The organism is Paraburkholderia bannensis, assembly GCF_014200455.1.
Taxonomy (GTDB): domain Bacteria; phylum Pseudomonadota; class Gammaproteobacteria; order Burkholderiales; family Burkholderiaceae; genus Paraburkholderia; species Paraburkholderia bannensis_A.
Genome location: NZ_JACHBW010000001.1, coordinates 454,102 through 508,529, shown reverse-complemented (window position 1 = coordinate 508,529; position 54,428 = coordinate 454,102). Strand labels below are relative to the sequence as shown.

Genomic DNA, 54,428 nt, shown 5'->3' with positions numbered 1-54,428 from the left:
ATGGAAAGCCGGGCGGCGGGGCGCGCTATATATGGGCGCACCCTTATGATCTATATTTCGCCGTCCGCATGTGAGCCGTTTCGCATCGCTCGACCAGCCACCGGGTTAACCCGCGAACAGGCTGCGAACGCGTGCGGAAATGAGTCGAATGGGTCGAATCCGCATTGATGGTCGGCAGGGTCGCGCACGCCGGGCGACCCTGCTCGCGACTGACAGATGCTATCGCTATCATGGCTCTTTTTGCCGCGGCGATCCAGCCCTCGAATGCATCGCCTGCGTTCCTCATCCTCTTCTCTTGATTACCTCGCATGAACGCACCGCTCACGCGCTTTCTCGGCATCGATCTTGGCACCGGTTCGCTCAAAGTAGCGCTCGTCGATGAGGCGGGCGTGGAGCGCGCCGTCGCGAGCGTCGCCTACACGCTCGACACGCCGCAGCCCGGCTGGGCGGAAATCGATGTCGAGCGCTGGTGGCGTGCGCTGGTCGATGCCTGCGCGCGCTTGCCCGAAGACGAACGCGCGGCGGTGAAGGGCATCGGCTTTTCCGGACAGATGCACGGCGTCGTGCTCACCGATGCGGCGGGGCGCGCGCTGCGTCCCGCGATGCTGTGGCCCGACACGCGCGCGCACGCGTTGCTCGACGGTTGGCAACTGGGTGCAGGGCAGAGTGACGGCGCGGCCTCGAATCCCGTCGCGCCCGGCATGGCCGGCCCGCTGCTGCGCTGGGTGATGCAGAACGAACACGCGATCGCCGATGCCGCGCAGTGGGCGCTGCAGCCCAAGGACTGGCTGCGCTTGCGCCTCGCGGGCGCAGCCCAGGATGCATGCGTCGCCGATCCGTCCGATGCCTGTGCGACCGCGCTCGCCGCGCCCGACGGCGCGTGGGATTTCGCCCTGATCGAGCGGCTGGGATTGCCCGCACGCTGGTTCGCGCCGCTCGCCGCGTCGGGGGCGGCAAGCGGCACGCTGCACGCCGATGCCGCGCGTGCGCTCGGTGTCCCCGCAGGCGTCGTGCTCGCGACAGGCGCGGGCGATACGCCGTGCGCGGCTCTCGGCAGCGGCCTGCATGAAGACGGCGATGCCTTGCTCACCACCGGAACGGGCGGCCAGATTCTCGTCACCGCGCGCACCGCGCCGCCCGCGCGCCGCGGTCTGCATCGCTATCGCTCGGCGAGCGGCGGCTGGTATGCGATGGCCGCGATGCAGAACGTGGGCGTCGCGCTCGAAGCGGCGCGCGGCTGGCTCGCTTACGATTGGGCGCAGGCGTATGAAGAGGCGTTCGCCGCGCCACCGTCGCCCACGCTTACTTTCCTGCCGTATCTGAGCGGCGAGCGCTCGCCGTGGCTCGATCCGGCGGCGCGCGGCGGCTGGCTGGGCGCGGGTATCGGCGATACGCGCGGCATGCTGATGCGCGCCGCCTTCGAAGGCGTGGCCTTTGCCTTGCGCGCGGGCCTCGACGCCCTGCGTGAGGCGAACGCAGGCGAACACGGCACGTCCGATGCGGCCATCGCCACGCTCAAGCTCGCGGGCGGCGGTTCGGTCGATCCGCGCTGGCGGCAACTTCTGGCGGATACGCTCGGTGCACGGCTCGACGCCATCGACTGTCCGAACGCGGCCACGCGCGGCGCGGCGTTGCTGGGCGGCGTGGCCTGCGGACACTGGCGTATCGACGAACTTGCGGCGCTCGCGCCCGCCGCCACGCGGGTGGCCCAAGCGCGCGAGGACGCCGCGCTCGCGCAGCGCTACGCGCGTTTCATCGATCTCTACGGCCGCGTGCGAACGTGGTTCCCGGCGGCCTGAAAATCGGCCTGGAAGTCGGCTTGAAAGTCGGCCCGGAAGTCTGCATCAGAATCATCGGATTCAAGACAACGCGAACATCGGAGCAACCATGCTGATCCTGATTGAAGAACACGCCTGCTACGACGGCGTGCAGCGCATCTACAAACACGATTCGGAAACCATCGGCCTGCCGATGCGTTTTTCCCTCTATCTGCCGCCGCAGGCGCGCACGCAGAAAGTTCCGGGGCTGTTCTATCTCGCGGGCCTGACCTGCACCGAAGAAACCTTCCCGATCAAGGCGGGCGCGCAGCGCTTCGCGGCGCAGCACGGCATCGCACTGATTGCGCCGGATACCAGCCCACGCGGCGCGAACGTGCCGGGCGAGGCCGATGCATGGGACTTCGGCGTCGGCGCGGGTTTCTATCTCGACGCCACGCGCGAGCCGTGGTCCAGACACTGGCGCATGGGCAGCTACGTGCGCGACGAACTGCGCGAAGCGGTCACGGCGAGCCTGCCCGTCGACGGCGCTCGCCTGGGCATCTTCGGCCACTCGATGGGCGGTCACGGCGCGCTCACACTGGCGCTGAAGAATCCGGACATTTACCGCTCGGTGTCGGCATTTGCGCCGATCGCCGCGCCCACGCGCTGCCCGTGGGGCGAGAAGGCGTTCTCCGGCTATCTGGGCGAGGACCGCGAAGCGTGGAAGCAATACGACGCCAGCGAACTCGTCGGCCAGGCGGTGCGCAAGTTCGAGGAAGGCATTCTCGTCGATCAGGGTCTGGCCGATGCCTTCCTGCCGAACCAGCTCAACCCGGAAGTGTTCGAAGCCGCCTGCGCGGCGGCCGGCCAGCCGCTCACGCTGCGTCGTCACGAGGGCTACGATCACGGCTATTTCTTCATCCAGAGCTTTATCGAAGACCATCTGGCGCACCACGCGCGCGTGCTGCTGAAGTAAGCCAGAAAGGGCGCTGCGGTCATGGATTCCGACCCCGTGTGAAACTTTGATATCTGGTCAACCTGGTACTATCATCTGGTCAGGTTGATCTTTTTTCTGGAGTCCACGACCATGCCCGCATCCCTTATCGATCCGAAAGCCAGCAAGGAAGCCGCCGAGCGACGCAAGGTCGATTTCCAGGCGGCCGTGAAGGCGATTGCCGCGCGCGTGGGGGCGACCAACGTGGACACGGCCGGCACGCCCATCTCGGCGTTCAAGACGAATTATTCGAGCGTGCTCAAGCGGGTGAAGTCGGGCTCGGTCGAGATCGTCAATCAAGGCCCGGAGCCCTTCATCATCCTCGGCCTCGATCAGGCCGTCGCGCTCATGTCGAACACGGTGAGCGACCGCACCGTGGCAGAGGTGTTCGCCGGGCTGCCCTCGGTGCCCGCCACCGGCAAGCTGCCGCGCGACGTGTCCATCGACGCCGAAGATCACTACCGCGTGCCGCGCTAGCGTGTCCCTCTGCGCGGCACCGCAAAAGACGACGACAAATAACGCAGACAGCACAGGCCGTTCATGCCGAGATTCCTGTTGGGCACCAATACGCTCATCGACATGTGTATCGAAGACACCGCCTCGCGCAAATGGATCGAAGGCGGGGTGAAGGCGCGCGACATCAATCTGAGCGTCATCAGTGTGGCGGCCGCGCGCCAGGTGATCGCCCAGCACAAGACCAGCGAGCCGCGCCGCGCGGCCTTCAAGAAGGCGCTCGAAGCGCGCCTGGCCGCGCTGCTGGACGACGGCTCCGTGATGTTGCCGTTCGCCGAAAACGAGGCCGCCGAGTGGGAGCAGTGGCGCGGCCATCATCCGCTTGAAATCGAGAAAAGCGGCCAGCGTCATGCGGTTGGCCAGGATACGCGCATGGTGATCGCCACGGCGGTCGCCAACGGCTGCACGCTGGTCGAGCCCGAGGAGACGTACCACCGCGAGTTGCGCAAGCTCCAGGTGGAAGTCGTGTCCCTGCTTGAGGTCTGAGCCCTTGGACGACCAGTTCCGGGTGCCCGACGGCCGGCTCACCCCGGCGCCCGCCTGCACGCGCGTGCTGAGCCTCTCGGGGGGCGGTTATCGCGGGCTTTACACGGCGCGGCTGCTCGCGCGCATCGAGGAAAGCGAACGCTTTGGCAATGGGCTGGGCAAACGCGGTACGCCGATAGGCACGCGTTTCGATCTGATCTCGGGCACCTCGGTGGGCGGCATTCTGGCGGCGGGGCTGGCCGCGGGCGTGAGCGCTCGCGATCTCTACGCGATGCTCGCGCAGTGGGGGCCGACGATCTTCCCCAAACTCTCGCTGCGCACCTTGCGCAAGCTCCTGAGCGAAAAAGTCTATGCGGCCGAGCCGCTCGAACGCGCCATCGTCGCCTGTCTGGACGGCTGGGCGGGCAAGCGTCTCGCCGAGATCGACAAGCCGCTCATGCTCACGACCGTGAGCTGGTCGCTGGGCGAATTGCGTCTGCTGCGCAGCAAGGGCCTGGCGGGCGATGACGCCGACACCTGCACGCTGCTCGAAGCCACGCGCGCCACCTCGGCCGCGCCAGCGCACTTTCCGGCGATGCTGCTCGACGACGACTGGCATGTCGATGGCGGCCTCGCTGCGAATTGCCCCGATGCGCACGCCTTGAACCAGGCGCAGCGGCGCGGCGTGCCGGTGCGCATGCTGAGCGTCGGCACCACGGGCGTGCGTCATCGCAGCGTGCCGAGCCGTCTGCCGCTGCGCGGCCTTGCGTGGGCGCAGCCCGCGCTCGCGCTGGGCATGCAGGCGCAGGAGCGCATGGCGCAGGCCACCTGCGCGCGCGAATTGCGCGAGCGCTATCTGCATCTGAACAGCGATGCAGGCGCCGATCAGGAGGTGCTGCGCGGTCTCGACATCGCCACGCCCGACGCCACGGCGGCGCTCACTCGGCTGGCGGATCAGCGCTTCGAGGATCTGCTCGCGAACGCCGACGAGTCGCGCCGGTTGCGGCTCATCATGGGCGACGGTTGAAGCCTTGGCGCAAAATGAAAAACGGCGTTGCTCCGCAAAGGGCAACGCCGTTTTTATCTGCTTGCGTGGACGCGCTCAACGCCGTCGGATCAAGCTCGCGCCATACACCACAGCGGCGAGGGCGGTGATCCAGAAGCTGGTCGGCCAGTCGGTGTAGTAGGCGAGCGTCACGCCGATCCACGCCTGCGCGAGCGCGAACAGCGCCGCGAGCACGATACCCACTGACAGACGTGTGGTGAGGTTCTGCGCGGCGGCGGCGGGGCCGACCATCAGCGTGAACACCAGCAGCACGCCGACAATCTGCGTGCAGGCCGCAACAGCCAGCGCCGCGATGGCAAGGAACAGCACCGAGACCAGACGCAGCGACACGCCCTTGGCTTCGGCCAGTTCCGGCTGCAGCGAGGCGAACAGCAGCGGCCGCATGATCGCCGCGAGCGCCGCGAGACTGGCCACGGCCAGCGCCGCGAGCGCGCCGAGCGTATCGCGGTTCACACCCAGCACGTTGCCGAACAGCAGCGACGTGACTTGCGTGGCGTAAGCGGTGAAGAAGTGCAGAAACAGCAGGCCGAAGCCGAGCGCCAACGACAGGATCACGCCGATGGCCACATCGCGGCCCGCGAGCTTTTCGCCGAGCGCGCCCATCGACACGCCCGCGACCAGCGTGAAGCCCACCATGCCCCACATCGGCGAGATGCCGAGCAAGACCGCGCCCGTCGCGCCGGTGAAGCCGACGTGCGAGAGCGCGTGACCCGCGAAGGTCTGTCCGCGCATCACGAGGAAGTAGCCGACGATGCCCGCGAGCACCGCCACGATGCCCGACGCCGCGAAGGCGTTCACCATGAAATCGTAATCAAGCATCGTGCGAATGGCCGTGGGCGTTGTTGTTGTGGTCGTGGTCGTGCGAATGGCCGTGATCGTGGTCATGCTCGTGTTCGTGGTCGTGCTTCTCGACCTCGACATCGCCCGACATCACGAAAATACGGCCCTTCATGCGCATCACCTCGATGGGCGAGCCGTAAAGGCGCGAGAGCACCGGCGCGGTGATGACCTCGTCGACGCTGCCGAGCGCCGCCACGCCATTGCCCAGATACAGCACGCGGTCGAGCGCGTTGAGCAGGGGATTGAGTTCGTGCGCCGAGAACAGCACCGCGATGCCCAGTTCGCGCTGCACGCGCCGCACCAGTTCGACCACGCCGCGCTGACGGTGCGGATCGAGGCTGATGAGCGGTTCGTCGAGCAGCAGCAGTTTCGGTTCGCCGAGCAGGCATTGCGCGAGCAGCAGGCGCTGGCGTTCGCCGCCGGAAAGCTCCGACAAAGGGCGATCCGCGAGTTGGGTTGCGCCCACCAGATCGAGCACGCGCGAGACATCGGCGCGCGTGGCGGCGTCGGCGCGTGGCAGGCCCCAGCGGTGTCCGTCGGCGGCCATCGCCACGAAGTCGCGCCCGCGAATGCGGCGGCTCGCCAGCGCAGTGCGCGTCTGCGGCATATAGCCGATCTTCGGATTGCCGCGCGCCACCGGCTCGCCGAGCACGCGGATCGCGCCGCGCGAGGCGGGCACGAGACCGAGGATCGAGCGCATCAGCGTGGTCTTGCCCGCGCCGTTGGGCCCGAGCACGCCGATGAACTCGCCCTGGTTCACGGCGAAGTTGGCCTCGCGCAGAATGGTGCGCTCACCGAGCGTGAGCGTCACGCCCGCGACCGTGAGCACCGGCTGAGGCGTGCGGTGGTTGGGTTGCTGAGACGCCTGTTGGGACGCGTGCTGTGAAGCGGGCGCGGCTTCGGTCATTGCTTCTGTTCCCTGCTGACTGCGTTTATCTGTGTTGATGCGGCGTTTATCCGACGTTTATCCGACGTTTATCGGGTCGCGAGCGCCTTGCCCAGCGAATCGAGCTGCGCCAGCATCCATTGCTGGAAATTCACGCCTGCAGGCTGCGTCTCGGTCACGCTGACCGTCGGCAGTTTCGACTGCTTCGCGAGGGCCAGCATGCGGCGCGTGAGGGCTTCGGTCGCCTGGCTGTTATAGATCAGCACGCGTACGCGATGCTCGCGCAGATCGCGTTCGAAGGCCGCGATATCCGATGCGCTCGCCTCGGTGTCGTTCATCGCCGCCAACTGGAAGCGCAGGTTGCGCATGTCGAGGCCAATCGCATCCGACATATAGCCGAACACCGGTTCCGTCGCCGTCACCGGCTGGCCCTTGAACTGCGCGCGCAGCGCCGCGACCTTCGCGTCGATCGGCTTGAGCGAGCCAAGAAACGTCGCAAGGTTGGCATCGTACACGCTCTTGTGCGCGGGGTCTGCGGCGTCGAGCGCTGCGCCCACGGCGCGCGCCACGGCGGGCATGGTCTGCGGGTCGTACCAGAGGTGCGGATTGTCGCCGGGCTTTTTGCCGACGAGGTCCGCCGCGACGATCACCGTGCGCTGGCTGCTTTGCGCGGCGGTCGCGCCCAGCAGTCTGGTCATCCACGGGTCGTAGTCCGCGCCGTTGTACACCACCACGCGGGCGTGCTGGAGCGCGCGCGCGGTCTTCGGGCTGGCTTCGAAGAGATGCGGGTCCTGGTCGGGATTGCTCAGGATGCTCGTCACGTTCACGTAGTTGCCGCCGATCTGCTTGACCACGTCGCCGTAGAAGTTCTCGGCCGCGACGACCGTAATCGCGGTGTCCGCGGCGTGCGCCGCTGCCGGGCCGAATAGAGCACCAAGCAGCGCGCTCGCGGCGAGTGCCGCTGCCATGGCCGAACGGACGCGGGCCGTGAGCGAAACGCCTCCGGCGAGGCGGGCGCGCGCGCGCTGCGTCGCGCGGGTGAATGCGAACATGGTTCTATCCTTGACGAGAGCGAGGCCAGAGAACGGTTCCGACAATAGCCGGGTAGGGCCGGATCCTGCGAGAAGGCAAAAATCCGTGAAGACGCGATGATATAACGTAACGTGAAGCAAGGCGAGCGACGTCGGCAGGCTGACGGTTACGCCATATTGAAACAACGCTGAATGGTTCCGACAGCGGGCGCGCGAACTGCGCGCTGCGACCAGTTGTACGGCCGACTTGCGCGCCGCACCATCGAAATCCACTGCGATGGCGTTTGTCCGCCTTGACATGTGCGCGTGCGTATCCGATCATTCGACCACCAAGAGAGCAAATGCTCATGCGGTGAGCGAGTGTTCAGGCTGAGAGCCTGAGATTCAAGCCAGGCTCACCAGCATGAAAGACATTGGAGACAAACCTGTGGCACATTCCGCGTACCCGGCGGCAGGACGTTTGCAGGACAAGGTGGCCGTGCTGACCGGCGCGGCAAGCGGCATCGGCGAGGCGGTCGCGCGCCGCTATCTGGCCGAGGGCGCGCGCTGCGTGCTCGTCGACGTGAAGCCGCCCGACGCCATCGCGCCCGCGCTCAAAGACGCGTTCCCCGACCGTGTGCTCGTGCTCAGTGCGGACGTCACGCGCCGCGAGGACATCGATCGCATCGTCCACGATGCGGTTGGCCATTTCGGCCGCATCGACATACTCTTCAACAACGCGGCGCTGTTCGACATGCGCCCGCTGCTCGACGAATCCTGGGAAATCTACGATCGGCTCTTCTCGGTCAACGTGAAGGGCATGTTCTTCCTGATGCAGGCCGTCGCGCGCCGCATGGTGGAGCAGGGCCACGGCGGCAAGATCATCAATATGTCCTCGCAGGCCGGACGGCGCGGCGAGGCGCTTGTTTCGCACTACTGTGCAACCAAGGCAGCGGTGCTCAGCTATACGCAGTCGGCGGCGCTGGCGCTCGCGCCGCACAAGATCAATGTGAACGGCATCGCGCCGGGCGTGGTGGATACGCCGATGTGGGAGCAGGTGGACGCGCTGTTCGCGCGCTACGAGCATCGGCCGCTGGGCGAGAAGAAGCGGCTTGTCGGCGAGGAGGTGCCGCTCGGACGCATGGGCTTGCCGGAAGATCTCACGGGCGCGGCGCTCTTTCTCGCCTCGAACGACGCCGATTACATCACCGCGCAGACGCTTAACGTGGACGGCGGCAACTGGATGAGTTGAATCCGCGCTTTCAACGCGCACAGTACCTCAGGTGGCATCACAGGCAGCACGACATAACGCAACGAACAAAGGAGACAACGCCATGAAACCCGCTTTCCAGACCGTGCTGCGCACACTCAGCGCGGGCGCGCTGATCGCCGCGGCCGGTGCCGCGCACGCGCAGACCGTCACTGTCGCGATGTTGAACAACCCGGACATGATCGAGTTGAAGAAGCTCTCGCCGGCCTTCGAGAAAGCGAATCCGGGCATCAAGCTGAACTGGGTGATACTCGAAGAAAACGTGCTGCGCCAGCGCGCCACCACCGACATCACGACCAACAGCGGCCAGTTCGACGTGATGATGATCGGCACCTATGAAGCGCCGCAGTGGGGCAAGCGCGGCTGGCTCGCGCCCATGACGGGCCTGCCCGCCGATTACGATCTCAACGATGTGGTGAAGACGGCGCGCGATGGTCTCTCGTACAACGGCACGCTCTACGCGCTGCCGTTCTACGTCGAAAGCTCGATGACGTACTACCGCAAGGACCTGTTCGCGGCCAAGGGCCTGAAGATGCCCGACCAGCCGACCTATGACCAGATCCGCGATTTCGCCGACAAGCTCACCGACAAATCGGCGGGCACCTACGGCATCTGTCTGCGCGGCAAGGCGGGCTGGGGCGAGAACATGGCCTACGTGACGACGGTGGTGAACACCTTCGGCGGACGCTGGTTCGACGAGAAGTGGCACGCGCAACTGACCACGCCTGAGTGGAAGAAGGCGGTGAACTTCTATGTCGACATGCTGAAGAAGGACGGCCCGCCGGGAGCCAGCTCGAACGGCTTCAACGAGAACCTCACGCTGATGTCCTCGGGCAAATGCGCGATGTGGATCGACGCCACGGTGGCGGCCGGCATTCTCTACAACAAGTCGCAGTCCCAGGTGGCGGACAAGATCGGCTTCGCCGCCGCGCCGACGGCCGTGACGCCGAACGGCGCGCACTGGCTGTGGTCGTGGGCGCTGGCGGTGCCGAAGTCGTCGAAGTCGCAGGACGCAGCGAAGAAGTTCATCGAATGGGCCACCTCGAAGCAGTACATCGAAATGGTCGCGAAGGATGAAGGCTGGGCCTCGGTGCCCTCGGGCACGCGCGTGTCGACCTATCAGCGTCCCGAGTACAAGCAGGCCGCGCCGTTCTCGGACTTCGTGCTCAAGGCGATCCAGACCGCCGATCCGAATCATCCGACCGCGAAGCCGGTGCCTTACACGGGTGTGCAGTTCGTCGGGATTCCTGAATTCCAGTCGTTCGGCACGGTGGTGGGTCAGAGCATTGCCGGTGCGGTGGCAGGCCAGATGAGCGTCGATCAGGCGCTGACGGCGGGTAACGCCGCCGCCGACCGCGCTGTCGCTCAAGCCGGGTATCAGAAATAAGCAAAAGTAAGTAAGCCTTGAAGCCGGTCCCGCACGCGCCCAGCCCGGCGCGTGTGGTCCAGGCGAAGCAGCAAGCAGGATAAGAAGGCGCCGTGCCCCCGCGCGGCGCGCAACAGAGAAGGGTGGTCCTCATGCGTCATCTCCATCTCCCCATGCCTCTATTCAATAAAGCCCGAGCGCCCAAGCCCAACACGCAGCAAGTGCAAACGCGCCGCTCGGCGTCGCGCTGGCTGGTCTCGCCGTCGGTTGCCGTCCTGCTGCTGTGGATGACGATTCCGCTCGCGATGACGATCTGGTATTCGTTCACGCGCTATAACCTGCTGAACCCCGATCTCAAGGGTTTCGCGGGCCTCGACAACTACAGGTTTCTCGCCACCGATCCCTCGTTCGTGCCGTCGATCGTACACACCATCGTGCTGATCGTGTCCGTGCTGGCGATCACCGTGATCGGCGGCGTGCTGATGGCGGTGCTGTTCGACCGCAAGTTCGTTGGCATGGGCGTGGCGCGCCTCTTTGCGATCGCGCCGTTCTTCGTGATGCCCACCGTCAGCGCGCTGATCTGGAAGAACATGATCCTGCATCCGGTGTACGGCCTCGTTGCGATCGCGATGCGCTCGCTGGGCATGACGCCGATCGACTGGTTCGCCGAATATCCGCTGTTCGCGGTCATCCTGATCGTGGCGTGGCAATGGCTGCCGTTCGCGTTCCTGATTCTCTTCACGGCGATTCAATCGCTCGACCAGGAGCAGAAGGAAGCCGCGAAGATCGATGGCGCGGGCGCGATCTCGCTGTTCTTCTACATCACGCTGCCGCATTTGCGCCGCGCGATTGCCGTCGTGGTGATGATGGAATCGATTTTCCTGCTGTCGATCTTCGCCGAAATCTATACGACCACGGGCGGCGGTCCTGGCAACGCCACCACCAATCTCACTTACCTGATCTACTCGATGGGCCTGCAACAATTCGACGTGGGCATCGCATCGGCGGGCGGCATTCTGGCTGTCGTGCTGGCGAACATCGTGTCGTTCTTCCTCGTGCGCATGCTCGCGCGCAACCTCAAAGGGGAGTACGAAAAATGAGTCAAGTTACCGCTACACAGGTGCCGCAGTCGCCGCACGCGGTCAACCGCTCGTCGCCGCTGCAGTTCATCGGTCGCGTGGCGCCGGGGTTGCTCGCATGGGCCATCGCCATCGCCTTGTTCTTCCCGATCTTCTGGATGACGATCACGGCGTTCAAGACCGAGCAGCAGGCCTACATCCCGACGATCTTCTTCATGCCGACGCTCGACAGCTTCCGCGAGGTGTTCGCGCGCAGCAACTACTTCGCGTTCGCGTGGAATTCGGTGCTGATTTCGGCGGGCGTGACGCTCGTGTGCCTGATTCTCGCCGTGCCGGCCGCGTACGCGATGGCGTTCTTTCCGAACCATCGCACGCAGAAGATCCTGCTGTGGATGCTGTCCACCAAGATGATGCCGTCGGTGGGCGTGCTGGTGCCGATCTATCTGCTGTGGAAAAATACCGGCCTGCTGGATTCGGTGAGCGGGCTGATCATCGTCTACACGCTGATCAATCTGCCCATTGCAGTATGGATGACCTACACCTACTTCAACGAGATTCCCCGCGACATTCTGGAAGCCGGGCGTATGGACGGCGCGGCCACCTGGCAGGAAATCGTCTATCTGCTCATGCCGATGGCGGTGCCGGGTCTCGCGTCCACCGCGCTTCTGCTGATCATTCTTTCGTGGAACGAAGCATTCTGGAGCATCAATCTGTCGAGTTCGAGCGCTGCACCGCTGACGGTGTTCATCGCCTCGTATTCGAGTCCTGAGGGGCTGTTCTGGGCCAAGCTGTCCGCCGCATCGCTGCTGGCCGTCGCGCCTGTGCTGATCGTCGGCTGGCTCTCGCAGAAGCAACTGGTGCGCGGCCTGACTTTCGGAGCGGTCAAGTAATGACGAATGCCGCAATTCAGGCGTTGATCTGCGACTGCGACGGCGTGCTGATCGACAGCGAAGCGGTGGCGGCTGCCGTGCTGGTGCGCGAACTGGAAGCGCGCTGGCCCGGTGCGACGGTCGCGCCGGTGCTGATGCCGCTGCTGGGCCAGCGCATCGAGCGCGTGCTCGGCGGTACCAGCGAAGCGCTCGGGCGCAGCCTCGCCGCTGCCGATGTCGATGCGATCCGCGCCGTGGCGGAGCGTGAAGCCGCCGAAGCGCCGTTGTTTCCGGGCGTAGTGGAGGCGCTCGATGCGATCGCGTTGCCCAAGGCCTGCGCAAGCAACAGTTATACAGCGGTGGTGCGCCGCGTGCTGGAACGCACGGGCCTCGCGCGGTTCTTCGGCGAGCGCATTTATTGCGCCGATATCGTCGCGAAGCCCAAGCCCGCGCCCGATGTCTATCTGGCCGCGGCGCACGGTATCGGTGTCGTGCCGCAGGCCTGCATCGTGGTCGAAGACAGCGTGACGGGCGTGAGCGCGGCGCGCGCGGCGGGCATGACGGTGCTGGGTTTTATCGGCGGTGCGCACGTGGGCGGCGAAGCGCACGCGCTCGAACTGCGCGAAGTGGGCGCGCAAGCCATCTTCGATGATATGCGCATGCTGCCAGCACTGGTGGCGGACTGGATGCGGAAGACCGAAGCGCGCGCGCTGTGACGCGCGGCGCAGCATAGAACTGGATTTGCTGAAAACGCGGTGTATCGCCAGGGCTTTAAGCCGGCGCTCACCGCAACGCGATGCAACGAATTGGAGACACACATCATGGCAAGCGTGATCCTTAGAAATGTCCACAAGCGCTACGACGAAACCGAAGTCCTGCGCGATGTGAACCTCGATATCGGCGATGGCGAATTCGTCGTGTTCGTCGGCCCCAGCGGCTGCGGCAAGACCACGCTGATGCGGATGATCGCGGGTCTGGAGGACATCAGCGGCGGCGATCTGATGATCGACGGCACGCGCATGAACGACGTGCCGCCGGCCAAGCGCGGCATCGCGATGGTGTTTCAGTCCTATGCGCTCTATCCGCATATGACGCTGTATGACAACATGGCGTTCGGCCTGAAGCTCGCGGGCGCGAAGAAGCCCGAGATCGACGCCGCCGTGAAGAACGCGGCGAAGATCCTGCACATCGACCATCTGCTCGATCGCAAGCCCAAACAGCTTTCGGGCGGCCAGCGTCAGCGCGTGGCGATCGGGCGCGCCATCACGCGCAAGCCCAAGGTGTTCCTGTTCGACGAACCGCTCTCGAACCTGGACGCCGCGCTGCGCGTGAAGATGCGGCTGGAATTCGCGCGCCTGCACGACGAACTCAAGACCACCATGATCTACGTGACGCACGATCAGGTGGAAGCGATGACGCTGGCGGACAAGATCGTGGTGCTCTCGGCGGGCAATATCGAACAGGTCGGCAGTCCGAACCGTCTTTATCATGCGCCGGCGAACCGCTTTGTCGCGGGCTTTATCGGCTCGCCCAAGATGAACTTCCTCGACGGCCAGATCCAGCAGCTCGATAGCGACGGCATCGTCGTGCGTTATGCGACCGGCGAAACGCAGAAGGTGTCGGTGGAACCGCGCGGCGCACGCGAGGGCGACAAGGTGACGGTGGGCATTCGCCCGGAGCATCTGCACGTCAACGCGGGCGACTATGGCGTGAGCGCGAAGGCGATGACGGTCGAGTCGCTTGGCGATGCCGCCTATCTGTACGCCGAATCGACGGTCGCGCCGGACGGGCTGATCGCGCGGATCCCGCCGCTGGAAAGGCACGAACGCGGCGAGTCGATGAAGCTCGGCGCGACGCCCGATCATTGCCATCTGTTCGACGCGCAGGGGCTCGCGTTCGAGCGGCGCTTCGCGCAGGAAATGGCGGCATGAAAATCTGGAGTTGTCGTTAGTCGTTGTCTGAGCTTGCCTTGGCTCATCGAGGGACGCCCGCTTTCGAGCGGGCTTTTTTGCGCGCGAGTGCGCACACCGGGTGGCGCGGAAACGGCAGCGGGCGCTATGATCCTGCGTCCAGGTCCCAACAGCATGCCATCATGATTCGCAAGATCGCGTCGATCGCGAGTGCGCTGGTCACCACGCTATCTGCCTTGCCCGCCCAGGCCGCCGATGTGCCCGCAAGCGTCGTGCAGCAGGTGGAATCGCGCCTCGACAATCAGCATGAACTGCAGCCGCCGATCATCGACGCGAGCCCTGTCATGCCCGGCGCATGGGTGTATTTCACCGATAACACGGCGAAGCGCCCAGGTCTCACCGAAGGCAACCGGCCCTACACACTGGACGCGCATCTGATCTACGAGGACGCGGATCACGTCTGGCACGATCAGCTATTCGACCGCTATCAGGAAGACGGCGGCATTCCAAAAATCGCTTCCGTGTTCTTCGCGCATGCGGATCAGACACCGCGCAGCAAAAGCCTCGTCGTGCTGGTGCAGACGCCGCAGCAGCACTACGATTTCGGCGGCAATTTCTACGACGGCTATGTGTACAAGCTGACGGGTTCGACACCGCAGGGCGCGGTGTTCGTCGGCTTGCAGAGCGACGCGAGCGCGCCGTTTATCGGCCAGTGCCAGTGCGGCTTTCGCGACGGCCATACAGAGCACGCGCGCTATCCGAACGCCGATGCGATCCGCAAGGCGCTGGCGATCACGTATCCCCTGAACTAGAACGCCTCAGGCCGCTTCGCCCAGCGCCGCGCGCGCGCAGGCCTCGTCGGTCACGAGGCCCGACAGCCAGCCGCCCTTGAGCGCCGCGATCAGCGCTTCGCGCTTGCGCACGCCGCCTGCGAAGCCGATGGTCGGGCGCTTCGGCGGCGAATCCAGATGCAGGCTCGTCACGCGACGGCCCGTGGGCGAATCCACGCGTCTGCCATTGGCGTCGATCGGCAGCCCCAGCATTTCGGCAATCGCGCCCAGTCGCATCAACTCGTGCACTTCGTCCGTGGTCAGGAAGCCGTCCTCGTGCAGCGGACAATGCTCGCCGATATTGCCGATGCCCACGAATGCCACATCGGCCTCGCTGGAAAGCGATTCGACGATGCGATAGAGCCGGTGATTGCACCACTGCGCGCGCTCGGCCTCGTTATCGGCGATCAGCGGCGCGGGCAGCAGGAAGTGCTTGCCGCCGGTTTTCTCGGAGATATGCAGCGCCACGTCGTAACGGTTCGACGAACCGTCCTGCGCGATCGCGCCGACCATCGATACGAGCCGGTGCTGCGGCCGCTCGATCTGCGCGATCTGATCGACGGCGGCCTTGAGCGTGCGCCCGCTGCTCACCGCCACGACCATCGGCCGCTCCTCGTTCAGATAGCGCTCCATTACCTGCGCGCCCGCCACGGCGAGCTTGCGGTCGATCGCGTCCTGGGTGTCGCCGTCGACCGGCACCACCTCGCACATCGCCAGGCCATAGCGCTTCGAGAGCCGGTCCGCGAGTGCAAGACAGTCGGCCAGTTGATGATCGACGCGCACGCGGATCAGATTCTTCTCGACCGCGAAGGCGACCAGGCGCTGTGCGACCGGCCGCGAGACCTGGAGCTTTTCGGCGATCTCGTTCTGGGTGTTGCCGGCCACGTAGTAGAGCCACGCGGCGCGGGTGGCGAGATCGAGTTTTTCGGTGGACTTGGGCACGGTGAGATCGGTTGAAAGCGGCTGGAAGCGGTGGCGCGAGCGTGGTTGGATTGCGTGCGGAGTTTACGCGAAACAGGAAGCGCCTACGCCAGCCTTTCGCGCGCCGGGTCGAACAGCGGCCGCACATGACGGTAGAGCGCGCGGTAGGACTCCAGCCGTTCGCGCAACGCCGCGTGGCGCGCGGCGTCGGGCGTGTATTCGGCGGTGACGGTCGCCTTGGCGAGCACCGTGTCGCAGTTGCCGCCCGCCGCGAGCCAGCCAAGACGTGCCGCGCCCAGCGCCGCGCCGGTTTCGCCGCCGCCGTGCTGGCGCGTGGGCGTGTCGAAGGCATCGGCTACCAACTGGGCCCAGTAGGCGCTGCGCGCGCCGCCGCCCAGCATCGAGAGCGCCCCGACTTCCGTACCCGCGGCGCGCAATGCGTCGAGACCATCGGTGAGCGCGAGCGTCACGCCTTCGAGCACGGCATAGCCGAGCAGCGCGCGATCGGTCGCGTGCGTCATGCCGAAGAACACGCCCTGCGCGTACGGATCGTTGTGCGGCGTGCGCTCGCCCGAGAGATACGGCAGGAAGAGGGGCGCGTGCGGCAGCGTGCGCGCGTCGAGCTTTTCGACTTCGGCGAGCAGGGTGGGCTCGTCGGTGCCGGTGAGCTTGCAGACCCAGCGCAGGCAACTGGCCGCGGAGAGCACCACGCTCATCTGATGCCAGCGATCGGGAATCGCGTGACAGAAGGCATGGACGGCCGACGCCGGATTCGGCGCGAACCGATCGCCGATCACGCACAGCACGCCCGAGGTGCCGAGCGACACGAAGCCGTCGCCAGGCTGCACCGCGCCAATGCCGATCGCGCTGGTGGCGTTGTCGCCGCCGCCCGCCGCCACCACCACGTCCTCGCGCAGGCCGAATTCGCGCGCCAAGCCCGGCAGCAAGGTGCCCGACGGCGCACTGCCTTCGGCGAGCGCGGGCATCTGCGCGCGCGTCATGTTGCATGCGTCGAGCAGCGCGTCCGACCAGTCGCGTTTGGCCACGTCGAGCCAGAGCGTGCCCGCCGCATCGGACGGATCGGAGACCTTGCCGCCCGTGAGCTTCAGGCGCAGCCAGTCCTTGGGCAGCAGCACGCAGGCAGTCTTGCGGAACAGTTCGGGTTCGTGACGCGCGACCCACAGCAGTTTGGGCGCGGTGAAACCGGGCATGGCCAGATTGCCCGCCACGCGATGCAGTTGCGGCGCGCGCGCGGTCAGCTCGGCGCATTCGTCCACGGCGCGCATGTCGTTCCAGAGGATCGCGGGACGCAGTACGGTGTCCTCTTTGTCGAGCAGCACCGCGCCGTGCATCTGCCCGGAAAGACCGATGCCGCGCACTTCGGCGAATTCGTGGGGATGCTTCGCGCGCAGCGCGGCGAGCGCCTGGCGCGTGCCGTCCCACCAGTCGGCGGGATTCTGCTCGGCCCAGCGCGGATGGGGTCGCGAGACCGTAAACGGCGAGCCCGCCGTGCCGATCACGCGGCCGTCGGGCGCGAGCAGCAGAACTTTCACTTCGGAGGTGCCGAGGTCGATGCCGAGATACATGGGCGCGCGCACAGTTCGTGTAGGTGGAGGCGCTACTTTAGCCGCGCGGACAGGACGACGCCATGCGCGCCGACCCGAGGGCGCGGCGCGCGTCCGGTTGCGATAGTAATGAAGGCGCCGTCAAACGCTGCAGCCGCGTTGGGCAAGCCAGGCATCGACGCGCGCGAGCGCATCGCGCAGCGCGGCGACAAGCGGCGCGCTGCCCGCGAGGCTGCCCCACAGCAGCTTGTCGGCGGCGAAGGCTTCGAGCGGATCTTTCGATTCGAACATCTTCGCCACGGACGGGCCGTCCATCACGCCGTCCTGATACTGCCAGGGCAGCGTGCCCGCGTTCCAGCGCTGCAAGAAGCGCAGGAACAGCGCGGGCAGCAGCGCCGTCGCGGCGGGCGTCGCGCCGGCGGCGATACGCTGTGCGATGGTCGGCGCGATAAAGCCGGGGATCTTCGAGAATCCATCAGCGGCCACGCGCTGATTGGTGTCCTGGATATACGGATTGCTGAAGCGTTCGAGCACCACGTCGCGATACTTCGCGAGATCGAACGGGCTGGGCGTGAGGCAGGGGATCACGTCCTCGGTGACGTAGGCGCGCGCGAAAGCCTGGATATCGGCGTCGACCGTGCCTTCGTGGATGAAGTCGAGGCCCACCAGCGTGCCCGCCCACGCGATGCAGCTATGCGTGGCGTTGAGGATGCGGATCTTCGCCTCCTCGTAAGGCATCACCGATTCGACCATTTTCGCGCCCGCGCGCTCCCAGGCGGGGCGGCCCGCGCAGAAGTGATCCTCTATCACCCACTGGATAAACGCTTCGCCCATCACGGGGCAGGCATCGTCGACGCCGGTGGCGGCCTTCACGCGCTCGCGCACGTCGGGCGTGGGGCGCGGCGTGATGCGGTCGACCATCGAATCGGGGCAGGCCGTGTTGGCGTCGAACCACTCGCGCAGCGCCAGCGCGCCTCGCAGGCCGAGGAATTCGCGCATGCCCGCATGAAAGCGCTTGCCGTTGCTGCGCAGGTTGTCGCAGGTTTGCAGCGTGACGGGTGCGCCGCCGCGCGCCATGCGCGCTTCCAGGATCGCCGCGAGCGCGCCGTAGATGGTGGCGCGCGCACCGTTCAGATCGGCGGCCAGATCGGGGTTCGCGGTGTCGAGGTGGTCGTGCTCGTCGAGGTAGTAGCCGCCTTCGGTCACCGTGAAGGCGATGATCTTGCAGGCCGGATCGGCGCCCGCTTCGATGAGACTGTCCAGCTTCGCCGACCACGGCAAAACGCGCGTGATCGAGTGAATCTGCTCGTAATGGCGCTCGCCCTGCGGCGTGACGGTTTCGAGCGTATAGACGCCTCGTTGCGCGGCGAGGGCGTCCATCACGGGATTCATATCGGCGCGAATATTGCCCACGGTTAGCGACCACGCGGGTTCGCCGGCCTCTCGCGTGAGGTTGACGCGGTGCAGATACCACGCCTGATGCGCCCGGTGGAACGACCCGGCGCCGATGTGCAGGATCACGTTCGCGTCGCTGCGTGCGCTGTCCATAAATGTCTCCTGATTTTTCGCCTTGAGTTGGCCTTTTTGCAGCCCCTTGGCGACGCGCGCGTGGGGCGTGCGCCAGTGGGCGGCCGTCGGCTCTCGGTGTGAGCATTTGCTCTATTGATGAACGAATGATCGTATTCACTCGCGCGAAAGTCAAGACGGCAGCAACGCGATTTCGCTGATGCAGTGCGAAGAAGTGGAGTTAAAAGGGCGCGACCGCGCGCGCCGGGGAATGGCGGGGCGCGGTTGTTGTGGCGCACAAAAGGCGCGCGAGAAGGAGGTGAGGAAGGCGCAGCGACGGATGCGCCGCGCTGAGATATCAGCTCGTCGAGCCTGCAATTGCGGCGACCGCCGCCACCGCCTGCGCCGTCACATCAACCGCGCAGCAATCGACCACGATGCGCTCGGGCATCGCACGCAGCCAGGTCAACTGGCGCTTGCAAAGCTGACGCGTGGCGAATACGCCTTTATCGCGCATGGTTGCGTAGTCGATTTCGCCGTCCAGATACTCCCACGCCTGGCGATAGCCCACGCAGCGCATCGACGGCATCTCTGCGTTCAGATCGCCGCGCGCGCGCAGCGCCTTCACTTCGTCGAGCAGACCGTTCGCGAGCATCGCGTCGAAGCGCTGCTCAATGCGCTTGTGCAGCACGCCGCGATCCGACGGTTCGAGGGCGATCGGCACGAAGCGGTAGCGCGCCGCGTCGTCGTCCGTGGCGGCCTGGCGCGGCGCGGCCAGCAGTGTCGACATCGGCTGGCCGGTCAGCAGATAGATTTCCAGCGCGCGCTGGATGCGCTGCGAGTCGTTGGGCGCGAGACGCGCGGCGGTGGGCGCATCGACTTCGGCCAGACGCGCGTGCAGCGCGGGCCAGCCGTCGCGGGCCGCGTCGGCGTCGAGCTGCGCACGCACGGCGGCGTCGGCGGTCGGCAGATCGTTGAGGCCTTGCGTGAGTGCCTTGTAGTAAAGCATCGTGCCGCCTACCAGCAGGGGCACGTTGCCGCGCGCGACGATCTCGCCCGTCACGCGCAGGGCGTCGGCGCGGAAGCTGGCGGCGGAGTAGGCGTCGGCGGGATCGACGATGTCGATCAGATGATGCACGGCCGCCGCGCGCTCCTGCGCGTCGGGCTTGGCCGTGCCAATGTCCATGCCGCGATAGACCAGCGCCGAATCGACGCTGACGATCTCGACCTCGCGGCCGCGCGCCTTCGATTGCGCGGCGAATTCCAGCGCGGATGCCGTTTTGCCCGAAGCGGTCGGGCCCAGCAGGCACGCGACCGGCAATCCGTGATTCGACTTCTCAGCCATGCTCATTGACGTCTCGTTGACCTTATTGACCGCGCATGAAGAGGCGATCGAGATCGGCGAGCGTGAGCTGATACCACGTCGGGCGGCCATGATTGCACTGGTCGGCGCGCTCGGTCGTTTCCATCTGGCGCAGCAGCGCGTTCATCTCATCGAGCGTGAGACGCCGGTTCGCGCGCACCGCGTGATGGCAGGCGAGCGTGCCGAGCATCTCATGCTGGCGCTCGGTCAGCACGCGCGAGCCGCCGTAGGCGTGCAGATCGGCGAGCACGGCGCGGGCGAGCGCCTGCAGATCGGCGTCCTTGAGCAAAGCGGGCACGGCGCGGATCGCAATCGAGGTGGGCGAGAGCACCGCGAGGTCGAAGCCCAGCGCTTCGAGCGTGGCTTTTTCCTCTTCCACGGTACCGGTTTCGATCGGATCCGCCGTCATCGAAATCGGAATCAGCAGCGGCTGCACCGCGAGCGAGCGTTCGGCCAGCGCGTGCTTGAACTGCTCGTAGAGGATGCGCTCGTGCGCGGCGTGCATATCGACGATCACGAGGCCGCGCGCGTTCTGCGCCAGCACGTAGATACCGTGCACCTGGCCGAGCGCGAAACCGAGCGGATGATCGTCGCGGGCGTCGAAGGCGGGTTGCGTGGCGCTCGTCTGGGTGTCGAGCGGCGCGCCGGCTTCGGCGGCTTGCGCCACGGTCGAGCCATCGGCCGTGCCTGCACCGACGTCCTTGCGGCCGAACAACGCGTCATAGAGCGCGAGCGGCTGCGCAACCGGCAGCGAGCCTTGCTGCATGCGCGACTGGCGCAGCCACGTGTTGCCGCTGGACGAACCGCCCGCGCCGCCTGAGCCACCTGAACCGCCCGCACCGCCAGCGCCGAAGCCCGACGTACGCGAGCCACCCGATCCGCCAAAGCTGCTCGCCACGCTGGCCGTGCCGAACTTGCCCGATCCCGCACCAAAGCCCGAAGCCGATCCGCCGCCCACGGTGCCCAGCGTGCCTAGCGTACCCGCGCCGCCCGTTGCACCCGAACTCAGGCCCACCGATGCGCCGAGCACGCCCGCGCCTGGCATGGCGCGCGGCTCGATCATCGCCGAATGGCCACCCGAGGTGGTTTCCGGCGACGCCCCGGCGTGCCGCGCGAGCGCGCGCTGCACGGCATGGAACACGAACTGGTGAATCGAGCGCGAATCGCGGAAACGCACTTCGATCTTCGACGGATGCACGTTCACATCGACGGCCTCGGGCGGCAGGTCGAGGAACAGCACGTAGGACGGATATCGATCGCCATGCAGCACATCTTCGTAGGCGGCGCGCACGGCGTGCGTGAGCAGCTTGTCGCGCACGAAGCGGCCGTTGACGAAGAAGTACTGCTGATCGGCGCGATTGCGGCTGGCCGTGGGCAGGCCCGCGCAGCCATAGACGGCAAGCGGCCCCGCGCGCTCGTCGAGCGGCAGGTGGGCCGTGGCGAACACCTCGCCGAGAATCTTCGAGACGCGCGTGGACGGATCGCTCGGGTTCCAGTGCTCGACCGCGCGCCCGTTGTGCAGCACCGAGATCGCCACGTCGGGACGCGCGAGCGCGCTGCGGCGGATCATCTCCAGGCAATGGCCGAGTTCGGTCTGCTCGCTCTTGAGGAACTTGCGGCGCGCGGGCGTGTTGAAGTACAGCTCGCGCACTTCGATGGTGGTGCCCTGGCCGCCTGCGGCGGGCGAGAGCGCACCGGTGCTGGCGTCGATCTTCACCGCGTGCGCGGCGCTGGCGGGACGGCTGGTGATCGACATCTCGGCGACCGAGGCGATCGAGGCGAGCGCTTCGCCGCGGAACCCGAGCGTCGCGACGCTTTCGAGTTCGGCGAGCGAGCGGATCTTGCTGGTGGCGTGGCGCATCAGCGCGAGCGGCAGCTCGCTTTCGGGAATGCCGCAGCCGTCGTCGGCGATCGAAATGCGCTTCACGCCGCCTTCGTCGAGCAGGATGCGCAGCGTCCTCGCGCCCGCGTCGAGCGCGTTTTCGAGCAACTCCTTCACCACCGAGGCGGGGCGCTCGACCACTTCGCCCGCCGCGATCTGGCTGATGAGCTGGTCGGGCAGCGCCTGGATCGCGCGCGCGGGCTGGGCGGCGCGCGGTTCGGGCGGCGCGCTCGGGGCAGCGGGCGTGGCGGAGTCGATGGCGGGATCGACGTTGGCATCGACGGCGGGATCGACTTTAGGTTCGAGATCGGCGGACATGCGCGCAATTATAACGACTCGGGCGGCGGCCCTTGCGGCCCCGGTTTTGTCTCCGGTTGGCGCGCTTTGGCTGTGCATTGCGCGCATTTTTGCGGTTTTTCGTGGGAATTTTTCGTGACGCCGGGCACTTTCGGTATCATGGCGCGGTCAATTTTGCTTCTCGCGCAACAACGGTTTCGCGCGCTCCGAATCGTCACCCACCGGGTACGAGCAAGCGCGCCAAAGCCATGACCAATAAGGGACACTTTTGGATACGCTGCTGCAGTTCGTCAATCTTGTCTTGCACATCGACAAGTTTCTCGGTGTCTTCATCCACCAGTACGGTGCGTGGGTCTATGCGGTGCTGTTCCTGATCGTGTTCTGCGAGACTGGCCTCGTCATCCTGCCGTTTCTGCCCGGCGATTCGCTGCTCTTCATCGGCGGGGCGTTTGCGGCCACGCATGAGATGAACCTTGGCGCGTTGCTCACTTTGCTGATCGTCGCGGCGGTCACGGGCAACACGCTCAACTATCTGATCGGTCGCGCGATCGGGCCGAAGGTGTTCAATACGCGCATTCCGGTGCTCGAACGCTTTCTCGACCGCGCCGCCCTGCAGAAAACCCACGACTTCTATGAGCGCCACGGCGGCAAGACCATCGTGCTGGCGCGTTTCATTCCGGTCGTGCGCACGTTCGCGCCTTTCGTCGCCGGGGTCTCGCAGATGAGCATGCAGCGCTTCCAGCTCTTCAATATCGCGGGGGCGCTGTTCTGGGTGCTGCTGCTGGTGCTGCTGGGCTTCTTCTTCGGCAATATTCCGTTCATCCGGCAATACCTCAACATCATCGTGCTGGTAGGTATCGGCGCGGCCATCGTGCCGGTGGTGCTGGGCGGTCTGTGGAAGATGATGCGCAAGAACAGCGGCGGCAATGCCGTGCGCGGGCCGAATGGGAACTAAGGCGAACTGAGCGCCTTCGCGGCCCAGAAGCCTCATAAAAAACGGCATCGCCCGCAAGGACGATGCCGTTTTTCTTGCCTGGTGCTCTAGCTGGATTGCGTGGCCTGCGGGTCTTGAGGGCCTTGCGCACCCACGCGCCGGATGATCGAAGGCGTCTCCGGCGTCGGGTAGCCGGCGTCGCGGAAAGTCTCGACGATCGCGCGGTTGGTATCGAAGTACACCTGCCAGTACGTGTCGTTGTTCGTGTAGGGGCGCACGGCCAGCAGCGGCCCCTCGGGCGTGAACGAGAGAATCTCGACGTCGGGCGCGGGCTCCGCGGCGACGTTCGGAATCTTCGCGATGGCCGCGCGCAGGCGGCTGGCCGCATCGACGGGATCGACGCCGTTGGCGATCTTCGCGGTGAGTTCGACGCGGCGCACGGGCGTGGCGCTGTAGTTCGAGATCGTGTCCGAAAAGATCTTGTTGTTGCCGATGATGTTCACGACGTTGTCGGGCGAGATGATGGTCGTGCCAAAGATGCCCAGTTCCTTCACCGTGCCCGTCACGCCGCCCGCCGTCACGAAGTCGCCCACCCTGAACGGGCGCAGCACCTGCATGAACACGCCCGCCGCGAAGTGCGCGAGCAGGCCGCCCCACGCCGTGCCGATCGCCAGACCCAAGCCCGCGAGCAGCGCCGCGAACGAGGTGGTCTGCACGCCGAACACCTGCAGGATCGCCAGCACCAGGATCAGGTTCAGGAGCGCCGCGAGGATCGAACTCAGGTAATGCGCGAGCGTGGGATCGACGCGTTCGTTGCGCCCGAGCATCTTGCGCAGGAAGCCCGCGACGAGATTGATCGCCCAGCGGCCGACGATCCACAGGACGATGGCCGCCAGGACCTTGGTCCCGAAGTCGATGCCCCGGGTCATGATGAATACGCGGATGGTTTCGAGATCCAAGATGCCCTCGCTTGATTCGGTGATTGAGCCGGAAAAGACGCGTTGAACTGCAGGGACCTGCATGTTGAAGCGACTGAAACGACGACTGTGCAACCGTGGGGCGAGGCAAGGGTGTTATGACGGGCGTGACGCGCGGCCCGTATCCGCATCGCTTGTGCATTTATAGGCGAAGCGGCGATCGCTTGCATCCTGCGTGCCCACGCGTTTCGGGGTTGACCCAAGGCAATGCGCGCGGAGTATGACGAGGTCCGCTCTTTAGTTGATGCGCACCGGATAGGCGTTCGGCGTTATCGTTGCGGGTTGTCTTGCGAGCCGGCTCAAAACGTTTTCAGCGATCAGTACACCTACAAGGAGGCTTCATGAACCTGTCGAATTCCGATCTGCATCTCATCACCGTCGATCTCGAATCGCTGCGGCCCACGCAGCTCACGGTCGGCTACCGTGAGGTTGAGCTCAAGCGCACGCACTGGAAGACGCTCGACAAGAAAGGCCGCGCCGCAGCCATCGAGAATCACTGGTTTCCGGCCGTGCTGGGCCCGAAGGGGCGCTACTACGTGGTGGACCATCACCACCTGGGGCTCGCGTGGCTGCACGAAGGCGTGGCGAGCGTGCGCGTGACCGTCATCAAGGATCTCTCCTGGCTGGACCAGACGATCTTCTGGCGCATGATGGAACACAACCAGTGGGTGCATCCCTTCAATGCTTCGGGCGAGCGCTGCGACTACGACGCGCTGCCTAAACAGCTTTCCGCTCTCGCAGACGACCCGTACCGCAGTCTCGCGGGCGAGTTGCGCGTGGCGGGCGGTTACGCCAAGGACACCACGCCCTTCAGCGAATTCCTTTGGGCCGATTACCTGCGCCAGAAGGTGAGCGCGGCGCGCGTGTCCAGGGACTTCGACAAGGCGCTCGCCGATGCGCTCGCTCATGCGCACGACGCCGATGCGCGCTATCTGCCGGGCTGGTCTGGCGTGGTGCCGGCGGCAGCGGCGGCCAATGGCTCGGGCGGGGCGGTGGCGCGGGCCGCTTCAGCCAGCGATGCCAGCGATGCCAGCGATGCCGCGGCCAAGGGAAAGAACAAGGCAAAGAAGAAGTAGACCGGGCAGGCGCGCTCACATCGGCAGCGTGGATTTGCTGTACGGCGACGTTTCGATCACGAGCGCGCCGCCCTTGCCGCGCTCGTTCGCATGGCGTTCGGTCGCATGGCGCTCCCGCGCGTGGCGTCGCGCGATGCGGCGGCCGAGGGCCAGCGCAACCGCCACAGCGAGGCCATAGGCAACGGTGCGCGCAAAGAACGCACTGACCGGGTGGTAGATCGTCCAGGGCCCGCCCGCTTCGGCGAATACGAGGAAAGTGAGCGCCGCGTCGAACACGCACAGTATCGCCATCATGCCGACGAAGATGCGTGTGGCGTGCGGCGTGAGGTCCGGACGCATCGCGTGAATGAACCAGCAGGCCAGTCGCACGACGGCAAGCAGGACGAGATTCGAGAGCAGGCAGCAGACGAAGTTGTGCATAGGACGGGCCGATGGCCGGCGAAAGGCTGGAAGCGGCGCGATCATGGCACGCCTCGGCATCTCGAAAAATCGCCGTCGGGTACGTCTCGGGTAGGTTCGAGCGCGCGCGGCCATGCGCAGCCGCACCCGCGCTTTACGCGGCGCGGCTGCGGCGGCTTTGTCAACTTTGGTCAGGCGCAGGCGCGACGGTTGTATCCGTGCAACGCAATCGGGCAGAGCGTGCGCGGGGAAGGTGCTTGAGTGCTCATCGGGCGTCGGGTAGCGGCGCGTCGGGCGCTGTGCCGCTTGTCAGAAAATGGCAGAGCCACTGACAGGCTGGACCGGTAGCGGCGTCAGTGCGGTGGATCAGCGAGACGTTGTAGTTCACCGAACCGCGATCGGCCAGGACGATGCGTACGAGCCGGCCCGCTTCGAGATCGGCTTCGACGAGATGACGCGGCATCGATCCCCAGCCAAGCCCCGCGAGCAGGAGCCGGTGTTTGGCGCCCAGGTCGCCAAGCTTCCACGTGCGATTGCTATAGACGCCGAAGGTCTGCCCGACCGTGAGACGGCTGCGGTCGGTGAGGACAAGCTGGGTGTGATCGCGCGCGTCCGAGATGCGCACCGGCTGCGGCGCCTGCGCAAGCGGATGGCAGGGCGCGGCCACCAGTACGAGTTCGACCGTGCCGATCGATTGCGCCTCGATCACATGCGGCCAGTTCTGGTTCGGCCCGCTGATGCCGATCGCGCAGTCGCCGTCCAGCACCAGCTTGATCACGCCGCCCAGCGCCTCCATGGTGAGATTGAGCGCCACGGTGGGAAACGCCTTTGCGAATGCCTGCAAGGCTTCCACCAGCCGTTGCGAAGGAAACATCACGTCGACGGCTACGGACACCTCGCCTTCCAGCCCGCGCTGCAGGCCCGCGGCCTTGGCGTTAAGCTGGCCCATCAGCAGATCGAGACGGCGCGCATCGGCGAGAATCGTCCGGCCTGCGGCGGTGAGTTCAGGCTTGCGCTTGCCGCGCTCGAACAGCGCCACGCCCAGCAGCGACTCCAGATTCGCGATGGAGTAGCTCACCACCGACTGCGCGCGGTCGAGCTGACGCGCGGCCGCCGAGAAACTGCCGGTTTCGGCCACGGCGATCAAGGCGCGCAGTTGTTCGAGGCTGGGCGAGCGGTCCATGGTCCACCTATCGAAAAAATGGATGGTAACGATCCATTTTAGACGATTGTTTGTATAGCTAGACCCGGGTTAAAGTGCGCGTTCGTTATCGAAGGTACTCGAAGGTGCTCATGCCGATGAACCGTTCCGTCAAGCCCACTGGCCGCTACAGCGGCGTCGCGATGCTGCTGCACTGGCTGATTGCCGCGCTGATCGTCTGGGGCTTCGCGCTCGGCTGGGTCATGACCGATATCCCCGGTTTCACGCCCACCAAGCTGCGTTATTTTTCGTGGCACAAGTGGATCGGCGTGACGGTGCTCGCGCTGGTGCTGGTGCGTGTTCTCTGGCGCGCGACCCACGCCGCGCCCGCGCTGCCGCGCTCGATGCACGGCTGGGAGAAGGGCGCCGCGCACCTGGGGCACTTCGCGCTGTATCTGCTGATGATCGCGATTCCCGTGAGCGGCTATCTCTACAGCTCGGCGGCGGGCATACAGGTGGTGTATCTCGGCATCTGGCCGCTGCCCACGCTGATCGGCCCCGACACCGCGCTCAAGGGCGTGCTGCGCACCGTGCACGTGACGCTCGACTATGCGCTGCTCGCCGTGGTGGTGGTGCATGTGCTCGCCGTGGCGAAGCATCAACTGCTCGACCGTCAGAATGTCCTCGCGCGCATGCTGCCGTTTGGCACGCCGCGCGACTAAAACCGATCCCCGATCTCTCTACCGCTCATTGCGAACCGAACGAACATGATCCAGCGTCTCGCCTCCAAAGTCTCCGTCGTCGCGCTCGGCGCGGCGCTCGCCGCCGGTGCGGCCTTCACCGCTTCGTTCGCACTGAACGCGGATGCGGCCGATAACGCCAAGAGCACGGTCTCCGCCGTGTTCAAGCAGATGAACGTGCCGGTCGAAGGCAAGTTCAACAAGTTCAGCGCCGATGTGCACTTCGATCCGGCCAACGCCGCCGCATCGAGCGCGAAGCTCGACGTGGATGTTGCGAGCTTCGATCTCGGCTCGCCGGACTACAACAAGGAAGTCGCTGGCGACGAGTGGTTCGACGCCGGCAAATTCCCGCATGCGACCTTCGTCTCCACGCAGATCAAGCCGGGCGCAAACGGCGCGTACAGCGTGGCGGGCAAGCTCACGATCAAGGGCAAGACGACCGACGTGGTCGTGCCCGTGACGTACCACAAGGACGGCGCGAACCAGGTGTTCGATGGCGCGCTGCCCATCAAGCGCCTGGCGTACAACATCGGCACGGGCGAGTGGAAAGACACCTCGGTGGTCGCCGACGACGTGCAGATCAAGTTTCACATCGTGGCTGCCGCGCACTGACGCGCGTTGGCCGTTTTCTCGATTCATCCCGGTTCATCCGTCATCCGTAACTGGACTCACCCCAGGACCCACGCTTCCATGAAGACCACGATTTTCGCCGCCGCAGCACTGGCTGCCGCCATCGCTACGCCTGCATTCGCTGCTGCTACGACCTACAATCTCGACCCGACGCACACGTACCCGAGCTTCGAAACCGATCACTTCGGCGGCGTGTCGGTGTGGCGCGGCAAGTTCACGAAGAGCTCGGGCACCGTCGTGCTCGACACCGCAGCGAAGACCGGCACGGTCGACGTGACCATCGACGCATCGTCGATCGACACCGGCAACAAGGCGCTCGACAAGCACGTCAGCTCGGCTGAAATGCTCGACGCAGCCAAATACCCGACGGCCGTCTACAAGGGTACGTCGATCAAGTTCGACGGCGACAAGCCCGTTGAAGTGATCGGCACGTTCACGCTGCACGGCGTCACGAAGCCGCTGAACCTGAAGATCGACTCGTTCAAGTGCTTCCAGAACCCGATGCTCAAGCGCGAAGTGTGCGGCGCGGACGCGACCGCCCAGTTCGACCGCTCGGACTTCGGCGTGAACTATGGCCAGGCGTACGGCTTCAAGATGCTGACGACGCTGCAGATCCAGGTCGAAGGCGTGAAGGCTGACTGAGCGTAGTTTCAGTTGCCGTCAAAAAAGCCCGTGCGTGAGAGCGCACGGGCTTTTTGCTTTTTGGCGCGAGCTGTTTTGGCGTCGGCGAGCCTGACAGATCAGTGAATCGGCGAACTCGATGAACCTGCATGCACCGTGCGCGGCGTGAGCGCCACGTCGACCACGTGCGAATGCCAGATGCCGCACGTCGCCTTGACGGGCACCCACGCGTATTTGCCGCGCACTTTCGCGAAGGCGCGCAGATGGATCAGCGTGTCGATGGGCGAGGCCTGCGGTGTGGGGCTCGCAGCCGATGCCTGTGCGATCGCGCTGGCGGGCACAGGGCTTTCCACCCTGGCGGTGAGCGCGCGGCGGTCGGGCACGAGCAGCGAATCGTAGCGCTGCGCCTGGCGCACCCATTCGTCGAGCGCGGCGACGCAGTTCACGACGGCGTCGGGCACGCGGATGCGGCGCAGGTATTCGTAGTCTTCGGGAGGAGCTTGAACCTGCGCCTGAGCGCGCAGACTGACCCAGAGCAGCGCGACGAGAGCGCAGGCGAGAGTCGGGAACTTCATGTTGACGTGGCCTGTGCAGCGGAGTGGAGAACAGCGGGGAGGGCGAGAGTATACACGCTGATGCCGGGGCTGGTTCGCGCGGGCCGCAGCCAGGCGAAATCGACGATAATCCCCGCCTGAAAAAAGCTCACGGAAGCGCCGATGCAATTCAGAAAAGATGTGAATGGCCTGCGCGCAATCGCGGTGGCCGCGGTCGTGCTCTATCACTATGGCGTTTGGCCTGCGCACGGCGGGTTTGTCGGCGTCGATATCTTCTTCGTGATCTCCGGCTTCTTGCTGACGTCGATTACCTATGGCGAGATTCGCAGCGGCAACTGGTCGGTGCGCGAATTCCTGATGCGGCGCGTGCGGCGCATTTTTCCGGCGCTCGTCGTCGTGACGCTCGCCACCGTGGCGTGGGCCGGCTACGCCTATCTGCCCGACGATTACATGCGTCTCGTACGCGATGCGACGTCCGTGCTCGTGATGCGCTCGAACTACGTCTTTCACGGCGCGACGGGCTACTTCGCGCCGGACGCGAAGCAGAACCTCTTCCTGCACACCTGGTCGCTCTCGCTCGAATCGCAGTTCTATCTGATCTTTGCCTTTCTGTGCGTGGTGTTCTGGCCGAAAAGCGGCGCGCTGCGTCAGCGCCTGGGCACGGCGCTGTTTGCGGCGATCGCACTGGCTTCGCTGGTCTGGTGCATCGTCCATACGCCCGCCGATGCGAACTCAACGTTCTATCTGCTGTGGAGCCGTGCGTGGGAATTCATGGCCGGATCGGTGGTTGCCGTGTATACGCGCGGGCGCGCGCCGCGCGCGCTCATTGCGCAGCCGCTCGGACTGCTTGGCATCGGGCTGATTGGTTGGGGCATCGTCGCGTTGAGCGCGGACGATCCTTATCCCGGCTGGCGCGCGCTCTTTCCCGTGCTGGGCACGATGCTGATCATCTACGCACGCAGCGGCGTGGTAACGCGCGTGCTCGGCGCGCGGCCGGTGCAGTTTCTCGGCACGATTTCGTATTCGGTCTATCTCTGGCACTGGCCGATCCTGCTCGCGTTTCGGGAGCGCACGGGCCATGATCCGGCAGTCTTGCAGACCGCAGCGATGATTGTTGCTGCGACGCTTGCGGGTTGGCTCTCATATCGATTGGTCGAAGTCCCGACGCGCAAACGCTCCAGCAATCGGCAATTGCTCGCCGGTGCGCTCGGGTGCGTGGCGCTTGCGTTCGCGTTTTCAGGGGCGATGAAGGCGAGCGATGGCTGGCCGCAGCGCCTGCCGCGTTGGCAGCGCAGCGTTACGTACGCAACGCTCAACACGCATCCCCAAGCCGATAAATGCATGCGCGACGTGGACGGGACGAAGCGGACCACGCAGCCCGGCGACTTCTGCACCATAGGCGCTGCGAACGGGACAAATGGCGGGTCGCCGTCGCTGATGCTATGGGGCGATTCCTTCGCGAACCGCCTGCAGCCCGCCGTCGACGATATCGCCGCGAAGCTCGGTGTGCCCGGCATCGTCGCGACCCAAGGCGGCTGTCCGCCGTTCAAGGGGCAGGTCTTCAAGGGATCGGGCGCGGAGGTGTTTTCGGGTTGCGAACGATTTGCCAACTTCGTCTTCGACCACTTCATGCGCACGCCGACGCTGCGTTACGTGGTGATCGCCGGCGACTGGCAATGCTACGATCCGGGCTATGAGGGCGACGTGATCCGACAGATCGCGGCGACGCTGGCCGAACGCCACGGTAAGCTCGTGCTGGTGACATCGGTGCCGAGCCCGGGCGGAGATCTGCCGCATCAATGGGCGAGGGCGCAATTCCAGGCGGGCCACGCGATCGGCGATATGACGGTGACGCGCGCGGGGCAGGCGCGGCTCTACGGCATGGGGCAGGAGATCGCGTCGTTCGCTGCGCGCGGCGGTGAGGTGATCGTGGTCGATCCGTTTGCGGCGATGTGCGCGGGACAGGTCTGCTATACGGTGAAAGACGACCGCGCGCTGTTCGCCGATACCGACCATCTGAGCGAAGCGGGCGTCGCGTACCTTGCGCCTGCTATCGAAGCGGCGTTGAGGCGTGCGATGGGTCAGGCAAGCGTGGCGGGCGCGTTGGGCGCGGCGAGAAACGGAAGCTGAAAAGCAAAAAGCCCGGTCGTGATGACCGGGCTTTTCACATTATCTTTGGTAGGCCGTACGGGATTCGAACCTGTGACCAACGGATTAAAAGTCCGCTGCTCTACCAGCTGAGCTAACGACCCAAAAGAGAAGCGGGATTATAGCGAGACACCCGGAGGGTGTCAACTACCCGGGCGCGCCAAAAATAGAAAAGGCCCGAAACACGTCAAACCTGCCGACGTCTTCCGGGCCTTCCGAAACCATCAAGGCGATCCAGCGGGCAGCGCTTACTTCAGCTGCGAGAGCTTGCTTTGCGCGGCCTGCGCCACTTCCGAGCTGCCGTACTGCGAAACGATCTGTTCGAGCGTGCGTTTGGCCGCAGCCTTTTGCCCCTGCTCGATCTGATTGTTCGCAATCGCCATCAACGCCTCGGGCGCGCGCGGATGCTGCGGATACTTGCTGACCACGTTCTGCCACGTCGCAGTCGATCCCTTGTAATCCTTCAGCGCATAGAGCGCATTGCCGAGCCAGTACTGCGCGGTCGGCTGATACGGGCTCTGCGGATACTTCGAGACGAAGCTGCGGAACGACGCGGCGGCCTGCTTGAAGTCGCCGTTGCGAAACTGCGTGGAGGCGGAGTTGAACGCATCCATCTCACCCGGCTGAACCGTGCCTTGCACGCCGTCCACGGTTTCCTGTTGCGGCTCGAACTTTTTGAGGCGCGTGTCCAGGTCCGTGTAGTAGTCCTTCTGCTGCTTCGCGAGCGTCGTCAGCTCATTGCCGAGGTCCTCGTTCTGTCCACGCAGCGTCGCGACCTGCTGGTTGAGCTGGTCGATACGGTTGGACTGGTCGAGGATCGTGCGTTGCGCGGCCGACAACTGACTGTTCAGATTGTCCGTCTTCGCCCGCAGGTCGAGAATCGCCTGGCGCGCCTGATCGTCATCGAAGAGACCCGCGTGGGCCGGCAGCGCCGAGAAGGCGACGCCGGCCACGCAGGCGGCTGCGGCAAACCGCAGCGGGGAGAAACGGTGCGACATACGCCCCTTCATCCAATGCTAATTACTGTTGGTACACGAGGTCAGCACGGCGGTTCTGCGCCCACGATGCTTCGTCGTGGCCGGTTGCCAGCGGCTTTTCCTTGCCGAGGCTGACGGCTTCCATCTGCGAATCCGGCACGCCCATCAGCGACAGCGCCTTGCGGACGGCTTCAGCACGCTTCTGGCCCAGTGCCAGGTTGTACTCGCTCGTGCCGCGCTCGTCGGTGTTGCCCTGGATCAGGACGTGACGTTCCGGGTGCGTCTTCAGGTACTGTGCGTGTGCCTGAATCACGCTCTGGTAGTCATCCTTGACTGCGTAGCTGTCGAAGTCGAAGTACACGCTGCGCTTGGCGAGCGGGCTGTTCGGATCGTTCAGCGGATCGACGTTCACTTGCGCGACGGCGTTCGGGTTCGGTTGCGTGCTCATGTTGCCGGCGTTTGCGTTTTCGTCGGCCTTCGGAGCCGACTTACACGCTGCCAGCGCACCGATCATCAAAACGGCCAGAGCCAGGCGGACTTTATTCGACATCATTGTTGCTCTCCTGAAGTGTTATTGCATAAAAGGACCCCAGGACGGCTCGCGTACGCTGCCGCCCTGAACGGACAGGATTTGCCGCGTACGACCGTCGGTCGAAACAGCAGCCAGCACGCCACGGCCGTTCACCTGTGTGGCGTAAAGAATGTACTGACCGTTCGCCGCGAAGCTGGGCGATTCGTCATGTGTCGTGTCGGTCAGGGCGGTCGCTACGCCGGACTGCAGATCCTGAATGTACAGCTTAAATCCGCCCCCGGTGCGCGAGATGTACGCCAGCTGCTTGCCGTCCGGGCTGACCCGCGGGCTCGTGTTGTAGCTGCCGGAAAACGTCACGCGTTGCGCCGAACCAGCGCTTTCGCCCTGGGCTGACATCTTGTAAATCTGCGGCTGGCCACCGCGATCGCTCGTGAAGTAAATCGAGCGTCCGTCAGGAGAGTAGGTGGGTTCCGTATCGATCGTCGTGCCTTGCGTCAGTCGGCGCAGACCGGAGCCGTCTGCATTGACGGCGAAGATCTGGGTATTGCCCGTGCGCGAGAGGGCGACGGCAAGCGTGCGCCCATCCGGCGACCACGCAGGCGCCGAGTTATTGCCCTTCTGATCCGAAATGATGACGCGCCGCCCCGTGGGCAGGTCATGCACGTAGACGATGGGCTTTTTCTTTTCGAAAGAAACGTAGGCGACCTTGGTGCCGTCAGGCGACCAGGCCGGCGAGATGATCGGTTCCGGGCTGGAAAGCGCGATGTGCGCGTCCTGACCATCGGAGTCCGAAATCTGCAACTGATAGCGGCCGCCCGTCTTGATGACGTACGACAGACGCGTGGCGAACACGCCGCGGTCGCCCATCAGCTTTGCGTAGATGTAGTCCGCGACCTTGTGCGCGCTCATGCGCAGGCCGGCAGGCGGGCTTTGCAGCACGAGACCGCCGAGGCTTTCGCCCTTCACGGTGTCGTACAGTTTGAAGCGCACTTCGTACTGGCCGTTGGGCAACTTGTTGACGCTGCCGGCGACGAACGCATTGGCGCCCTTGGCCTTCCAGCCGCCGAGGTCGACCGAGTCGTTTTCCGACACGGGCGTGCTGCCCGCGTCCACGTTCGTGAACTTGCCGCTGCGCGCGAGGTCGGAGCGCACGATGGCGGCGACCTGCTGCGGCGAGTTCGCCTCGCCGGCGAATGTCGCCGTGGCGATCGGGAACTGGGTGGAGCCCACGCCGGTGACGAGGACGTTGAGTTGTGCGTGCGCGGCGCCGCCGACTGCAATCAGGCAGGACGCGACGAGGGTACGCAGGCCAAGCTTCGTCATCAAACTCATGCTGTGCTGTTTCCTGAAAAAGCGATATTTGTCACATCGCGGGACAGCAGACAGACCCGAAATGCATCGAATCGTTCCATGTCTGCTGCCGCGCGCCAGCTTATCTGTGCTTTGACTTGCGCCGTCAACCGGCCGGGCGCAAGGTAATCTTGAAGCTCGACGGCGTCTTGCCGTCGGTGTCTTGCGGCATCGGATCCGAGCGCTGCACCGCGCGCAGTGCAGCGTCGTCCCACGACGAGTTTCCGCTGCTGCGCGTGATCGTCGCCGAAAGCAACGTGCCGCTGGGCGCGCAATGCACCGATACCACCGTTTCGAGGCCCGACGTATCGCCGGCCCACACGATGTTCGGACGCACGCGGCGCTGCACCTTCTCGGCATAACCGGCCGATGCCGCATTGCCGCCCGAGCCGCTGCCCGTGCCGCTCTTCGCCAGGCCGTTGCCGCTGGAGCTTTCGCCGCCACCCACCGCACCTTGCATCTGGGCGATACGCGCGCGTCGTTCGGCGTCCATCTTTTTGGCCTGGGCATCGGCTTGCGCCTTGGCTCTGGCGGCCTTGTCGGCGTCGGCCTTCTTCTGGGCGTCGAGCTTCGCCTGCTTCTGCTGCTGTTCTTCTTCCTGCTGCTTCTTGAGCGCGTCTTGCTGCTGTTGCTGCTTGAGCTTTTCAGCGGCCTGTTGCTGCTCCTGCTGCTGTTGCTTGAGCTTCGCCTGCTTCTGCTGCGCGGCCAGTTGCGCCGCCTGCTGGGCAGCCAGCTGCTGCTGACGTTTCGCTTCGGCTTCCTGCTGCTGCTTGACGCGCTGCTGTTCGGCCAGTTGCGCCGCGCGTGCCGCTTCCTGTTGCTGCTTGCGCTTTTGCTGCTGCAAGGCGATGTCGGCGTCTTCAGTCTGCGGTGGCGGCGGGGCGGGCTGCACCGGCACGGGCGGCGGCGCGCGCTTGGGCGTGGAAAGATCCGGGACTTCGGTCCACAGTTCCGCTTCCTCGCCCGCCGGCGTGCTGTTCTGCCAGTGGATGCCGTGGTAGAGGAAGAAGCCGAGCAGCACGTGCATCACCACGGCGAGCGCTATAGCACGTCCCGTGCCGCGCTCACGCGGTGGCTGCAATGGATACGTTTCGTTCTTCCGGGTCATTGCGATTTAACGAGCAGTCCGACACGTTTGACGCCGCGCGCCTTCAGATCGGACATCACGTTCATCACCGTTTCGTACTTGACAGCCTTGTCGGCGGCGATCACGACCGGCTGGTCGGGATGGCTTTGCTCTCGATCGGCAACGAAACTGTTGAGATCGGCGCGCGACATGGTTTCCTGCTGCGTGGCGCCCGAATCATCCTTGTAGCGTACGCTCAGATTGCCGTCGGGACGAATGTTCACCACCACGGGCGGCACCTGCTGCTGCTGCGATGCGCCACCGACGGTCGGCAGATTGACAATGGACGGCGCCACCAGCGGCGCGGTCACCATGAAGATCACGAGCAGCACCAGCATCACGTCGATGTACGGCACGACGTTGATGTCGGCCATGGCACGGCGCGAGCGGCTGCCTCGCATGCTCGAACGGACTGAGCCTCCCATCTTCGACTCCTTTGAAGATTAGTGGGCCTGACGCTGCAGGATGTTCGAAAACTCTTCGATGAAGGTTTCGAAGCGAATCGCAAGACGGTCGATGTCGTGCGCGTAGCTGTTGTACGCAACGACGGCCGGGATTGCGGCAAACAGACCGATGGCGGTGGCCGTCAGCGCCTCGGCAATGCCGGGCGCGACGTTCGCAAGCGTCGCCTGCTGCACGTTCGCCAGACCGCGGAACGCGTTCATGATCCCCCAGACCGTGCCGAACAGGCCGATGTACGGGCTGACCGAGCCGACCGAAGCGAGGAACGAGAGGTTCGCTTCGAGCGCATCCATCTCGCGCTGGAACGCTGCGCGCATGGCGCGGCGCGCGCCGTCGAGCACAAGGCTCGGATCGTTCAGACGTTTCTCTTTGGCCTTGAGGAATTCGCGCATGCCCGACTCGAAAATGCGTTCGAGCGCGCCGATCGTGTGACGGTTGTTGGCGGCGCTTTGATACAGCGCCTGCAGGTCGCCGCCCGACCAGAAGTCGCGCTCGAAGCGCTCGGTCTGCCGGCGCGCACGGCGGATGGCAAACCACTTGCGGAAGATGAAGGTCCAGGAAATCAGGGAAAGCAGCAGGAGCAGTCCCATCACCGCCTGTGCCAGTATGCTCGCATTAAGAACGAGTGAAATGATCGACAGATCTTGTGTAGTGTTCATAAATATTCGTTGTGACGTCCCGGGAGGGGCGAGCGGCTGCAAGACAATACGAAGCTTCCCGAAGGCAAACGGCAAGACTTCACACAGCTGCGGCCGAACCCAGCTTGGTCCTGCGATGACCGACGCGAGTTCACTGGCGTCGTATCAACGGCAATAGTTAAGTTGTCGTTGACACAGCGGGTAAGACTTTCTTCATGCCACGCTCCAAAGCTGCGAAAACGTGTCCAGGAATGGCGGACGGGCGCATCGCGTCGCCGTCGACGCAGGCAACGCGAATTTTGCCCGTTGCCAGCAGCGTGTCGCCGCGCCACGCCTCCTGCATGAAGTCCACCGAGGCGCGCCCGAGCTTGTCCAGACGGCTCACGATCGTCACGACATCGTCGAGACGGGCGGGCGCCCGATAGTCGAGCGCCGTGCTGCGCACGACGAAGAGCGTGCCCGATTCCTCGGCCAGCCTGCGTTGATCGACGCCGCACGCGCGCAGCCATTCGGTGCGCGCGCGCTCGAAGAACTTCAGGTAGTTCGCGTAGAACACGATGCCGCCGGCGTCGGTGTCTTCGTAATAGACGCGTACCGGCCATGTAAAACCTTCCGCGGCCTGTGTTGGGGCCGTATCCGGCTTGCTAGTGGATCTTTCCATGCCGCGCATTCTACCGGAACGCATAAGCGTTACGCCGTTCGGACGACTGAGCTACGAAAGTATTCCGAAAGGTTTTAGCCGCGATTTTAGCCGCGATGAATGTTGAGTCCCGCGAAGCTCTGCGCGACCGGCATCAGTTCGATCGTGTTGATGTTCACATGCGCCGGGCGGGTGGCGATCCAGTAGATCGAATCGGCGATGTCCTCGGCCGTGAGCGGTTCGACATCCTTATAGACGTTGGCGGCCTTGGAGTCGTCGCCGCGGTAGCGCACGTTTGAGAATTCGGTGCCGCCGCACAGGCCCGGCTCGATATCCGTCACGCGTAGGGCCGTGCCCGCGAGGTCGGCGCGCAGGTTCAGGCTGAACTGGCGCACGAAGGCCTTGGTCGCGCCGTAGACATTGCCGCCCGCATACGGCCAGCGGCCTGCCACCGAGCCCAGATTGAAAATGTGACCGCGATTGCGCTCGACCATGCCCGGCAGGAACGCCCGGGTGACCTGCACCAGACCCGTGCAGTTGGTGTCGATCATGGTTTCCCACTCGTCCAGATCGGCTTTGTGGGCTGGCTCGACGCCCAGCGCGAGGCCGGCGTTGTTGACGAGCACGTCGATATTGGCGAATTCGGGCGGCAGGGCGGCGGGGGCGGCCTCGACAGCGGCGCGCTCGCGCACGTCCAGCTCGAACGGCAGCAGCGCGTCACCCAGCTCGGCGGCGAGGGCGTCGAGACGGTCCTTGCGGCGGGCGGTAGCGACGACGCGGTGGCCGCCCTTCACAAAGGCTCGGGCAATGGCGGCGCCAAATCCTGCTGATGCGCCGGTGACGAAGACAATCATGGTGGCTCCCTGGTCGGTAGAAGGCGAGGAAAGGGGAGAGCCTACTTCCAATGCCGCGCTGCGGCAAGGAAGCGGCAATACCCGCACGAGCCGCGCAAGCCGCGCCAGCCGCGGCTCAGGGGGCCCGAAGCCGGTCCGGTTGCCTAATATGGGCGGTTCCAATACACTAACGCGCTCAATCCCTGCGTGACTGGCGATAGGGTTCCCGACGGGCTGAGGTTGCAACTGCGGTTGTAACGTCTGTAACAAAAGCCCGGCAAGCTGTGCTCTGCATGGCTCGACTGGGGACTCAAGGTGGAGCGACCCACCGTGAAGCGCAGGGTGCCGTTTTGCCGTTCGCCTGGGCAGCCGAGTTCCGCGCGCTTTCAACAGCGCTGCACGGGCTGTCCTGCCTCGCGTGTGCGGCACCTTGTTCCGCCACGTCAAGGCTGGCCATAGCTCCTGGAGCGTTGCCAGCAGCGCCGCGTACCCGCTACGCGTTCCGCGCGAGACCCGGTCAACCTGAACACACTTAACGGAATCCGTATGTTTAACCGAGCCGAAAGCACCATCGCCAACGTCGATCCCGAACTCTTCGCCGCGATCGAACTCGAAAACCGCCGTCAGGAAGATCACATCGAACTGATCGCGTCGGAAAACTACACCTCGCCCGCCGTGATGGCCGCGCAGGGTTCGCAGCTCACCAACAAGTACGCCGAAGGCTATCCCGGCAAGCGTTACTACGGCGGCTGCGAAAACGTCGACGTCGTCGAGCAACTGGCCATCGACCGCGTGAAGGCGCTGTTCGGCGCTGAAGCCGCCAACGTGCAGCCGAATTCGGGCTCGCAGGCCAACCAGGGCGTGTTCTTTGCCGTCCTGAAGCCGGGCGACACCATCATGGGCATGAGCCTCGCCGAAGGTGGTCACCTCACGCACGGCATGGCGCTCAACATGAGCGGCAAGTGGTTCAACGTCGTGAGCTATGGTCTCGACGCGAACGAAGACATCGATTACGACGCACTCGAAAAGCGCGCGCATGAAACCAAGCCGAAGCTGATCATCGCGGGCGCATCGGCATTTGCGCTGCGCATCGACTTCGAGCGTATCGCCAAGGTCGCGAAGGCAGTTGGCGCGTACTTCATGGTCGACATGGCGCACTACGCCGGTCTGATCGCCGCGGGCGTGTACCCGAACCCGGTGCCGTTCGCCGATTTCGTCACCACGACCACGCACAAGAGCCTGCGCGGCCCGCGCGGCGGCGTGATCCTGATGAAGGCCGAACATGAAAAGGCCATCAATTCGGCAATCTTCCCCGGCATCCAGGGCGGCCCGCTGATGCACGTGATCGCCGGCAAGGCGGTGGCGTTCAAGGAAGCGGCATCGCCGGAATTCAAGACCTACCAGCAGCAAGTGGTCGAGAACGCCCGCGTGCTGGCTGAAACGCTGGTCAAGCGCGGTCTGCGCATCGTCTCGGGCCGCACGGAAAGCCACGTGATGCTGGTCGACCTGCGCGCGAAGAACATCACCGGCAAGGCAGCGGAAGCCGTGCTGGGTTCGGCGCACATCACTGTCAACAAGAACGCGATCCCGAACGATCCGGAAAAGCCGTTTGTTACGAGCGGCATTCGCCTGGGTTCGCCCGCGATGACCACGCGCGGCTTCGGCGTGAAGGAAGCCGAACAGGTGGGCAACCTGATCGCCGACGTGCTCGACAACCCGGAAGACGCAGCAACGATCGAGCGCGTGAAGGCGCAAGTTTCGGAGCTGACCAAGCGTTTCCCGGTCTACGGCTAAGCCAGGCACCAAGCCAGCATGCGCTGCCCTTTCTGCCGGCATGAAGACACGCAAGTGGTGGACTCGCGCGTGTCCGAGGACGGCGCCGCGATCCGGCGCCGCCGTCGCTGCCCGGCCTGCGACAAGCGTTTCACGACGTATGAGCGGGTCGAGCTGGCGATGCCGGCCATCGTCAAGAAGGATGGCAGCCGCACTGAATTCGACCGCCGCAAGATCATGGCGAGCATGCAACTGGCGCTGCGCAAGCGGCCCGTTGCTGCCGACGCGATCGACGCGGCGGTTGCCCGCATCGAGTACCAGCTGCTCGGTAGCGGCGAGCGCGAAGTGCGTAGCGAGCGCCTTGGCGAACTCGTGATGGGCGAACTTCGCGAGCTCGACAAAGTGGCCTTCGTGCGTTTTGCGTCCGTGTACCGGCGCTTCGAGGACGTCTCCGAATTCGAGGACGTGATCGAGGAATTCCGCCGTGCAAGCGGCGCGGCCACGCCGCCCAAAAAGCGCTGAACGCCAGCGCGCATTGCTGCTTCGCATTTCCCTTCTCCCAGCCGTTGCCCGTGACCCTCGCATTCTCGCGAGCCGATCGTGTGCGCGATAGCTAGCCGTTCGGCTAATTGTTCCGTTTTCCTTTCATCAATAGATTGATTGCAATTCCTCATCGCTAAGGATTGCAGATGAAACAGGCGGGCTTCTCCTTGCTGGAAACGATGGCGGTGATCGTGCTGATCGCGATCTGCGCGAGCGCAAGTGCGCCCGCGTTCGTCGCATGGCGCGTGCGCGATCAGGTCGATGCGCGAGCGAATGCGCTACTCGGCACGCTGTCTTATGCGCGCAGCGAAGCGATCCGCCGCAAGGCGCGCATCTCCGTGTGCCGCATCGACGCTGCGCGGCGATGCCTTGCAGCGGGCAAATCCTGTCCGTCAGGGCTCGCTGACTGGTCGTGCGGGTGGGCGGTGATGGCCGAGCGCGCTGGCGCGTCGGTGCTGTTGCGCGTGCAACCGTCTCTGGACGGGATTAGCGTGGCATCGGCGCTCACGGCGCTGACCTTTACGCCGCCCGCAGGGCAGATGATCGGCACGCTGCGCAACTTCGAGATTGCGCCGCGTGTGACTTCGGTATCGACAAAAGGCGCGGCCTGGCGGCGCTGCGTACGGGTCGCAGCGGGTGGGCGCGCGCGTATCAGCGATGGGGCGTGCGGAGTCGGGTCATGAGGCGGCGAACGCAGGGCGGCTCTGCGCTTCTGGAAGTTGCGCTGGCGATGGCGCTGATGGCGACCTGCGGCATGGGGCTGCTGAGCGCGCAGTTGGCGCTCGCGCGTCATGCATCGGCAAGTGCGACGCGAGCGCGTGCTGCTTTTGCCGTCGATGCGCTTGTGGAAACCACGCTTGAGACGGGCTCGCCGGCACGCGACCAATGGCGCGCGCGAGCTGCGGCGCTTGTGGCGAACGGACAGGTGAACCTGTCCCATTCGCAAGTCACGCTGTCATGGACCGATCTTCGCGATGAAGCCGCCGCCGGGCGTGACTGCGCGGGCACATCCGCGACTGAAGGAGGACGTGCATGCGTGGCGCTCGCATTCGCGCAATGAGGCGCAGCCTCGCGCCTGGGCGTGCGCGAGCCGGGCATACGCTGCTCGAATTCACGATTGCGATGGCGCTTGGACTGGTCGTGATTGTCGGTACGCTCGCCGCCTATCGTTCGCAGCGCCAGGCATTTGCGTATGCGATCGACGCCGCGCGTATCCATGAGGCCGGCGTGAGTGCCCTGACGCTGATCGGCGAGCAGATCCAGATGGCCGGCTTCGTCTCCGCTGACGATGCGAGCGCGCTTTCGGGGCCGCCGATTTTCGGCTGCAGCGCGGGGCGTCCCACCGGCGCTGTCGCGAGCCTGACCTGCGATGCCTTGTCGAGCCGCTCGGACGGCGTGGCGGTGCGTTATCGCGGCGACGCCCAATCGACTTGGCCCGCGACCAACGGGCAAGTCACCGATTGTCTGGGGCAGGCGGTCGGCGCAGCGCCGGGGGAGGTGCTCAATCGCTTCCACGCGAAGACAAGCACATCGACCGGCGAGCCCGAACTTTATTGCGAGGGCACGGGCAAGCCCGGCACTGCGCAGCCGCTCGTGGAGGGTGTCGAACGCCTGCGGGCGCGATATTGGACTAAAGGCGCGGCGCAGGCCGTCGACGCCGCTGCGCTGTCACGGGAGCGCTGGGATTCGGTCGTCTCGGTCGATCTGTGTGTGCTCGTGCGTGGCGCGCCGCTTGGGCGTCACGTACCTTACGTCGATTGCGAGGGGAGTTCGCTGACGTCGAGCGATGGGCGCGCCCGTCAGGCGTTCTGGCGGCATGTGGTGCTGCGCAACGTGCTGTGGGCGCAGCCATGAGATACGTGGCGACGTGCAGGAAAGCCGGGCGCGGCATCGCGTTGCCGGTCGTGCTGCTGCTTGTCTCGATGATGCTGGTGACGTCCGCGGCCTGGTTCGAGGCCTCGCTTTTCGAGGCGCGCAATGCCGCCGCCGTGCTCGACGAGTTGCAGTCTTTTCATGCCGCGGATGGCGCGTTGATGCTTTGCTCGCGAGCATTGGTTGACGCAAGCGCGTCGGCGTCTCCAGCTGCCGCGTCAGTTGGGGAGCCGCAGCAATGGCGGCGTCAGGAAGCGTTCGAGGCGTTGGCGACAACGCCTGCCTCATCGTGGCCGGGTTCGGTGCGTCCGCCGCAGTGCCTGGCGCAAACGTGGCGCATCGAAACGCGGCCTGCTGTGCGGGCGTGGCTTGTCACCGCGCGCGGATTCGGCGCGACGGAAGATGCGCAAAGCTGGCTGCAAATGCAGATTGTGTTGGACGGAACGCGTATCGAGCGCCATTGGCGGCGCGTCGTTGCACGGCCTTTTTGAGGAGCGGGAGGGAAAGCGATGCGACGCGAAGCGCGCGCCTTTACATTGCTGGAAATGATGATCGCGCTTGCGGCGGCGGCCATCGTTGCGGCATTTGCGGTGCCGGGCTGGCGCAATCACATTGCGCGCGGGCATCGCATCGACGCGGTCTCGGCGCTCTATCGGGCGGCGCAGTATGCCGATGCGCAGGGGGCGGCTGCGGCGTCCTTGCCGGCGGGCATCGATCAGGCGCCGCCGTCCGGCCATGCGGTTTATCGGCTGAAGCTGCTGTCAGGCGACGAATCGAACGGCGGCTATGCAATCGTCGCGTCGCCCACAGCCGCTGGGCCAATGCGCGACGATTCGTGCGGGGCGTTCGTGCTTGATGCCAATGGCGCGCGCAGTAACGAAGGTTCAGGCAACAACCTCGCCACCGGGGACTGCTGGAAAGATCGATGACGAGCGCTCAGGCCGACGGCCCGAGCCTCGCCTCAACCCGTGAGATCGTCCTCGTCCGATGCCGCGCGGCGTGCCTGGAGGTCGCCGCCGTCGCGGTGACGGCGCATCTGCTGCCACACGCGCCACGCTTCGTAGGCGGTGAAGGCGAGTCCGCCCCATTTGACGACGGGTTTCGCCGCGGAGGCGATACCGTCGCGCAGCGGCTTGGCCACCACGAACGAGACCAGCGAGCTCAAGATCGGATACTGCTTGAGCAGGCTGCTCAAGCCGCTGCCGAACGCACCCGTCGGACGTGAGGCGCTCGCTGCCGCGCGGCCGAAGCCCGGCACGAGAAAACGCAGCCAGCTGAAGTGCGTCACGGTCTCGCGCAACTCGATGATCGAGGCGGTCATTTCGGCGCGTTCGACGCTCGCGCGCACGAGCAGCAGTTCCTTGCGCAGGGCGCGCATCTGCGGCGTCGAGAGATCGCGGCTATGCGGGCGCGCGGGGCGGAAGGCTTGATCGAGGCGAAGTTGGCTCATGGCGTCGATGCTAGGGTTTGCGAAGGATTTCGCGGTCCTTCTCGAATTCTTCGAGCGTCGCCTGGAACACCAGCGGCGCGTTGCGCAGTCCCTGGCGCGCCTTGAGCGCGCAGACGAGGGCGGCGAGCGCGTAGACCAGCGTGATCCCGGCGAGCGCTTGCCAGCGCCACGTGTCCCAGAAGGCAATGGCGATCAGCGCGGTGAGCGCGATCAATGCCATGGTCGCCAGCATCATCGCCGCGAGTCCGAGGAACAGCACGCCCAGCAGGCGTTCCTTTTCTTCGGCCAGCTCGATGCCGATCAACTCAAGCCGTGTCTGAATGATCGAGAAGGCGGAGCCGAGGAGACGGCGCAACGGCCCATGTTCGTGCTGCGAGCGGGTGTCTGTCGTCATGGCGAATGAGAGTTACGCCAACGCGTGCGCGTCGGCGGGCGCGCGAAGAAGCTGCGCGAAAAAGCGCACAGAAAAGACAGGCCGGTGCAGCGCACCGGCCTGCTGTTCGAGCGCTGGGCCGAAGCGGTTCGCGGCGATGCACTGCGCCTGAGCGTGCTGTGCACAGGCCTGAACCCGCGTGCGGCACGCGTGCGGCATCACGGAGTGCAGCGGGTTCGCTAGAAACCCGCTGCACGAACCGTCGCGCGGGCGCGGTGCGGCGACCGACCCGCGCAAGGCTGCGGCAGATTACTTGCGGTTGATCAGCAAGCCCACGAGCACGCCGACGCCGGCGGCGATGCCGATCGACGCCCAAGGATGCTCGTGGACATAGTCATCGGTGGCACGCGCGGCCTTCTTGCCCTTCTCGACGACGACGACCTGAACGTCCGCCGCCTTTTCCTTCGCCTGCTTCAGGCGAGAGAGGGCCGTTTCGCGCAGCTCCGAAGCACGTTCGCCCGTGGCGCTCGCCGCTTGCTTGAGCAGGTCCTCTGCATCCGCGAGGACGGTTTTGATATCCGACATCAGCCTCTCCTTATTGACCTCTGACATTGACTGGCTCCCATCGTGTCACATTACGCGTGAATCGTAACAAAGAAACGGGCGCTGGCAAGCCTGGCGCGCCGCAATTGCATCCCGTTCGTCGATAAATCGACGCACGATTCGTTCCTGCAACGCCGATTTTCGCTGCTGCTTCGAGGATAGCGGGCGTTCACTTCCTTTCACCGCGCTCCTGATCGGCGAGTGCAAAAATCTGCAGGAGAGACATGGAGTTGATCCGGCACGTAAAGTTTCCGCGCTGCGAATCAAAATTACAAAAACTGATACCAGTGTGAACCAATGTTCGTTCGCGGGGCGTCAGGCTGCCCTGTATGCTTCAGAGTCGTGAATGTCCACCAATGCATCGGCTGGCCTCGCGCCGCTTTGGCAACGCATCGCGTCACATTGGATCAACACGGGCAGGCCTATCCTGGCACCGCCCACTTCGTTCAAAGGAACCGCACCATGAGTCTTCGTCTTGGCGATATCGCACCCGACTTCGAACAGGATTCGAGCATTGGCCGCATCAAGTTTCACGAGTGGCTCGGCAATAGCTGGGGCGTGCTGTTCTCGCATCCGGCCGACTTCACGCCGGTCTGCACGACGGAGCTTGGCCTGACCGCGAAGCTCAAGGACGAGTTCGAGAAGCGTAACGTGAAGACGATCGCGCTGTCGGTGGATAGCGCCGAGTCGCATAACGAGTGGATCAAGGACATCAACGAGACCCAGGCCGCGAGCGTGGGCTTCCCGATCATCGCAGACGGCGATCGCAAGGTTTCCACGCTGTACGACATGATCCATCCGAACGCCAACGAGACGCTGACGGTCCGCTCGCTGTTCGTGATCGACCCGAACAAAAAAGTGCGACTCATCATCACGTACCCGGCGAGCACGGGTCGCAACTTCGACGAAATCCTGCGCGTGATCGACTCGCTGCAGCTGACCGATCATTACCAGGTGGCTACGCCCGGCAACTGGAAGCAGGGCGACGATGTCGTGATCGTGCCGTCGCTCAAGGATGAAGAAGTCATCAAGCAGAAGTTCCCGAAGGGCTACAAGGCGCTGCGTCCCTACCTGCGTCTGACGCCGCAGCCGAACAAGTAAGCGCTTGCCGCGTTCGCGGGCGTTGCCTTCACGCGCGCTTCACTGCACAAAAGCAAAAAAGCGCCGCACGTTGGATCGTGCGGCGCTTTTTTGCTTTTGAAACTTCAGGTGACTTATCGCTTTCAGAAGAACGCCTGGATGCCTGTCTGCGCGCGGCCGAGGATCAGCGCGTGGATGTCGTGCGTACCTTCATACGTGTTCACCACTTCGAGATTGACGAGATGACGTGCCACGCCGAATTCGTCCGAGATGCCATTGCCGCCCAGCATGTCGCGTGCGAGACGCGCGATGTCGAGCGACTTGCCGCACGAGTTGCGCTTCATGATCGAGGTGATTTCCACGGCGGCCGTGCCTTCGTCCTTCATGCGGCCCAGGCGCAGACAGCCTTGCAGGCCCAGCGTGATTTCCGTTTGCATGTCGGCGAGCTTTTTCTGGATCAACTGGTTGGCAGCCAGTGGCCGGCCGAACTGCTTGCGGTCGAGCACGTACTGGCGCGCCGTATGCCAGCACGATTCCGCCGCGCCGAGCGCGCCCCAGGCAATGCCGTAACGCGCCGAGTTCAGGCAGGTGAACGGGCCGCGCAGTCCTTTTACGCCCGGCATGAGGTTTTCCTCGGGCACGAAGACCTCGTCGAGCACGATTTCGCCAGTGATCGACGCGCGCAGGCCCACCTTGCCGTGGATGGCCGGCGCTGAAAGACCTTTCCAGCCTTTCTCCAGAATGAAGCCGCGGATGTCGTCGCGGCCGTCTTCTTCGAGCTTGGCCCAGACCACGAACACATCGGCGATCGGCGAATTCGTGATCCACATCTTCGAGCCGGAAAGCGAATAGCCGCCGTTGACCTTCTTCGCGCGCGTGACCATGCTGCCCGGATCGGAGCCGTGGTTCGGCTCAGTCAGGCCGAAGCAGCCGATCCATTCGCCGCTGGCGAGCTTGGGCAGGTACTTCTCTTTCTGCGCGTCCGAGCCGAATTCGAAGATCGGCACCATCACCAGCGACGATTGCACCGACATCATCGAGCGATAGCCCGAATCCACCCGCTCCACTTCGCGCGCGATCAGACCATAGGCGACGTAGTTCAGACCCGGGCCGCCGTATTGTTCGGGAATGGTCGGGCCGAGCAGGCCGACTTCGCCCATCTCGCGGAAGATCGAGGCGTCGGTCTTTTCGTGGCGGAACGCTTCGGTCACGCGCGGCGCGAGCTTGTCCTGCGCGTAAGCGGCGGCGGCGTCGCGCACCATGCGCTCGTCTTCGGTGAGCTGCTGGTCGAGCAGCAGCGGGTCTTCCCAATGGAACTGGGCGTGTGCGGCCATGGTGTCTCTCCTGAGTCTCGTAACCTGCTTAACCTCTGATTTGCTTCAGATAAGGCAATTTGCGCTTGACTTTTGTTCCGCTAAGCGGAACAATGTTTTGCAAATTCACTTCAGTGTATCACCAGCCCGCTCATGTCCGCGCCAGAAATGAATTCATCTTCCTCGTTTGCGTCGACGCTGGCTTCCGGGCCCATCGACGAACGCAAATTCGTGGTGGCGCTCGCGCGCGGGCTGGAATTGCTGCGCGCGTTCCGCCCAGGCGAGACGCTGCTGGGCAATCGCGATTTCGTCGAGCGCACCGGCTTGCCCAAGGCGACAGTGAACCGGCTGGCGTATACGCTCACCACGCTCGGCTATCTGCGTTTCGACGAATCGCTGGGCAAATATGCGCTCGACGCGGGCGTGCTCTCGCTGGGCTTTGCGCTGCTTTCGGGCACCGACACGCTGGAACTGGCGCGCCCGCATCTGCGCGCGTTCGCGCGCGAGGTGGGTGCGGCGGTGTCGCTGGGCTGTCGCGACGGCCTGGACGTGATCTATCTGGAGACGATCCGCAGCGAAACCGCGCTCACGCTGGGTCTTGCTTCAGGCTCGCGGCTGTCGATGCTGACGAGTTCGATGGGGCGCGCGTATCTGGCCGTGCAGCCGCTCGACGTGCGCATGGCGCTGTTCGCGGAACTGGAAAAGGCGGCGCACGCCGCGGGTGAGGATGGTCCGGCGCTGGTTGCGGCGGCAAAGCGCGAGATCGAAAACTTCGCGAAGGAAGGGGCGTGCTTTTCGTTTCGCGACTGGCACGAAGACGTCAACGCCGTGGCCGTGCCGTTTCGCGAGCCGCGCGAGCGGCGCTGGCTGGTGCTCAGTTGCAGCGGACCGGCTTCGTCGATGGGGCCGGACGTGTTCCGCGAGCGCGTTGCGCCGCTGCTGAAGTCGCTGGCGCGCAGGTTGGGCGAGACGGTGTGAAGCGGCGCTGAAAAAGAAAAAGCCGGGAGTCGGTTTGATCCGCTCCCGGCTTTTTTACTTGCTGCCCGCGCGAGCGGCTCAGTGATTGAGCTTGCCCAGCAGCAGGAATTCCATCAGCGCCTTCTGGACGTGCAGGCGGTTTTCCGCTTCGTCCCAGACCACGCTTTGCGGGCCGTCGATCACCTCGGCGCTCACTTCCTCGCCGCGGTGAGCGGGCAGGCAGTGCATGAAGAGGGCGTCGGCATTGGCGCGCGCCATCATCTCGGCGTCCACGCACCAGTCGGCGAAGGCCTGCTTGCGCACTTCGTTTTCGGCTTCGAATCCCATGCTGGTCCACACGTCGGTGGTCACGAGATCGGCGCCTGCGCACGCTTCGTTCGGATCTTCGAACACGGCGATGAACGGCTTGCTTTCTTGCGCGACGAGCGCCGGGTCGAGCTGATAGCCCGGCGGCGTCGAGATGCGCAGCTTGAAGTCGAGGATCTGGGCCGCTTCGATCCACGTGTAGAGCATGTTGTTGGCGTCGCCCACCCATGCCACGGTCTTGCCGCGAATCGGGCCGCGATGCTCGTAGAACGTGAAGATGTCGGCCAGCACCTGGCAGGGGTGATACTCGTTCGTCAGGCCGTTGATGACCGGCACGCGCGAGCTTTCCGCGAATCGCTTGATGATGTCCTGGCCGAACGTGCGGATCATGATGATGTCGACCATGCGCGAGATGACCTGCGCGGAGTCTTCGATCGGCTCGCCGCGGCCAAGCTGCGTGTCGCGCGTGTTCATGAACACGGCGTGGCCGCCCAGCTGGAAGATGCCCGCTTCGAACGACAGGCGCGTGCGCGTCGAGTTCTTCTCGAAGATCATCGCGAGCGTGCGGTCGTGCAGCGGATGGTAGGTCTCGTAGCTCTTGAACTTGCGCTTCAGGATGCGCGCGCGCTCCAGCACATAGTCATACTCTTCAAGAGAGAAATCCGAGAACTGCAGGTAATGGCGAATGGTCCGGGATGTCATGAAGCGAAAACGGCGCCCGATCCGGCCTCGAATTGCAGGAGAGGGCCGGCGACGCCGCTGCGGTTGGTGGTAAGTCAAAGCAGCATAAAGGATTTTGCGGAATTTGACGAGTTGACGAAAAGGCGGCGCGCGATCGTGCGTGCGCGTCGTCAGCAATGCGTGCAATGCCTGATTCACCCTCAAGTTCATCTCGCGCCAGGCCGTCAAATGTCCTGTGTGCGGTGCGTCAAAAGGTGCGCTGCGCTATAATCCGATAGATTTTTCAGGCACGGCAGAAGGCTGGATGTGCTGGGTGCGCACACGATGCGAAGCCCGCGCAAAGCCCGCCGCAGCGGCCTGTGCGCCGGCACCGCCGCTGAGCCGGTCCGCACGCAGCGACGTCACACAGGTACTCCTACATGGCCGAAGAAGCCCCAACCGAATACTTCATTCAAGGCATCACCAGCAAAGGGAAGAAGTTTCGTCCGAGCGACTGGTCGGAGCGTCTGGCGGGTGTGATGTCGAGCTTCGGGCCGAAGGCGTCGGCGAACGCGCGCGGGCCGAACGCCTATCTGCGCTATTCCCTCTACGTGCGGCCGACGATGATCGGCGACCTCAAGGTAGTGGTGCTCGATTCGCGTCTGAAGGATATCGAGCCGATGGCGTTCAACTTCGTGCTGAACTTTGCCAAGGACAACGATCTGGTGGTGACCGAGGCCTGCGAACTGCCGCACGATCACGCTACGCAGCAGAGCGGGGAAGTGAAGCGCTAAGGCGCATTCGTCCGCGCAGCAGTGCAGCAAAAAACGACCCGCCCATGCGGGTTTTTTTACGTCTGACATAAAAGCGGGTGGGCACAAAAAAACCCGCCGAAGCGGGTTTTTCGTGCAGCGTCAGGTCGAACCTGATTCGCTTAGGCCATTGCCTTGACAGCAGCAGCCAGGCGGCTCTTATGACGAGCAGCCTTGTTCTTGTGGACGATCTTCTTGTCCGAGATGATGTCCAGCGTCTTTGCCGACGCCTTCAGGATTTCAGCAGCAGCAGCCTTGTCGCCTGCGTCGATTGCCTTGCGCACAGCCTTGATAGCCGTGCGGAACTTCGAGCGCAGTGCCGAGTTGTGTGCGTTTGCCTTGGTGGCTTGACGAGCGCGCTTGCGTGCCTGTGCGGTATTTGCCATTACTTTTTCCTTGATTATCTGGGCGCGTACTTGCCGACGCCCGTTGCCTGGATTTGCGCCACGGGCAATGCCCTGGAGCGCAAAACGGTATTTGCCGGTTCGCGTCGAAATTCGTCGCTTGCCAGCCGCGCTCCTTGTGCCAAAGCGCCAGACTTTCGCCGTGCCGCTTCCTTTCCGGAGCGCGTTTTTCTGTGTGCTTCTCTGCGTTTCTTCTTTCCTGACCCAATTCCGGCCGGGAATCGACGATTATAGCAACGAAATCATAGACGTGGCAATCGCCGCACGACGACCAGCCACCAGGCCGGCAGGGGACAGTACATCAAAGAGGCAACCCGCTCTTTTGCGACGAGGTCAGAATGCTGCCCCTTCGCGGCCCGAAGTTACAAGTTGTCACGCCGCCATTCGCATTCAGGAGCCGCCCAGCGGCGATGGGTCAAATGGCACCCGTATAATAAGCGCCCCATGAATCTATTCCGAGCCCTGCTGACGGTCAGCGGCTTCACGCTGCTGTCTCGCGTGACCGGACTGGCCCGCGAGACGCTGATCGCCCGAGCATTCGGCGCGAGTCAGTACACCGACGCCTTTTACGTCGCGTTCCGCATTCCCAACCTGCTGCGCCGCATTTCGGCCGAAGGCGCGTTTTCGCAGGCTTTCGTGCCGATCCTCGCGGAGTTCAAGAACCAGCAAGGCCACGACGCCACGCGCGCGCTGGTCGATGCCACGTCGACGGTGCTCGCATGGGTGCTCGCCATCCTGTCGGTGCTGGGCATCGTCGGCGCGTCATTCGTCGTGACCGTGGTCGCGTCGGGCCTCAAGAGCGACGGGCAGGCCTACCAGCTTGCCGTCACGATGACGCGCATCATGTTCCCGTACATCGTGTTCATTTCGCTGACGTCGCTGGCGTCCGGCGTGCTCAACACCTACAAGCAGTTTTCGCTGCCCGCGTTCGCGCCGGTGCTGCTCAACGTGTCGTTTATCGTGGCGGCGGTGGCTTTCGCGCCGCGCATGCATCAGCCAGTCTTCGCGCTGGCGTGGGCGGTGATCGTCGGCGGCGTGCTGCAGTTCCTCGTGCAGTTGCCGGGCCTCAAGCGCATCGACATGATGCCGCGCATCCATCTGAACCCGCTCAAGGCGCTCGCGCACCGCGGCGTGAAGCGCGTGCTCGCGAAAATGGTGCCGGCCATGTTCGCGGTGTCGGTCGCGCAGATCAGCCTGATCATCAATACGAACATTGCCTCGCGCTTAGGGCCGGGCGCCGTTTCGTGGATCAACTACGCCGACCGCCTGATGGAGTTCCCCACGGCGCTGCTGGGCGTGGCGCTCGGCACGATCCTGCTGCCGTCGCTGTCCAAGGCGCACGTCGATGCCGATCCGCACGAGTATTCGGCGCTGCTGGACTGGGGCTTGCGCGTGACTTTCCTGCTGGCGGCGCCGTCGGCGATTGCGCTGTTTTTCTTCGCCGAGCCGCTCACCGCCACGCTGTTCGACTACGGCAAGTTCGACGCCAACTCGGTCATCATGACCGGCCGCGCGCTCGCGGCGTACGGCGTGGGGCTGATCGGCCTCATCCTCATCAAGATCCTCGCGCCCGGTTTCTACGCGCGCCAGGACATCAAGACGCCGGTGAAGATCGGCGTAGGCGTGCTGATCGCCACGCAGATCAGCAACTATATTTTCGTGCCGATCTTCTCGCACGCGGGCCTCACGCTTTCCGTGGGGCTGGGCGCCTGCATGAACGCGCTGCTGCTCTTTATCGGCCTGCGCCGCCGCGGCATCTATATGCCGTCGGCGGGCTGGTCGACGTTCTTCGTGCAACTGATCGGGGCGTGCCTTGTGCTGGCAGGCGCCATGCACTGGTGTTCAATCAGCTATGACTGGATTGGCCTGCGCCACGAGCCGCTCGCGCGCATTCTGCTGCTCGGGTCCTGCCTCGTGCTGTTCGCGACGCTATATTTCGGTATGCTTTGGTTGATGGGCTTCAAATACGGCTACTTCAAGAGGCGCACGAAGTGACGACCATGAACTCGCGGGTCCTGGATTATTTCAGCGCGCTCGTCGCGGAAGACGAAAGCCTGCCGCTCACCGAAGCGGCGCTGTCGATCGCCCAGGATGCCTACCCCGATCTCGATCTGCAAGGCACGCTCGCCGAAATCGACGAGCTTGCGCTGCGCGTGAGCCGTCGCTTGCCCGAAGGTGCGGACGTGCGCCAGCAGATCGCGTTTCTGAACCGCGTGTTCTTTCGTGAGATGGGTTTCGCCGCCAATCTCAACGACTTTCTCGATCCCGACAACAGCCATCTGCATGTGGTGCTGCGCCGTCGGCGCGGCATTCCGATTTCGCTGGCCGTGCTGTATCTGGAAGTCGCCAGCCAACTGGGTTTGCCGGTGCGGGGCGTGTCGTTCCCGGGGCATTTCCTGCTGCGTGTGGCGCTGCCCGACGGCGATGCAATGCTCGACCCCACTACGGGCCGCGCGCTCACCGAATCCGATATGGTCGAAATGCTCGAACCTTACGTGGCAAACGCGGGCGATTCCGTCGCGCGGGCGCTGCGCATGCTGCTCGAACCGGCCACGCGGCGCGAGATCGTCGCGCGCATGTTGCGCAATCTGAAATCGGTCTATCTTCAGACCGAACGCTGGGAGCGCTTGCTGGCCATCCAGCAACGCCTCGTCATCCTGCTGCCGGACAGCATCGAGGAAGTGCGCGACCGTGGCTTCGCTTACGCGCGGCTCGAATACGTGCGGCCCGCGCTGGAGGACCTGGAGACGTATCTCGACGAACGCCCGGACGCCGACGATGCGACCGTGGTCGAATCGCAGTTGCAGGAGTTACGGCAACGGATGCTCGATAACGACTGAAGCTGCGCGCTTCGCGATCAAAAAAGCCCGCTGAAGCGGGCTTTTTGCGTCTTATCGCGTCGCAGATCCAGGCTTACTTCGGCTGCATGCGGATCGCGCCGTCGAGGCGGATGACCTCGCCGTTGAGCATCGGGTTCTCGAAGATCTGCTTGACCAGCAGCGCGTACTCGTCGGGCTTGCCCAGACGCGAGGGGAAGGGCACCATCGCGCCGAGCGCGTCCTGCACGTCCTTGGGCATGCCCAGCAGCATGGGCGTTTCGAAGATGCCGGGGGCGATTGTCATCACGCGGATGCCGCTGCGCGACAGATCGCGCGCGATCGGCAGCGTCATGGCGACCACGCCGCCCTTGGAAGCCGCGTAGGCCGCCTGGCCGATCTGGCCGTCATACGCCGCAACCGAAGCCGTATTGACGATCACGCCGCGCTCGCCGCCTTCGTTGGGCGCGGTCTGCGCGATCGCAGCGGCCGCGAGTCGGATCATGTTGAACGTGCCGATCAGATTGACCGAGATGGTCTTGCTGAACGCGTCGAGCGGATGCGGGCCGTCCTTGCCGACGGTCTTGAGCGCGGGCGCGATGCCCGCACAGTTCACCAGGCCGCGCAGCGTGCCCAGCGCCGTAGCGGCGGCTACGGCTTTCGCACCGTCTTCTTCGCTCGCGACGTTGCATTTCACGAACACGCCGCCCAGTTCCTGGGCGAGCGCGTTGCCGGCTTCCTCGTTGAGGTCGGCGATTACGACCTTGCCGCCTCCGGCCGCCATCATGCGCGCCGAAGCCGCACCGAGGCCCGAAGCGCCGCCGGTGATCAGGAATACGTTGTCGCGGATTTGCATCTGTCTTCCTCCTTGCTGCTCGATGAATGTTGTTTTATGCGCGAGTGGCTAACGGGCCAGCCCGCGACTCATCGGCGAAACGCAGCAGAGGAGTGTAGGCGCAGAGGGCCGGCCAGAAAGCAAAACGGGCGAGGCCGGCGGTATCGCCGGGCCTCGCCCGGCTTTGGCCGGCTGGAGACGGGTTACGCTCTTACTTGAGGGCGTCGAATGCGCGGTTGCGGATTTCGTCCACGCTGCCCAGACCCGAGATCGCGCGATACTGCGGCGCCTGCAGGCCGTTTTCTTCACCGCGCTTCGCCCATTCGCTGTAGTAGCTGATGAGCGGCTTGGTTTGCGCGACGTACACGTCGAGACGCTTGCGCACCGTCTCTTCCTTGTCGTCGTCGCGCTGCACGAGCGCTTCGCCCGTCACGTCGTCCTTG

General features: G+C 64.7%; 58 protein-coding genes, 1 tRNA gene, 1 pseudogene and 1 riboswitch (1 of these 61 running past the window's edge). Of the genes and pseudogenes, 31 read left to right on the top strand and 29 right to left on the bottom strand.

Features of this window, described 5'->3' with window-relative positions; translation table 11 throughout:
- Positions 1-308 precede the first annotated feature (308 nt).
- The 5 genes from F4827_RS02390 to F4827_RS02370 all read left to right on the top strand — a co-directional run bounded on the left by F4827_RS02390 (position 309) and on the right by F4827_RS02370 (position 4,756).
- A complete protein-coding gene (locus F4827_RS02390; RefSeq protein ID WP_183720109.1) occupies positions 309-1,799 on the top strand; it encodes a xylulokinase in 1,491 nt (496 codons plus the stop codon).
- 88 nt (positions 1,800-1,887) lie between these two features.
- Positions 1,888-2,733 carry an S-formylglutathione hydrolase gene (fghA, locus tag F4827_RS02385; protein WP_183720113.1) on the top strand — a complete coding sequence of 282 codons (846 nt, stop codon included), beginning with the start codon at positions 1,888-1,890 and terminating at the stop codon, positions 2,731-2,733.
- Positions 2,734-2,844: 111 nt separating this feature from the next.
- On the top strand, positions 2,845-3,228 hold the full coding sequence (locus tag F4827_RS02380) for a hypothetical protein (protein WP_183720116.1): 384 nt from the start codon (positions 2,845-2,847) through the stop codon (positions 3,226-3,228).
- Between the two features lie 63 nt (positions 3,229-3,291).
- A complete protein-coding gene (locus tag F4827_RS02375; RefSeq protein WP_167065196.1) occupies positions 3,292-3,750 on the top strand; it encodes a hypothetical protein in 459 nt (152 codons plus the stop codon).
- Positions 3,751-3,754: 4 nt separating this feature from the next.
- A complete protein-coding gene (locus F4827_RS02370; RefSeq protein WP_183720119.1) occupies positions 3,755-4,756 on the top strand; it encodes a patatin-like phospholipase family protein in 1,002 nt (333 codons plus the stop codon).
- A gap of 75 nt (positions 4,757-4,831) precedes the next feature.
- Here the strand turns inward: F4827_RS02370 and F4827_RS02365 are convergent, their stop codons facing one another.
- The 3 genes from F4827_RS02365 to F4827_RS02355 all read right to left on the bottom strand — a co-directional run bounded on the left by F4827_RS02365 (position 4,832) and on the right by F4827_RS02355 (position 7,489).
- Positions 4,832-5,614, bottom strand: coding sequence for a metal ABC transporter permease (locus F4827_RS02365; protein ID WP_183721305.1), 783 nt, complete (start codon positions 5,612-5,614; stop codon positions 4,832-4,834).
- Positions 5,607-6,542, bottom strand: coding sequence for an ABC transporter ATP-binding protein (locus tag F4827_RS02360; protein ID WP_183720122.1), 936 nt, complete (start codon positions 6,540-6,542; stop codon positions 5,607-5,609). Before F4827_RS02360 ends, F4827_RS02365 begins: the two co-directional genes overlap by 8 nt.
- A gap of 68 nt (positions 6,543-6,610) precedes the next feature.
- Positions 6,611-7,489 (bottom strand): metal ABC transporter solute-binding protein, encoded by an 879-nt coding sequence (locus tag F4827_RS02355; protein ID WP_260174927.1) that lies wholly within the window; start codon positions 7,487-7,489, stop codon positions 6,611-6,613.
- 490 nt (positions 7,490-7,979) lie between these two features.
- Between F4827_RS02355 and F4827_RS02350 the strand changes: the two genes are divergently transcribed.
- The 7 genes from F4827_RS02350 to F4827_RS02320 all read left to right on the top strand — a co-directional run bounded on the left by F4827_RS02350 (position 7,980) and on the right by F4827_RS02320 (position 14,837).
- Positions 7,980-8,783 (top strand): L-iditol 2-dehydrogenase, encoded by an 804-nt coding sequence (locus F4827_RS02350; RefSeq protein WP_311671910.1) that lies wholly within the window; start codon positions 7,980-7,982, stop codon positions 8,781-8,783.
- Between the two features lie 82 nt (positions 8,784-8,865).
- Positions 8,866-10,188: a sugar ABC transporter substrate-binding protein gene (locus F4827_RS02345; RefSeq protein ID WP_183720131.1), complete on the top strand. Its 1,323-nt coding sequence runs from the start codon at positions 8,866-8,868 to the stop codon at positions 10,186-10,188.
- Positions 10,189-10,319: 131 nt separating this feature from the next.
- Complete coding sequence (locus F4827_RS02340) at positions 10,320-11,267, top strand: carbohydrate ABC transporter permease (protein WP_183720134.1); 948 nt, start codon at positions 10,320-10,322, stop codon at positions 11,265-11,267.
- The gene (locus F4827_RS02335; RefSeq protein WP_183720137.1) at positions 11,264-12,136 is read left to right on the top strand and encodes a carbohydrate ABC transporter permease; all 873 of its coding nucleotides are present in this window, start codon (positions 11,264-11,266) and stop codon (positions 12,134-12,136) included. The genes F4827_RS02340 and F4827_RS02335 overlap by 4 nt, the downstream gene beginning before the upstream one ends.
- The gene (locus tag F4827_RS02330; protein WP_183720140.1) at positions 12,136-12,831 is read left to right on the top strand and encodes an HAD family phosphatase; all 696 of its coding nucleotides are present in this window, start codon (positions 12,136-12,138) and stop codon (positions 12,829-12,831) included. The genes F4827_RS02335 and F4827_RS02330 overlap by 1 nt, the downstream gene beginning before the upstream one ends.
- Positions 12,832-12,936: 105 nt before the next feature.
- Positions 12,937-14,046, top strand: a complete 1,110-nt coding sequence (locus tag F4827_RS02325; protein WP_183720143.1) for an ABC transporter ATP-binding protein — start codon at positions 12,937-12,939, stop codon at positions 14,044-14,046.
- Between the two features lie 161 nt (positions 14,047-14,207).
- Complete coding sequence (locus F4827_RS02320) at positions 14,208-14,837, top strand: hypothetical protein (RefSeq protein WP_183720145.1); 630 nt, start codon at positions 14,208-14,210, stop codon at positions 14,835-14,837.
- 6 nt (positions 14,838-14,843) lie between these two features.
- Here F4827_RS02320 and F4827_RS02315 read toward each other — a convergent pair whose 3' ends face one another.
- The 5 genes from F4827_RS02315 to mutL form a co-directional block, all read right to left on the bottom strand.
- Positions 14,844-15,797 (bottom strand): sugar-binding transcriptional regulator, encoded by a 954-nt coding sequence (locus F4827_RS02315; RefSeq protein WP_183720148.1) that lies wholly within the window; start codon positions 15,795-15,797, stop codon positions 14,844-14,846.
- A gap of 83 nt (positions 15,798-15,880) precedes the next feature.
- Positions 15,881-17,362 (bottom strand): xylulokinase, encoded by a 1,482-nt coding sequence (gene xylB / locus F4827_RS02310; protein WP_183720151.1) that lies wholly within the window; start codon positions 17,360-17,362, stop codon positions 15,881-15,883.
- Positions 17,363-17,482: 120 nt separating this feature from the next.
- Positions 17,483-18,889: a D-arabinitol 4-dehydrogenase gene (gene dalD, locus F4827_RS02305; protein ID WP_183720154.1), complete on the bottom strand. Its 1,407-nt coding sequence runs from the start codon at positions 18,887-18,889 to the stop codon at positions 17,483-17,485.
- 316 nt (positions 18,890-19,205) lie between these two features.
- Positions 19,206-20,192, bottom strand: a complete 987-nt coding sequence (gene miaA / locus F4827_RS02300) for a tRNA (adenosine(37)-N6)-dimethylallyltransferase MiaA (RefSeq protein ID WP_409258753.1) — start codon at positions 20,190-20,192, stop codon at positions 19,206-19,208.
- A 22-nt stretch (positions 20,193-20,214) separates the two neighbouring features.
- A complete protein-coding gene (gene mutL / locus F4827_RS02295; RefSeq protein WP_183720160.1) occupies positions 20,215-22,410 on the bottom strand; it encodes a DNA mismatch repair endonuclease MutL in 2,196 nt (731 codons plus the stop codon).
- Between the two features lie 247 nt (positions 22,411-22,657).
- On the opposite strand from mutL, the gene F4827_RS02290 reads away from it, so the two are divergent.
- A complete protein-coding gene (locus tag F4827_RS02290; RefSeq protein ID WP_183720163.1) occupies positions 22,658-23,344 on the top strand; it encodes a DedA family protein in 687 nt (228 codons plus the stop codon).
- Positions 23,345-23,430: 86 nt separating this feature from the next.
- Here F4827_RS02290 and F4827_RS02285 read toward each other — a convergent pair whose 3' ends face one another.
- Positions 23,431-24,282, bottom strand: a complete 852-nt coding sequence (locus tag F4827_RS02285) for a mechanosensitive ion channel family protein (RefSeq protein WP_183720166.1) — start codon at positions 24,280-24,282, stop codon at positions 23,431-23,433.
- A 359-nt stretch (positions 24,283-24,641) separates the two neighbouring features.
- On the opposite strand from F4827_RS02285, the pseudogene F4827_RS02280 reads away from it, so the two are divergent.
- Positions 24,642-25,262, top strand: a pseudogene (locus tag F4827_RS02280) (ParB-like protein); the annotation flags it as partial.
- 129 nt (positions 25,263-25,391) lie between these two features.
- Here the strand turns inward: F4827_RS02280 and F4827_RS02275 are convergent.
- Together F4827_RS02275 and F4827_RS02270 are read right to left on the bottom strand one after the other, a co-directional pair.
- On the bottom strand, positions 25,392-25,796 hold the full coding sequence (locus F4827_RS02275; RefSeq protein WP_183720172.1) for a hypothetical protein: 405 nt from the start codon (positions 25,794-25,796) through the stop codon (positions 25,392-25,394).
- A 244-nt stretch (positions 25,797-26,040) separates the two neighbouring features.
- Entirely contained in the window at positions 26,041-26,958 is a 918-nt protein-coding gene (locus F4827_RS02270) for a LysR family transcriptional regulator (protein WP_183720175.1), read from the bottom strand.
- A 110-nt stretch (positions 26,959-27,068) separates the two neighbouring features.
- Here F4827_RS02270 and F4827_RS02265 point away from each other — a divergent pair, with 110 nt between their 5' ends.
- The 3 genes from F4827_RS02265 (at position 27,069) to F4827_RS02255 (ending at position 28,928) form a co-directional block, all read left to right on the top strand.
- Complete coding sequence (locus F4827_RS02265) at positions 27,069-27,638, top strand: cytochrome b (protein ID WP_409258749.1); 570 nt, start codon at positions 27,069-27,071, stop codon at positions 27,636-27,638.
- A 45-nt stretch (positions 27,639-27,683) separates the two neighbouring features.
- Positions 27,684-28,268, top strand: coding sequence for a YceI family protein (locus F4827_RS02260; protein WP_027817813.1), 585 nt, complete (start codon positions 27,684-27,686; stop codon positions 28,266-28,268).
- A gap of 78 nt (positions 28,269-28,346) precedes the next feature.
- Positions 28,347-28,928 (top strand): YceI family protein, encoded by a 582-nt coding sequence (locus F4827_RS02255; protein WP_167069785.1) that lies wholly within the window; start codon positions 28,347-28,349, stop codon positions 28,926-28,928.
- Positions 28,929-29,026: 98 nt separating this feature from the next.
- Here F4827_RS02255 and F4827_RS02250 read toward each other — a convergent pair whose 3' ends face one another.
- A complete protein-coding gene (locus tag F4827_RS02250; protein ID WP_183720181.1) occupies positions 29,027-29,482 on the bottom strand; it encodes a BspC domain-containing protein in 456 nt (151 codons plus the stop codon).
- 141 nt (positions 29,483-29,623) lie between these two features.
- Here F4827_RS02250 and F4827_RS02245 point away from each other — a divergent pair, with 141 nt between their 5' ends.
- A complete protein-coding gene (locus F4827_RS02245; protein WP_183720184.1) occupies positions 29,624-31,591 on the top strand; it encodes an acyltransferase family protein in 1,968 nt (655 codons plus the stop codon).
- A 46-nt stretch (positions 31,592-31,637) separates the two neighbouring features.
- Here F4827_RS02245 and F4827_RS02240 read toward each other — a convergent pair.
- The 9 genes from F4827_RS02240 to ydfG form a co-directional block, all read right to left on the bottom strand.
- Positions 31,638-31,713 (bottom strand) — tRNA-Lys (locus tag F4827_RS02240).
- 144 nt (positions 31,714-31,857) lie between these two features.
- Positions 31,858-32,607 carry a tol-pal system protein YbgF gene (ybgF, locus tag F4827_RS02235; RefSeq protein WP_183720187.1) on the bottom strand — a complete coding sequence of 250 codons (750 nt, stop codon included), beginning with the start codon at positions 32,605-32,607 and terminating at the stop codon, positions 31,858-31,860.
- Between the two features lie 22 nt (positions 32,608-32,629).
- Positions 32,630-33,139 carry a peptidoglycan-associated lipoprotein Pal gene (gene pal, locus F4827_RS02230; RefSeq protein ID WP_167069791.1) on the bottom strand — a complete coding sequence of 170 codons (510 nt, stop codon included), beginning with the start codon at positions 33,137-33,139 and terminating at the stop codon, positions 32,630-32,632.
- 18 nt (positions 33,140-33,157) lie between these two features.
- The gene (gene tolB, locus F4827_RS02225) at positions 33,158-34,450 is read right to left on the bottom strand and encodes a Tol-Pal system beta propeller repeat protein TolB (RefSeq protein ID WP_183720190.1); all 1,293 of its coding nucleotides are present in this window, start codon (positions 34,448-34,450) and stop codon (positions 33,158-33,160) included.
- Between the two features lie 124 nt (positions 34,451-34,574).
- The gene (gene tolA, locus F4827_RS02220; RefSeq protein ID WP_183720193.1) at positions 34,575-35,576 is read right to left on the bottom strand and encodes a cell envelope integrity protein TolA; all 1,002 of its coding nucleotides are present in this window, start codon (positions 35,574-35,576) and stop codon (positions 34,575-34,577) included.
- Positions 35,573-36,019 (bottom strand): protein TolR, encoded by a 447-nt coding sequence (gene tolR / locus F4827_RS02215; protein WP_183720196.1) that lies wholly within the window; start codon positions 36,017-36,019, stop codon positions 35,573-35,575. Before tolR ends, tolA begins: the two co-directional genes overlap by 4 nt.
- 18 nt (positions 36,020-36,037) lie before the next feature.
- On the bottom strand, positions 36,038-36,715 hold the full coding sequence (gene tolQ / locus F4827_RS02210) for a protein TolQ (protein ID WP_027817805.1): 678 nt from the start codon (positions 36,713-36,715) through the stop codon (positions 36,038-36,040).
- A gap of 157 nt (positions 36,716-36,872) precedes the next feature.
- On the bottom strand, positions 36,873-37,364 hold the full coding sequence (gene ybgC / locus F4827_RS02205) for a tol-pal system-associated acyl-CoA thioesterase (RefSeq protein ID WP_183721308.1): 492 nt from the start codon (positions 37,362-37,364) through the stop codon (positions 36,873-36,875).
- Between the two features lie 77 nt (positions 37,365-37,441).
- Positions 37,442-38,188, bottom strand: a complete 747-nt coding sequence (ydfG, locus tag F4827_RS02200; RefSeq protein WP_183720199.1) for a bifunctional NADP-dependent 3-hydroxy acid dehydrogenase/3-hydroxypropionate dehydrogenase YdfG — start codon at positions 38,186-38,188, stop codon at positions 37,442-37,444.
- A gap of 176 nt (positions 38,189-38,364) precedes the next feature.
- A riboswitch (ZMP/ZTP riboswitch) is annotated at positions 38,365-38,541 on the top strand.
- A 172-nt stretch (positions 38,542-38,713) separates the two neighbouring features.
- Between ydfG and glyA the strand changes: the two genes are divergently transcribed.
- From glyA to F4827_RS02165, 7 genes are all read left to right on the top strand, one after another.
- A complete protein-coding gene (gene glyA, locus F4827_RS02195; protein ID WP_183720202.1) occupies positions 38,714-39,961 on the top strand; it encodes a serine hydroxymethyltransferase in 1,248 nt (415 codons plus the stop codon).
- 18 nt (positions 39,962-39,979) lie between these two features.
- Positions 39,980-40,462: a transcriptional regulator NrdR gene (gene nrdR / locus F4827_RS02190; RefSeq protein WP_028220157.1), complete on the top strand. Its 483-nt coding sequence runs from the start codon at positions 39,980-39,982 to the stop codon at positions 40,460-40,462.
- A 167-nt stretch (positions 40,463-40,629) separates the two neighbouring features.
- Positions 40,630-41,166 (top strand): GspH/FimT family pseudopilin, encoded by a 537-nt coding sequence (locus tag F4827_RS02185; RefSeq protein WP_183720205.1) that lies wholly within the window; start codon positions 40,630-40,632, stop codon positions 41,164-41,166.
- Entirely contained in the window at positions 41,163-41,543 is a 381-nt protein-coding gene (locus F4827_RS02180) for a hypothetical protein (RefSeq protein ID WP_183720208.1), read from the top strand. The genes F4827_RS02185 and F4827_RS02180 overlap by 4 nt, the downstream gene beginning before the upstream one ends.
- On the top strand, positions 41,516-42,337 hold the full coding sequence (locus F4827_RS02175; RefSeq protein ID WP_260184404.1) for a PilW family protein: 822 nt from the start codon (positions 41,516-41,518) through the stop codon (positions 42,335-42,337). The genes F4827_RS02180 and F4827_RS02175 overlap by 28 nt, the downstream gene beginning before the upstream one ends.
- The gene (locus tag F4827_RS02170) at positions 42,334-42,846 is read left to right on the top strand and encodes a pilus assembly PilX N-terminal domain-containing protein (RefSeq protein ID WP_260174786.1); all 513 of its coding nucleotides are present in this window, start codon (positions 42,334-42,336) and stop codon (positions 42,844-42,846) included. The genes F4827_RS02175 and F4827_RS02170 overlap by 4 nt, the downstream gene beginning before the upstream one ends.
- A gap of 18 nt (positions 42,847-42,864) precedes the next feature.
- The gene (locus F4827_RS02165) at positions 42,865-43,284 is read left to right on the top strand and encodes a type IV pilin protein (RefSeq protein ID WP_183720214.1); all 420 of its coding nucleotides are present in this window, start codon (positions 42,865-42,867) and stop codon (positions 43,282-43,284) included.
- 32 nt (positions 43,285-43,316) lie between these two features.
- Here F4827_RS02165 and F4827_RS02160 read toward each other — a convergent pair whose 3' ends face one another.
- Together F4827_RS02160 and F4827_RS02155 are read right to left on the bottom strand one after the other, a co-directional pair.
- On the bottom strand, positions 43,317-43,805 hold the full coding sequence (locus tag F4827_RS02160) for a DUF3318 domain-containing protein (RefSeq protein WP_183720217.1): 489 nt from the start codon (positions 43,803-43,805) through the stop codon (positions 43,317-43,319).
- A 10-nt stretch (positions 43,806-43,815) separates the two neighbouring features.
- Positions 43,816-44,199, bottom strand: a complete 384-nt coding sequence (locus tag F4827_RS02155; RefSeq protein WP_103706409.1) for a phage holin family protein — start codon at positions 44,197-44,199, stop codon at positions 43,816-43,818.
- Between the two features lie 84 nt (positions 44,200-44,283).
- Between F4827_RS02155 and F4827_RS02150 the strand changes: the two genes are divergently transcribed.
- Complete coding sequence (locus tag F4827_RS02150) at positions 44,284-44,421, top strand: hypothetical protein (protein ID WP_183720221.1); 138 nt, start codon at positions 44,284-44,286, stop codon at positions 44,419-44,421.
- A gap of 66 nt (positions 44,422-44,487) precedes the next feature.
- Here F4827_RS02150 and F4827_RS02145 read toward each other — a convergent pair whose 3' ends face one another.
- Positions 44,488-44,790 carry a YqjD family protein gene (locus tag F4827_RS02145; protein WP_007584918.1) on the bottom strand — a complete coding sequence of 101 codons (303 nt, stop codon included), beginning with the start codon at positions 44,788-44,790 and terminating at the stop codon, positions 44,488-44,490.
- 453 nt (positions 44,791-45,243) lie between these two features.
- Here F4827_RS02145 and F4827_RS02140 point away from each other — a divergent pair, with 453 nt between their 5' ends.
- The gene (locus F4827_RS02140; protein ID WP_183720224.1) at positions 45,244-45,882 is read left to right on the top strand and encodes a peroxiredoxin; all 639 of its coding nucleotides are present in this window, start codon (positions 45,244-45,246) and stop codon (positions 45,880-45,882) included.
- A 122-nt stretch (positions 45,883-46,004) separates the two neighbouring features.
- Here the strand turns inward: F4827_RS02140 and F4827_RS02135 are convergent, their stop codons facing one another.
- Entirely contained in the window at positions 46,005-47,195 is a 1,191-nt protein-coding gene (locus F4827_RS02135; RefSeq protein ID WP_183720227.1) for an acyl-CoA dehydrogenase, read from the bottom strand.
- 147 nt (positions 47,196-47,342) lie between these two features.
- Here F4827_RS02135 and F4827_RS02130 point away from each other — a divergent pair, with 147 nt between their 5' ends.
- Positions 47,343-48,152 carry an IclR family transcriptional regulator gene (locus F4827_RS02130; protein ID WP_183720230.1) on the top strand — a complete coding sequence of 270 codons (810 nt, stop codon included), beginning with the start codon at positions 47,343-47,345 and terminating at the stop codon, positions 48,150-48,152.
- 78 nt (positions 48,153-48,230) lie between these two features.
- Here F4827_RS02130 and argF read toward each other — a convergent pair whose 3' ends face one another.
- Complete coding sequence (argF, locus tag F4827_RS02125; protein WP_183720234.1) at positions 48,231-49,160, bottom strand: ornithine carbamoyltransferase; 930 nt, start codon at positions 49,158-49,160, stop codon at positions 48,231-48,233.
- Positions 49,161-49,558: 398 nt separating this feature from the next.
- On the opposite strand from argF, the gene F4827_RS02120 reads away from it, so the two are divergent.
- Positions 49,559-49,912, top strand: coding sequence for a DUF3579 domain-containing protein (locus F4827_RS02120; protein ID WP_183720237.1), 354 nt, complete (start codon positions 49,559-49,561; stop codon positions 49,910-49,912).
- A gap of 140 nt (positions 49,913-50,052) precedes the next feature.
- On the opposite strand, the gene rpsT is transcribed toward F4827_RS02120, so the two are convergent.
- On the bottom strand, positions 50,053-50,316 hold the full coding sequence (gene rpsT / locus F4827_RS02115; RefSeq protein WP_027817787.1) for a 30S ribosomal protein S20: 264 nt from the start codon (positions 50,314-50,316) through the stop codon (positions 50,053-50,055).
- A gap of 462 nt (positions 50,317-50,778) precedes the next feature.
- Between rpsT and murJ the strand changes: the two genes are divergently transcribed.
- Positions 50,779-52,329 (top strand): murein biosynthesis integral membrane protein MurJ, encoded by a 1,551-nt coding sequence (gene murJ, locus F4827_RS02110; RefSeq protein WP_183720240.1) that lies wholly within the window; start codon positions 50,779-50,781, stop codon positions 52,327-52,329.
- 5 nt (positions 52,330-52,334) lie between these two features.
- Complete coding sequence (locus tag F4827_RS02105) at positions 52,335-53,174, top strand: SirB1 family protein (RefSeq protein ID WP_183720243.1); 840 nt, start codon at positions 52,335-52,337, stop codon at positions 53,172-53,174.
- A gap of 73 nt (positions 53,175-53,247) precedes the next feature.
- On the opposite strand, the gene F4827_RS02100 is transcribed toward F4827_RS02105, so the two are convergent.
- The gene (locus tag F4827_RS02100) at positions 53,248-54,006 is read right to left on the bottom strand and encodes a 3-hydroxyacyl-CoA dehydrogenase (RefSeq protein WP_183720246.1); all 759 of its coding nucleotides are present in this window, start codon (positions 54,004-54,006) and stop codon (positions 53,248-53,250) included.
- Positions 54,007-54,196: 190 nt separating this feature from the next.
- A protein-coding gene (gene adk / locus F4827_RS02095) for an adenylate kinase (protein ID WP_183720249.1) crosses the window boundary here: on the bottom strand, positions 54,197-54,428 show its end. Its footprint extends 431 nt past the window's final position; 232 of the gene's 663 nt are visible here — the last part of the coding sequence; its start codon lies off the right edge, out of view; its stop codon occupies positions 54,197-54,199.

Excerpts from the sequence above, each read along its gene's own strand:
- F4827_RS02390 (WP_183720109.1), top strand. The coding sequence starts at position 309 with ATGAACGCACCGCTCACGCGCTTTCTCGGCATCGATCTTGGCACCGGT.
- fghA (WP_183720113.1), top strand. The coding sequence starts at position 1,888 with ATGCTGATCCTGATTGAAGAACACGCCTGCTACGACGGCGTGCAGCGC.
- F4827_RS02380 (WP_183720116.1), top strand. The coding sequence starts at position 2,845 with ATGCCCGCATCCCTTATCGATCCGAAAGCCAGCAAGGAAGCCGCCGAG.
- F4827_RS02375 (WP_167065196.1), top strand. The coding sequence starts at position 3,292 with ATGCCGAGATTCCTGTTGGGCACCAATACGCTCATCGACATGTGTATC.
- F4827_RS02365 (WP_183721305.1), bottom strand. The coding sequence starts at position 5,614 with ATGCTTGATTACGATTTCATGGTGAACGCCTTCGCGGCGTCGGGCATC.
- F4827_RS02360 (WP_183720122.1), bottom strand. The coding sequence starts at position 6,542 with ATGACCGAAGCCGCGCCCGCTTCACAGCACGCGTCCCAACAGGCGTCT.
- F4827_RS02355 (WP_260174927.1), bottom strand. The coding sequence starts at position 7,489 with ATGGCAGCGGCACTCGCCGCGAGCGCGCTGCTTGGTGCTCTATTCGGC.
- F4827_RS02345 (WP_183720131.1), top strand. The coding sequence starts at position 8,866 with ATGAAACCCGCTTTCCAGACCGTGCTGCGCACACTCAGCGCGGGCGCG.
- F4827_RS02340 (WP_183720134.1), top strand. The coding sequence starts at position 10,320 with ATGCGTCATCTCCATCTCCCCATGCCTCTATTCAATAAAGCCCGAGCG.
- F4827_RS02335 (WP_183720137.1), top strand. The coding sequence starts at position 11,264 with ATGAGTCAAGTTACCGCTACACAGGTGCCGCAGTCGCCGCACGCGGTC.
- F4827_RS02330 (WP_183720140.1), top strand. The coding sequence starts at position 12,136 with ATGACGAATGCCGCAATTCAGGCGTTGATCTGCGACTGCGACGGCGTG.
- F4827_RS02325 (WP_183720143.1), top strand. The coding sequence starts at position 12,937 with ATGGCAAGCGTGATCCTTAGAAATGTCCACAAGCGCTACGACGAAACC.
- F4827_RS02320 (WP_183720145.1), top strand. The coding sequence starts at position 14,208 with ATGATTCGCAAGATCGCGTCGATCGCGAGTGCGCTGGTCACCACGCTA.
- xylB (WP_183720151.1), bottom strand. The coding sequence starts at position 17,362 with ATGTATCTCGGCATCGACCTCGGCACCTCCGAAGTGAAAGTTCTGCTG.
- dalD (WP_183720154.1), bottom strand. The coding sequence starts at position 18,889 with ATGGACAGCGCACGCAGCGACGCGAACGTGATCCTGCACATCGGCGCC.
- miaA (WP_409258753.1), bottom strand. The coding sequence starts at position 20,192 with ATGGCTGAGAAGTCGAATCACGGATTGCCGGTCGCGTGCCTGCTGGGC.
- mutL (WP_183720160.1), bottom strand. The coding sequence starts at position 22,410 with ATGTCCGCCGATCTCGAACCTAAAGTCGATCCCGCCGTCGATGCCAAC.
- F4827_RS02275 (WP_183720172.1), bottom strand. The coding sequence starts at position 25,796 with ATGCACAACTTCGTCTGCTGCCTGCTCTCGAATCTCGTCCTGCTTGCC.
- F4827_RS02270 (WP_183720175.1), bottom strand. The coding sequence starts at position 26,958 with ATGGACCGCTCGCCCAGCCTCGAACAACTGCGCGCCTTGATCGCCGTG.
- F4827_RS02265 (WP_409258749.1), top strand. The coding sequence starts at position 27,069 with ATGCCGATGAACCGTTCCGTCAAGCCCACTGGCCGCTACAGCGGCGTC.
- F4827_RS02260 (WP_027817813.1), top strand. The coding sequence starts at position 27,684 with ATGATCCAGCGTCTCGCCTCCAAAGTCTCCGTCGTCGCGCTCGGCGCG.
- F4827_RS02255 (WP_167069785.1), top strand. The coding sequence starts at position 28,347 with ATGAAGACCACGATTTTCGCCGCCGCAGCACTGGCTGCCGCCATCGCT.
- F4827_RS02250 (WP_183720181.1), bottom strand. The coding sequence starts at position 29,482 with ATGAAGTTCCCGACTCTCGCCTGCGCTCTCGTCGCGCTGCTCTGGGTC.
- F4827_RS02245 (WP_183720184.1), top strand. The coding sequence starts at position 29,624 with ATGCAATTCAGAAAAGATGTGAATGGCCTGCGCGCAATCGCGGTGGCC.
- ybgF (WP_183720187.1), bottom strand. The coding sequence starts at position 32,607 with ATGTCGCACCGTTTCTCCCCGCTGCGGTTTGCCGCAGCCGCCTGCGTG.
- pal (WP_167069791.1), bottom strand. The coding sequence starts at position 33,139 with ATGATGTCGAATAAAGTCCGCCTGGCTCTGGCCGTTTTGATGATCGGT.
- tolB (WP_183720190.1), bottom strand. The coding sequence starts at position 34,450 with ATGAGTTTGATGACGAAGCTTGGCCTGCGTACCCTCGTCGCGTCCTGC.
- tolA (WP_183720193.1), bottom strand. The coding sequence starts at position 35,576 with ATGACCCGGAAGAACGAAACGTATCCATTGCAGCCACCGCGTGAGCGC.
- tolR (WP_183720196.1), bottom strand. The coding sequence starts at position 36,019 with ATGGGAGGCTCAGTCCGTTCGAGCATGCGAGGCAGCCGCTCGCGCCGT.
- tolQ (WP_027817805.1), bottom strand. The coding sequence starts at position 36,715 with ATGAACACTACACAAGATCTGTCGATCATTTCACTCGTTCTTAATGCG.
- ybgC (WP_183721308.1), bottom strand. The coding sequence starts at position 37,364 with ATGCGCGGCATGGAAAGATCCACTAGCAAGCCGGATACGGCCCCAACA.
- ydfG (WP_183720199.1), bottom strand. The coding sequence starts at position 38,188 with ATGATTGTCTTCGTCACCGGCGCATCAGCAGGATTTGGCGCCGCCATT.
- glyA (WP_183720202.1), top strand. The coding sequence starts at position 38,714 with ATGTTTAACCGAGCCGAAAGCACCATCGCCAACGTCGATCCCGAACTC.
- nrdR (WP_028220157.1), top strand. The coding sequence starts at position 39,980 with ATGCGCTGCCCTTTCTGCCGGCATGAAGACACGCAAGTGGTGGACTCG.
- F4827_RS02185 (WP_183720205.1), top strand. The coding sequence starts at position 40,630 with ATGAAACAGGCGGGCTTCTCCTTGCTGGAAACGATGGCGGTGATCGTG.
- F4827_RS02180 (WP_183720208.1), top strand. The coding sequence starts at position 41,163 with ATGAGGCGGCGAACGCAGGGCGGCTCTGCGCTTCTGGAAGTTGCGCTG.
- F4827_RS02175 (WP_260184404.1), top strand. The coding sequence starts at position 41,516 with ATGCGTGGCGCTCGCATTCGCGCAATGAGGCGCAGCCTCGCGCCTGGG.
- F4827_RS02170 (WP_260174786.1), top strand. The coding sequence starts at position 42,334 with ATGAGATACGTGGCGACGTGCAGGAAAGCCGGGCGCGGCATCGCGTTG.
- F4827_RS02165 (WP_183720214.1), top strand. The coding sequence starts at position 42,865 with ATGCGACGCGAAGCGCGCGCCTTTACATTGCTGGAAATGATGATCGCG.
- F4827_RS02160 (WP_183720217.1), bottom strand. The coding sequence starts at position 43,805 with ATGAGCCAACTTCGCCTCGATCAAGCCTTCCGCCCCGCGCGCCCGCAT.
- F4827_RS02155 (WP_103706409.1), bottom strand. The coding sequence starts at position 44,199 with ATGACGACAGACACCCGCTCGCAGCACGAACATGGGCCGTTGCGCCGT.
- F4827_RS02145 (WP_007584918.1), bottom strand. The coding sequence starts at position 44,790 with ATGTCAGAGGTCAATAAGGAGAGGCTGATGTCGGATATCAAAACCGTC.
- F4827_RS02140 (WP_183720224.1), top strand. The coding sequence starts at position 45,244 with ATGAGTCTTCGTCTTGGCGATATCGCACCCGACTTCGAACAGGATTCG.
- F4827_RS02135 (WP_183720227.1), bottom strand. The coding sequence starts at position 47,195 with ATGGCCGCACACGCCCAGTTCCATTGGGAAGACCCGCTGCTGCTCGAC.
- F4827_RS02130 (WP_183720230.1), top strand. The coding sequence starts at position 47,343 with ATGAATTCATCTTCCTCGTTTGCGTCGACGCTGGCTTCCGGGCCCATC.
- argF (WP_183720234.1), bottom strand. The coding sequence starts at position 49,160 with ATGACATCCCGGACCATTCGCCATTACCTGCAGTTCTCGGATTTCTCT.
- F4827_RS02120 (WP_183720237.1), top strand. The coding sequence starts at position 49,559 with ATGGCCGAAGAAGCCCCAACCGAATACTTCATTCAAGGCATCACCAGC.
- rpsT (WP_027817787.1), bottom strand. The coding sequence starts at position 50,316 with ATGGCAAATACCGCACAGGCACGCAAGCGCGCTCGTCAAGCCACCAAG.
- murJ (WP_183720240.1), top strand. The coding sequence starts at position 50,779 with ATGAATCTATTCCGAGCCCTGCTGACGGTCAGCGGCTTCACGCTGCTG.
- F4827_RS02105 (WP_183720243.1), top strand. The coding sequence starts at position 52,335 with ATGAACTCGCGGGTCCTGGATTATTTCAGCGCGCTCGTCGCGGAAGAC.
- F4827_RS02100 (WP_183720246.1), bottom strand. The coding sequence starts at position 54,006 with ATGCAAATCCGCGACAACGTATTCCTGATCACCGGCGGCGCTTCGGGC.